The following is a 57435-nucleotide window of genomic DNA, read 5'->3' as shown; positions in this document are numbered from 1 at the left end:
GTTCAAACGTGAGCTTCCCGGAGACCGTAGTCCGTCCGAACGGGTTAAGGACTGGGAGGAATTTCATAAGCATATGGCGGATGAGGAGCTGCGCACTCAGGGCGCACGCTGCATGGATTGCGGCACACCGTATTGCCATACGGGAATCGATATGGCTGGAGGAACGGCGGGCTGCCCGGTGCACAATCTGATTCCGGAATGGAATAACCTAGTTTACCGCAATTTGTGGAAAGAGGCGCTGGACCGTTTGCACAAAACGAACAACTTCCCGGAATTTACGGGCCGGGTATGTCCTGCGCCATGCGAAGGCTCTTGTACGGTCGGCCTAATCGGGCAGCCGGTGACCATCAAGACGATTGAGCAGGCGATTATCGATAAAGGGTTCGAGGAAGGCTGGGTTGTACCGGAACCTCCGGAGAAGCGGACAGGCCGTAAAGTGGCCGTTGTCGGCTCCGGACCGGCGGGTCTTGCCTGTGCGGCCCAACTAAATAAAGCGGGCCATGAGGTGACCGTCTACGAACGTTCAGATCGGATCGGCGGCCTCCTAATGTACGGCATTCCAACAATGAAGCTGGACAAATCGGTTGTACAACGTCGTGTTGACCTGTTAGCGGCGGAAGGCGTTAAATTTGTCACCAATACGGAGATCGGCAAGGATATCCAAGCCCAGCAGCTCGTCGATGAATTCGACGCCGTGGTCCTGTGCGGCGGGGCTACGAAACCTCGGGAATTTAACATTGAGGGCAGCCATTTGAACGGGGTGCATTATGCGATGCCGTTTTTGAACGGTACGATCAAGAGCTACCTGGACACCGGCCTAACTGACGGGCAATATTTGTCCGCCGAAGGGAAGGATGTCATCGTGATCGGCGGCGGCGACACCGGCTCTGACTGTGTGGCGACAGCACTGCGCCATGGTTGCAGTAGCATTACGCAGTTTGGCACCCACGCCAAAGCGCCGCTCGAACGCGATTCGTTTAACAATCCTTGGCCGCAATTCCCGAACGTGTACACGCTCGATTATGCCCAAGAAGAAGCCAAAGCATTGTTCGGTTCCGATCCGCGTGAATTCTCGATCATGACAACGCGATTTGTCGGCGACGAGAACGGCAACCTGAAGGAACTGCACACTGTGCAAATCCAGCGGATCGTCGACGAGACCGGGCGCAAAATCTATCAACCGATCCCGGGTACGGAACGCATCTTTCCGGCGCAAATGGCCTTGATCGCCATCGGTTTCGACGGACCGGAATCGACGTTGGCCGACCAACTGGGTCTGGAAAGAGACCGCCGCACGAACGTGAAGGCGAAATACGGTCAATTCAAAACGAATATCGATAAAGTGTTTGCCGCCGGGGACATGCGCCGGGGACAAAGCTTGGTTGTCTGGGCCATCAACGAAGGCCGGGAGGCAGCCCGGGAAGTAGATAAATACCTGATGGGTTCGACGGTACTGGCGTAACTCACTGCTCGGACTGCAGATTTTTGCAGGACGATCCTAGGTCAATATGTTATAATAGGTACTAGCTTACTAGAGCTGCGCGGAGCGCGGCTCTTTTTTAGATTGATAGACAGAGGAAGAGGGGCGCTTAAGCATGAAAACGCTCGTAATTGCCGAAAAACCGGACATGGGACGAACTATCGCTGCGGTGATTGAGCCGAAAGCGAAGAACAACCGGTCCTATCTGGAGGGAGAGCGCTACATCATTACTTGGGCGATAGGTCATTTGCTAGGCCTGGCCGAGCCGGATGCCTATGATGAAAAATTCAAACGCTGGAATTTCGGCGACCTGCCAATTCTGCCGGATCGATTCAAGATCGTACCGAACCCGCGGACGAAAGATCAGTTAAAAACGATCGGCGAGCTGGCCAAACGATGCGACGCGATTGTGAATGCCTGCGACGCCGCGCGTGAAGGGCAGTATATTTTTGCGCTAATCCAACAGCAGCTAAAGTTAACTCAGCCCGTCAAACGGCTGTGGATTTCCGACTTGACCAGCGAGAGCATTGCCAAAGGGTTTGCTGAGCTGCATGACGCGTCTGAGTTCGAGAACCTGACGATGGCCGCACGGGCGCGCAGTGAAGCGGATTGGCTGATCGGGATGAACGCGACGCGGGCGTTTACGACCAAACACCGGGAGTTGTTATCGGTTGGTCGCGTGCAAACCCCGGTGCTGGCGCTGATCTACGACCGTCAGAAGGAAATTGAGAACTTCGATTCGCTGACTTACTACGAAATCAAAGCTGAATTCGAGCAAGACGCGCGCAAGTACACGGGCAGCTGGCAAGGCGATCGGCTGACGGACGGAGAGAGGGCGGCGGCGATCGCCGAGAAGGTCCGCGGCAAGGAAGGGCGGATTACCGAATACGAAGTTAAAGAGACGAAGGAGTATCCGTACAAGCTCTACGATCTGACCTTACTGCAGCGGGAAGCGAATGCGAAGTTCGGCTACTCTGCCAAGAAGACGCTGGACATCGCGCAGGCGCTCTATGAACGCCATAAGGTGATCTCCTATCCGCGGACGAGTTCCAACTACGTGACCGAGCAAAATATCGACGGGATGCACAAGGTGCTTCACATGCTGAAGTCTTCAAGTTACAAGGAACTGGCTGAAGGTGGCCGGCCCAATCTGGTGCATGTCGGCAACAAAGCGGTGTGCAACCCGACGCGGGTCGAGGATCACCATGCGATCCTGCCGACGCTACGGCGACCAGGCACATTAAGTAAGGAAGAACAGAACGTCTACGATCTTGTCATTCGGAGGTTCCTATCGCATTTCTATCCGGCAGCCGAATATAAGCAGCATACGGTGTTGACTGAAGTGGAAAGCGAAACGTTTAAGACGAACGTAAAGGAGCTGCTGTCCCTGGGGTGGAAGGTGTGCTTGCCGGGGGATGACGGGACGAAATCCGGGAGCAGTCGCGGGAAGAAGAAAGACGAGGAAGAGGAGTCCGAGGATCTGGTCAGCGAACCGTTCCAGATCGACAAGGACCGTCCGGTGCAATGTACAGGCGCCGAAGCGAAGGAGAAGGCTACGCAGCCGCCGAAGCATTTTACGGAAGGTACGCTACTGAAAGCGATGGAGAGCGCCGGGAAGCAACTCGAGAACGAAGAGCTGCGCGATGCGATGAAGGATGCTGGCCTTGGCACTCCGGCTACGCGGGCGGCGACGATTGAGCGGCTGAAGAACGTGGGATATATTACGATGCAAGGCAAGAAGATCACCGTCACGCAAAAAGGCCGGACAGCGGTGGAGCTGATTCGGCACGCCGGCGTCGAGCTGTTGACCTCGCCGGAGATGACCGGCCAATGGGAGCGGCGATTGTATCAGATTTCCAAGGGTGAAGCAGCTCGGGAAAAGTTTATGGATAACGTGCGCCGGTTCACGATTTCGATCATTGAGAAGGTGCGTACCCAGCAAAAGGCGGACGCCTCCATGTTTGGAACGGAGGAGGCGAACAAAGGAGGCCGACGTGGCGGCGGAAGTCGGAGCGGCAACGGTAACAGCAAATCCGGCCGTGCTGCCACCGGTGTTGAGAAGGGCGAGCGCAACACGGGCACGCCTACTACTAAACCACAGGCAGGCAGTATGCAGCCACTTGCTCCGTGTCCGCGCGAGGGCTGCGGAGGCCAGTTGATCGAAGGCCGTAAAGGTTACGGCTGCACGCACTACAAACAAGGCTGCGGTTTTGTGATTTGGAAAGAGTTTGAAGGCAAGAAGATTTCGCCGGCCATGTTGAACGCTCTGCTGACGAAAGGACAAACGCAGCTGCTATCGTTCAAGCAGGCAGGCGGAGAGGTTAAGGCTCGCATTTCACTTGCTGATCGTAATAGCGGGAAGCTTACTTTGGAGCAGACCGATCGTTCAGTGGCTTCATCCACTTCATAAATTATTGATTTATATCTATTTCGTTAACTATATTAATTAATAAGCAGCCGATATCCACATGTCGGCTGCTTTCTTGTTATGAAGTTGATGTTTTCAGTAAAAACGTTTAGTGTAGGCTTGGGAATACGCAACTTGTAATAGAGAGGTAGAACCATGTCCAAAACGATTTTGATTGTCGAGGATAAGCTGCTTTTGCGGGAGATCCTCAAAGATTATATGCTGAACGAAGGATACGACGTGTTGGAGGCCGGCGATGGGAAGCAGGCTATGGCTCTGTTCGAACAACATCCGGTCGATTTGATCCTTCTTGACATCATGTTGCCGGAGCTGGACGGATGGTCGGTGTGCCAACGGGTCCGCAAGGTGTCGGATGTCCCGATCATCATGCTGACGGCCCGTTCGGATGAAGATGACACTTTGCTCGGATTCGAGCTGGGTGCGGACGATTATGTCGTCAAGCCGTGCAGTCCGCCGATATTGATGGCGCGGGCTAAACGCTTATTGGAACCTCGGAGTATACCCGGTCAGGAGAAGGACTTGTTGTCCGGAGCCGGGATCGTGATCTACCTTGCTTCCCGTTCCGTGACGATCGACGGGGAAAACTGCAGCCTTACATACACAGAATTCGAAATCTTGGCCTATCTCATGAAGAACAAAGGATTGATCGTAACCCGGGAACAATTGATGACGAAGGTCTGGGGATACGATTTTCCCGGTGACGAACGAACGATCAATAGCCATATGCGAAATTTGCGGGCAAAGTTGGGCGACAAAGCCAAATGCATCGTGACCGTCATGCGGGCGGGTTACAAATTTGAGGACCGACCATGATTAGGGGGATTGTACTCAAACTGTTTTTGTTGACGACGGCGCTCTGCTTGATGATCGTGGCGCTGATTTTCGCCGGTCAAACCGTGTTCTTTAAACAGTTTTACGTGCAGCAAAAGGTGGACGATGCAAAAACTTCCGTTCAGGCCTTCGAACAAGCGTACATGGAGGCGGATGGGGTATCGAAAGCCTTGGCCGAACTGGAGCAGGAATATGATCGGGAGCAGGGCATTTGGATCGCCGTGTTGGACGAAATGGGGAATTTGCAGTACTTTGACGATTTTGCTATGGAGGTCCGTTTGGAGCAATCGGACGGCGCTCCCGGCCTCTCCGGACAAACGATGACGTTCCCCCTTTACGCCATGGCCGACGTGGACGATTTTAGTGCGGACAATCCGTTGAACGTTTATGGCGGTACTTGGGTTAAGGAAGGCGGGCCGATTGCGATCGAAGGCCTCCTGATGAACGATCGGTTCTTGCCGCAGCGGGCGAACAGCAATATTGCCGGTTTACGCGAAGAAGATCGCTTGGAAAATACCCCCTTGATTCAAAAGGAATATAAGGTTGTCCCGCGCTTCCAAGAGCCGGAGCTGTATCGTGAGGAATACCCCTCTGTGCTGGTCCAGGGGACGATCACAAGCCTTCAACTGCCGGAAGGTGACGACGTTACACGTTATGCAAACCGCTTATTTCTGGATCGGATCAAAACCTTTCAAGCCGACCTTCTTTTCGGAGATGTTACCGGGGGTGCAAACGGCGAAGAAATGGATTTTGCGGAGAATGGTGTAAATTACAAGGTACTTGTGGAACGCATGGAAAACGCGAAAGGGAAACCCGCTTTTATCTTCGCCATGACGTCGCTTCAACCTGTAAGTGAGGCTGCGAAGGTGATGCGTAGCTATTTAGGCTATGTGATCCTCGCCGCCTTGCTGCTATCCGTTGCAGCTTCGCTTTATTTCTCCCGCCGGATTGCCCGGCCATTGCTGCGACTCAACCGGACCACCAAACAGATCGCCCGGCTGGACTTCTCCGAGAAATTACCGGTCCGCAGCCGGGATGAGTTGGGACAGCTATCAGGCAGCATCAACGAGTTGTCTGATCGGCTGCATTCCCATATCATGCAATTGGAGCGGGACATCGAAAAGGAAAAGCAGTTGGAGCATACTCGAAAAGAATTTATCGCCGGCGTTTCGCATGAACTGAAGACGCCGCTGAGCGTCATTCAAAGTGGGTTGGCCGTGCTCAAAGACGGAGTTGCCAGCCACAAGCGGGATTATTATTTTGCGGCGATGGAAGAAGAAGTGAACAGCATGATCTTGTTGATTGAGGATATGCTGGATTTGGCGAAATACGAGTCGGGCACGTATGTCATGAACACGGAACCGTTCGAGATTCTCCCCGTCGTCGAGCGGGTATGCGAGAAACTAGCGCCGGAGTTGGCAGCCAGGCAGCTCAAGCTGTTCACCCGGCTGGCAACGGCAGAAGTTGTGGCGAATCGCCGACGCATCGAGCAGGTATTGATCAATTTTCTCACCAACGCGATTCGCTATACACCGGAAGGGGCGACCATCCTCGTAACCACGACCGATGAAGGGGATACCCTTAGGGTTGGCGTCGAAAATCGCGGAGTTCATCTTCCGGAGGAGCAGTTGGAGAAAGTGTGGGATCGCTTTTACCGCGGGGAGCCTTCGCGAAATGCGGCGACGGGCGGAACCGGTTTGGGGCTGGCGATCGCCAAAAATATTTTGGAATTACACGGCTCGTCCTACGGCGTAACGAACACGGCGGAAGGAGTATTGTTTTACTTCGATTTGCGTAAACAAGCGTAGAACTTCGGTTCTGCGCTTGTCTTGTTTTCGCCTCGGCTAAAATTCAGCTCAAATTGATCGGGTCTGCACCTGATCTGCATTTCTTTTCTCTATCCTATCTGGGAGAGATTGAACCCACAAGAGAGGAAAGGAAAGAGAATGAAAAAAATGCTCGAAATCATGTTGACCGGAATATTCGCTTTATCACTCGCCGCCTGTGGAGAACTGAATACGGATAGGGTAGTGTCGACCGACCAACCGTCGACCGCCGGTTCAACGAAGGAGACAACCTCCGCAGGAACGCCGAAAACCAAGCTAGCTTCTCTGTTTCGTAACAGCGTTTTTCTGGGGGATTCCATTACGGAAGGCTTGTCGTATCACGAGGTGTTGGCTGAAGAAAACGTGTTGGCCGGTGCGGGAAAAACGGCGGAATTTGCTATGGGGGACATGGAGGACCTGATCCAGAGAAATCCCAAGCAGATTTTCATCCAGTTGGGTTCGGACGATATCCTTTGGCCAACAGAGCATCCGCTGGACTATGCGATCAACCATTACATCTCCTTGATCGAAGCGATCAAACAGAAGGTTCCGCAGGCCGAAATCACGGTACTGTCGGTCACGCCCGTCTCGGAGGAAACGCTTGTAGATGAGCCGCGTTATCGAAATATCCCCGACTTTAACGAAAGGCTGAAGGAGATGGCTGCCAAGGAGCAGGTCGCGTTTGTCGATTTGTCCGTAATCATCGCGAACCATCCGGATCTGTACGATACGGACGGCATTCATTTCAAGCCGGAGTTTTATCCGCTGATGCTGGAAGCATTGAAGGATCAGGTAGAGTGAGGGCGTCAATGGTTCTTTCGTATAGCGATGAGCCAAGGAGGGGATGAGCTTTGGTATTTAGCAGCCTGATCTTCCTGTTTCAATTTTTGCCGATAACGCTGCTCGTCTATTATTTATCCCCCCCGAGGCTTCGAAACGCCGTTCTGCTCGCGGCTAGCTTGGTGTTTTATGCTTGGGGAGAGCCGCTCTATGTGTTCATCATGATGTTCTCTACCCTGATTAATTATGCAGGCGGTTTGATGATCGAGAAATATCGAGAACGACGGGGGATCGCTTATGGTGTATTGCTCGTTTCCCTCATCGTCAATCTAGGCTTATTGTTCTTCTTCAAGTACGCCGAATTTGTTGTGGACAATCTGAATGGGCTATTACATCTTCATTTGCAGACAGCGGATCTTCCGCTGCCGCTCGGTATCTCCTTTTATACGTTTCAAACGATGTCCTACATGATCGACGTTTATCGGCGTAAAGTAACCGCGCAGCGCAATCTAATTTCGTTCGGCGCTTACGTGGCGATGTTCCCCCAGCTTGTGGCCGGGCCCATCGTCAAATACGGCGACATCGCTCGGCAGTTGGTTGTCCGGCACATGACGCTGGAACGATTCGGAAGAGGAACGGAGCTGTTTATCCGCGGCCTCGCCAAGAAAGCGCTGCTGGCCAACCAAATCGGCTTGCTGTGGACGAATGTCAAAGCGACGCCGCCAGGAGAGCTTAGCGTGCTTTCCGCCTGGCTCGGAATCTTGGCGTTCACATTTCAAATCTACTTTGATTTCAGCGGATATTCAGACATGGCCCGCGGTCTCGGGAAGATGTTCGGGTTTGAGTTCGCGAAGAACTTCAACTACCCGTATGTATCCCGCAGCGTCACGGAATTTTGGCGTAGATGGCATATTTCCCTGGGCTCCTGGTTTCGGGAGTACGCCTATATCCCGCTTGGCGGCAACCGAAAAGGATTACTGAAGCAGTTACGTAATGTACTGATCGTCTGGTTTTTAACCGGGTTGTGGCACGGGGCTAGTTGGAATTTTATCGTGTGGGGACTTTATTTTGGGTTCCTGGTTACGGTCGAGAAATTGTTTTGGCTAAAAGGGTTGCGCCGCCTTCCGCGCTTTGTCGCACATGGTTACACGCTTACGGCCGTTATCGTTGGGTGGGTGTTTTTCGAATACGATAACCTGGAAACTGCCTGTCAGTTCCTCGGTACGCTGTTCGGGTACGACTCGTACGGGCATAGTTAATCAGCAAGCGTTATACGACATAACGACTTATGCAGGTTGGCTGGTTTTGCTGGCGGTATGCGCGACGCCGCTTCCGCGCCGGCTTCTGTTGCGTGTTCGGAAGAGACGGACGATCGCGGGTTCCGCGTTGACGATAGGTGTATACCTGCTGCTGCTGTTGCTGTCAACCGCGAATCTCGTCCATCAAACCTATAATCCGTTTTTATATTTTCGATTTTGACGCGGGGAAAGGAGGCTGCGAAATTGAGAAAGGTTCAGAGGGCCATGGCAATCATTTTTTTGGGATTTATTTGCGCGTTGCCGGTTGCGGGTTGGTTGACGCCGGACCGCAAGTTTTCCCCAGAGGAAAACAGAATGCTGGAACCTAAGCCGAAGCTTTCACTGTATGGTGTGACTTCAGGGAAATTTACCGTCGGTTATGAGAATTATATTTCCGATCAATTTCCTATCCGCGACTTCTGGATCGGCGTCAACTCCGACACGGGACGGGCACTGGGGAAAAAGGAAAGCAACGGGGTTTACCTCGGCAAAGACGGCTATCTGATTCAGCAGTTTCAACCGCCTGCGAAGTTACGGTTAGAGGAGGACGCGAAGGCGATCCGGGCGTTGGCCGCCGCTATACCAAACCTGCACACATACGTCATGCTGGCGCCTACTTCATTATCGATAAACAAAGAGAAGCTACCGGATTTTGCCCCTGTGGGCGATGAACTTGCTTCTTTGAAGCAAATGCGGGATGCACTCGGCAAGGCAATTAAGTTTGTTGATGTATACCCGGCTCTGTTCGCCAACCGACAGGAGTACCTCTACTATAGAACGGACCATCATTGGACGACCTTAGGCGCTTATTACGCGTACCGCGAATTATGCAAGCAAATGGGAATTAATCCGCAGGCAAAAACCGAATTTGAACTTCGGCAGGTCACGGATCAATTTTACGGATCGCTGTATTCAAGAAGTGGATTCAAACACATACGGCCGGATGAAATCGAGCTATGGCTACCGAAAGATAAAGAACCTATTTCTGTTGAGTATACCGATGAACAGCATTCTTCGGATTCCTTATATGTAATGGAGAACTTGAAGGAGAAGGACAAGTATGCCATCTTCCTAAACGGCAACCATGCTCAGGCGAGGACTACTTCGGATCAAGCGAAGGGAAGGAAGCTGCTCGTCGTGAAAGATTCGTACGCCAACAGCCTAATTCCGTTTCTTACAAAACATTTCAGCGAGATCGTTATCGTGGACCTTCGTTATTACGACGACGATTTGGCCGCGCTGATTCGAGCTCAGAACATCCAAGATTTGCTGCTGCTCTATAATATCAATACGTTTTTTATGGATCGATCCATTCAGAAAGTAGCGGAGATGATGTAATAATGCGATTAAATGTATGGAGAGGAAAGCGGATCCTTGCGATTTTGACGTTGGCCTTTGCCATCGGCTTCTTAACTGGGTGTACAGGGAAAGAAGGAGGAAACGGCAACTTTTCGGCGGTCGAAGTCGGTGAGAGGATCCAGAAATCGGCAGACCTAGGAAACATGAAGCAAGGTGACGCGAAGAGGTTCAAGAAGCTGTATCATCTTTCGAGTGAGGATGTCTCGAGTTTCGTACTGTATACGGCATCTTCCAACGTGAAGGCGGACGAGTTGCTGGTGATCCGGCTTAAGGATGAAAGCGAGAAGGACCACATCATGGAGAAAATCGAAGAAAGAATTGCGGCACAAACCGCAAAATTCATGGATTATCGTCCGGCAGAGTATGATCTGGTTAAGAAGCACGTTCTGAAAACACAAGGTCTTTACATCCTATTCGCAGTCTCGGCTGAGGCGGATGTTATCGAGCGGATTTTTAACGACACGTTTTCATGATTGGCTAATCAAAAACGGACCTCTACAAGGTCCGTTTTTGCCGTTCAACTTGATGAATTTGATTAAAGATCACCCGCGGGACTTCTTCGAGCGAAGTGACCGTGTGCATTTCCGCATCCCCGTCATGCTGGAGCTCCACTATGTTGTACAGCCACTCATTGGGGATTTTGATATAGATCGCGTTGATTCCGGCGGAAAGGGCAGGCATGACATCGGTACGCAGGCTGTTGCCGATCATCCAGGTACGGGAACGGTCAAACTGTCTCGCGTGCAAAATATCTTCCAGTGCCTCGACATTTTTATGCTGGCGAATATAAATCCGGTCCTGAAAATAATCGGCCAACCGCATCTGCTCGATCTTCCGCTGCTGAATCACGGTTTCGCCGCCGGTGTAGAGATGGAGTTCATGGCCTTGGCTGCGCAAGAGGTTTAGCGTTTCGACCATACCGGGATAGGGTTCGATCGGTTGCTCATATACGCTCAGCCCTAGCTTCATGAGCCGGTCTTCCTCTTTGGCGAGCACCTTGCGTCCCGTCAACTGACCGTAATGTCGGTACGTGTCAATCAGTGACTCGGGAAAATGCGAGCTGGCAAACCCAATCTGATGGACGCCGGCGACGTCGATTTCCGTTTGTTTCTCGCGAATTTCTGCTGTGGTTATGCCGTACATTTTGAACCAATCGGTAAGCAGGTCAGCAAATTGATCCAGAATCAAATCGAAATATTTATTGCAATGAACCAGCGTATCATCCAAATCAAAAATGACTTGTTGCAGCAGGGTCTTATTCATTGAATGGGTCACTCCTTTATCCAGGAAACGCTTGTCTCTACGTATAACTCTATCCTAACACAAGCACAAGCGTCCCGCCAAAGGCTCATAGGCTGACTAAGCTATAAACGGATGTAAGATTCCAGGAACATCTGCAGCTCCGCCGCGCCGTCCGGTCGGATGCTGAACTTCTCCGTGTCCTGAGCCAGCAGATGGATGCGCAGTAAGCCGGCAACTCGAAGCCGCATCAAGTCGTGCATCAACTGTTCCTTAGGCTCGCCTAGATCCGTCAGCATCTCCTGCATGGACTTCGGCTCGTCGGCGACGTAGCGGAGGAGGCGCAACCGCTGCGGTTCGGCAAGCGCTCGGGTCAGACGTTTGAGCACCATCGGCGGTTCATCCTCGTCAAGCTCCGGGATATCCAGAGGATACTGGATAAACAGCACATTTTCGTAGAAGACGTATGTATTAATCGGCCGAAAATGAATCGAAGGGGTCAACACAACCTGCGTGATCGGCTTAAGTGGTTCCAGTACCAAACCACCGGAGGCGTATTCGATCAATGCATCGGTATCCATCTTCTGCAGCAACGTGTGCTTCTCGGCAGCATCTTCCTCCAGCAGCGGGAGAAATTGGTTTTCATTCAGGCCAAAATAAAGACGTTGCCAGCAATTCAATAATGGGATGTAGCTGGCGCGAATCCGTTCTATATCATCATTATTCACAGAGGGAATGTAGGATTTAGTGCGATGATAAAGGGTGTCGACGGGGGTTTCTGCCACTTCGTTCAGAAACTTGGATACCTCTCCATCCACGCTCCGTTCCAATGCCCAAACGTATAACACATCGTAGTCGGCGAACGGGAACTTAGAGGCTTCAGCGAATTTCAGTCGCTCTTCCGGCGTGAGACGGGCGTCGATTTCAGCGATCCATTCCGGACCTACATCCAGATTGTTCACCCATTTTTGCGTTGTATATATCATAAAGCTGCTGATCAGTTCGTAGACCAAGGAATGGTCCACTTTCACATCATAGGCCATGACAGAACAAACCTCCCAAAGATCATTGCATACAGATTCATTATGGCTTGTTAGGGAGGGGATTGTCCACTATAATGTTTAAGGATTATCGGGAAAAGATCACTTTGAGAAAAGTCGTCCGTATTTTGACGATTTTTCTTTGTTTTTATATAAAGGAGTGCTTCATTTGAATTTACAGTCATCAAGAACTCATCGGTTATTGCCGCCAACATTCATCCTGATCGCTGTCATCGTGATCGCAGGGCTCAGCCAAGGATTGCTGCTGCCGGTGTTGTCCATATTTATGGAAGAAAGGGGGATTTCCTCCTCTGTAAACGGGCTGCATGCGGCTGCCTTATATGTAGGATCCTTCGCCATGTCCCTGGTTGCCGAAAAGCTGCTGCGCCGCACCGGATTCAAGCCCCTGCTGTTGGGCGGCGTCGTTCTCGTCATGCTCGCCTTGCCCGTATTTCCGTTGGTCTCGGATTTGCGGCTGTGGTTCATCTTGCGTTTGCTGGTGGGGATCGGAGACAGCGCCATTCATTTTACGTCGCAATTATGGATCATTTTAGTGTCGCCACCGGAAAAAAGAGGGCGGAACATCTCGTTATACGGGATGTCCTACGGACTTGGCTTCAGCATCGGCCCGCTGGGCATTCGGCTCCTGGAATTCGGGCATGCCGTACCTTTCGTGATCTTGGCCGTGCTGTTTCTGGCCATCGTGCTCCTTGCGGCGGTTTATTTGCCAAACCGTGCGCCGGAACCGGTTCGCCAGGAGGAGCCTGGTGCTCCACGCAAAATTCCGCATATTTATCGGCTGGCTTGGTTTGCCTTGTTGCCTTCGCTACTTTACGGATATATGGAAGCTTCGATGAACAGCAACTTCCCGATTTACGGCTTACGGTCAGGACTTAGCGCCGCGGATATCGCTGCGCTGCTGCCGTTCTTTGGGATCGGCGGGCTGATTCTCCAGCTCCCGCTCGGCATGCTGAGCGACCGATACGGTCGCAAGAAAGTGCTGATGGCCGCAGGGTTGACCGGCGGGATGCTGTTCTTGGCCGTACCGCTGGCTGGCAACCATTTCATGGCGTTATTGCTCTTGTTTATGGGGGCGGGCGGCTTAGTCGGCTCGTTCTTCTCGCTAGGTCTGGCGTACGCCGCCGATTTGCTTCCGCGTCATTTGCTTCCAGTGGCCAATGTCATCGCATCCTTCCACTTCAACTTTGGGAGCATTATTGGCCCGAATCTTGGCGGAGCCGCGATGCAACTGGGCGCTGCGCCACTCTTGTTCATCCTGTTGGGTTCGGCATATTTGTTGTTTTCCGCGTCCGGGGTAGCGTTTAAGCCGGAGCTTGGTAAAAAAAGCGCAAATATGAACAGGCTGTAATGGATTTTCGCCGGTTTTTCCAATACACTAAAAGGTAAAGGAAATTGCATGACTGACAAAGTGCGTCTTACGTAGAAGGAGAAATCGGATATGATCAGAGTCAACCACTTGCTGAAATCAGTGGATGGGAATAAAAAGAAGGTACTCCGCGACATCACCGTCCAGTTTGGTGCAGGGGAAATGATCGGGGTAGTCGGAGCGAGCGGCAGTGGAAAAAGCACGCTTCTTCGCTGCTTAGCGTTGCGCGAACGGTGGAACCGGGGAGATTATACGTGGAATGGGGATAAGGTGATCGAAGGCGGCGGAAGCGGATCGCAGAAATACCGTTCCCAATGTGCGTATCTCGAACAGAACCCGTCGATGTATCCCGAAAAAACCGCGCTGAAGAACGTCCTGATCGGACAAGCGGGGCAAACCCCGCTGCTGCGCCGATTAACCGGAATGGTTCGGTCTGATGATTACATGGGAGCGATGGACGAGCTGGAGAAATACGGTCTGCTGGACAAAGCCCATGTCAAAGCCGGTAAGCTGAGCGGTGGTGAACGACAACGCGTGGCGATCTGCCGAGCGCTGGTTCACGGAGCGAGCTTTCTTGCTGCGGACGAGCCCGTGATCGGTCTTGATCCCAAGTCGGCGGAACGGGTGTTGGAGACGCTGAAAGACCTCTGCACGCAGCAGAACAAGATCGTGATTGCGGCGCTGCCGTTGGAATTGGCGGAGCGTTACTGTACGCGAATCTGGGGACTCCATCAGGGGGAACTTAAGCTTGACGTATCCGGTCGTCGCTTGACACCGGAAGATAAACGCCTAATTGATCTGGCATGAAACGAGTGATGAGGATGTTCACCAAAAGGAGGTTAACCGCTTGGGTGGGAGCTTGTTTGCTCTTGATCCTGAGCGGCTGCAGTTTTATAAGCGATCCCAAATCGTTAATGCAAACCCCGCAGCTCTCCACGGATCGCGCATCGCTGATCAGCGTCATCAAGGCGGAGTTGAAAGGCGGAGAAATCGTCTCGCCGCGAGATGTCCGCAACATCAGCTCCATCCGGACGCCCGATCTGAACAACGACGGGATTAAAGAAGCAGTGGTGTTCTATGAAACGCCGGATGAAGCGGTGCGGATTCACGGGATGATCTTGGAGCATCAGGGGAACTCCTGGGTGCTGAAGGTACGATTCGACGGCGAGGGCCAGGTGCTCGAAACGTTTGATCTGCTTGACTTGAACGGCGACGGCAAACTGGAGATCATCGCGGGCTTCTCCAGTGGTTCCGAGGAACTTCAAAAAGGGTTAACCGTATATACTTACGATGGTACTGAAGTCGAGAAGGCGATCGCGTTGCCTTATCATTATTTTATGGTAGACGATTTGAATAAGGACGAGATCCCGGACATTACGGTCGTGAATTTGAAGCGGGAGCAATATGCGACGGTAACGACTTACCAATATGACGGTTCTTTTAAAGAATTGAGCCATCTGGAACTCGACGATCCCATCAGCGAGTACTATAATGCGGTCAGCGGGAATATCACTCGAAACCTCAAAGGGATAATTCTTGATGCTACCGTCGGAACCCACTCCGCTTTCTCAACGGTGATCGTCATGAAGGAAGGGCAGCTTATCAATTTGCTTCCTTCGCAAGATATGACGTTAAAGGGATACCCAATCCTCAGCGGGGATGTGAATAACGACGGCCTGCTGGAGATCGGCATGCTGGAGAAGCCGAAGGGCTGGGAATATATTTCATTCGATGAAATTCCATGGCTGTTTTCGTATTATCAATGGGAGGAGAAAGAGGGTCTCAAATTCGTGATGCAGCAGTACATGGATATGGCCGGACGTTTTTACTTCAACTTCCCGAAAGAATGGCAAGGGAATGTGACAATCGATACGAAATCGGACAAAAACGAGCACTTGATTTTTGTCAAAACCGACACGAACGAACCGGTCGCAGAGATCCGCTTCTTCACACTGTCGGAATGGGAACGGAACAAAACGGATTGGGATCTGCTCGCGCGGGACGCCGATAAGGTCATCGGGTTCCTCAGCCATACGGATTTGAAGGTTAATAAAGGCGAGACGGAGATCAAGCGTTAAGCCGTTTTTTTGAAGAGGGGGCAAGCAAATTGAGTAAAGTGCTGATTTTGGAGGACGAAGAGTCTATCCGCAGTTTTATCGTCATTAACTTGAAACGCAACGGCTTTGATGTCCTTGAGGCGGCGGACGGCAATGAAGCGTTAAGCAAGCTGCAGAGTGTCCCAGACATCGACATCGCGCTCCTCGATGTGATGGTACCGGGGATTGACGGGTTTGAGGTGTGCCGCCGCATCCGCGAAACGAACGAACGGATCGGGATTATTTTTCTAACGGCCAAAGTCCAGGAGCAGGATAAGGTGTACGCCTTGTCCGTCGGCGCGGATGATCACGTCAGCAAGCCGTTTAGCCCAACCGAGTTGATCGCACGGATCCAGTCCTTACTGCGCCGAGTGAACGTTTACCGTGAGAGCAGTGCGAAGGTCACGTTTACCTCCGGACCATTTACGCTGGATTTAATCTCTAAACAGTTCAAGAAGAACGGTCAGCTGATCGAGCTGACTCCAACCGAGTTTTCGTTGATCCAATTCTTCCTGGAGAAGGAGAATACGCCGCTCAGCCGCGATTTGCTCCTGGATCATGTGTGGGGCAAGGAGTATATGGGCGATCCGAAGATCGTGGACGTGAACATTCGCCGTTTGCGGCAAAAAATCGAAACCAATCCGTCCGAACCGGCTTTCCTGCAAACCGTGTGGGGGCACGGTTATAAGTGGAAAGGCGAGGGACAATGATCAAGAAAGGGATTGGGCGGCAAATCGTCTTACACTATTTCATCGTCGTATTCGTAACCTTGTTTATGGTGGAGGTCATTTTTACGCTGGCCATTCGCATGTACTATTACGATACGATCTATAACCATATGTCCAATCATTCGATGTGGGCTTCCGATTACTTTCAGAAGTTCGTCCGGCTGAATGCGGAAGGGGATCCGGACTATTTTACGGAGATGCTGCGTACCTTTGAGCTCGATAACACGGAACTGATGATTCTGGACCGCAGCGGCGAGGTCAAGGCGAGCACCAACGCATTCCAAGCGGACAAAGCGATACAAACCAGCGATGTTCCGCAAGCGTTAGCCGGCAGCGTCGGGAAGTGGATTGGGCGTCAGACAGCGACCGGGGAATTGGTTATGGCTGTTTCGAGACCGTTGCAAATTCAAGGGCAAACGCAATATATCGTCCGCTACGTCACTTCGATGGAGTCGGTGAATTCCAAGCTGTTGAATTTAACGTTTATGTCCATTGCCGTTTCGGCAGCCGTACTGGCTTTGGTTACGCTGTTTAGTATCGGCTTGGCCAATTCGATCGTCAGACCCATTAATAATATCCGTGCGGTATCGGCACAGATGGCCAGAGGCAAATTCGATGCGCGAATCAAGGGGAATTATCGATATGAATTGGGCGAGTTGGCTTCGACCCTAAATTATATGGCCGAAGAGATTGTTCGCAGCAATCAGATCAAGGACGATTTCATCTCCTCGATTTCGCATGAGCTGCGCACGCCGCTGACGGGGATTAAAGGTTGGAGCGAAACATTAACCTCCGGCGGCTTCGATCCTGAGGAAACGAAAATTGGGATGGGGATCATCGCCAAGGAAACGGATCGCTTAATCGGTCTCGTCGAAGAGATCCTTGATTTCTCGAAATTGCAATCCAATGAAATGAAGCTGGTGATCGGCGAGGTGAACCTCAAGGAACTGCTTCAGGAAACGATGTTGAATGTCTGGGCCAAGGCGGAGCAGAAGCAAATTCAATTGAAACTCGAGGACAAAACCGAGGGCAGCGCTATCGTCAGCGGGGACGGCAACCGCTTGAAGCAGGTGTTCCTGAATGTGGTGGACAATGCCATTAAATTCTCCCATGAGCAAAGCTGGATCCATCTCGTCATTAGCCGCGTGGAGAACGAACGTGTGCGGATCGAAGTCATCGATACCGGGATAGGCATCAGCGAGGAGTATCTAAACAAGGTGAAAGATCGATTCTTCCAGGTTAATCACCAGGGAGGCGGTACCGGACTGGGACTGGCGATCAGCCAGCAACTGGTTGAACTGCATCATGGGGCAATGGAAATTCAAAGCGAGTTAGGTGTCGGGACAACCGTTTCGGTCACGCTGCCGCTGCTCAGTGACATGAAAACCGAAGCGGCTCCAGGTGGGCCACAGACCTAGCGATAAAGCCAATTGATCGTTATGAATAGGAGGGACTTACCTTGAATAAATTGATCGATACACTGGAAACAGCTCAGGGGACATTTACCGTTACTTTAGCTGGAGAAGATGATTTGGAAGAGGTTCGGAGGATGTTGGTTGAGGCCGCCAACTGGATGCAAGAGAACGGGATTAAGCAATGGAATCCGCAGCAATTCTCGCCGGAGGTAATTCGCTCATTCTACGAGGAGCGGGAGATTTACCTGCTGCATAGCTCGGGCGAAGTGGCGGCGATGTTTACCCTGCAGGACTCCGATCCGGAATATTGGGGGGAACGAAACATCCCCGGATACAGCTATCTGCACCGACTGACGATCCGTTTGCCCTTCCGCGGGCTTGGGCTAGGCGCCGATATTTTGCGTTATGCGGCCAAACGATCCAAAGCGCTGCAGCGCACCGGCCTGCGTCTTGACTGCTGGAATCAGAACCTGAAGTTGAACCGATTGTATCAAAGCTTAGGATTCCAACCCCAAGGAACAGGCAGCTTAAACGAACGCGAATTTAATTTGTATCAGTTGGATTCCCAAGTCTATTTACAAAGCTAATGACAAAGCTAATGACAATGCCAAAAGAGGCCACCCTCGAAAGATCATCCATGGATTCTTTCGAAGAGGCCTCTTTTGTCATGTCAGGAGAGCAAACCCTCGGCCCGTAGCCGAGGAGCGTTGTCGTAGACCTCCTGAAGCAAACGGGACGGTTGAGGCCGATTCATCGGCTTCGCATACACAGTTTCGTATGGCGCGATAACGTTGATTTCTGCGGGTTCTGCTTTGATTATTGCCCCATCCTTGACGACGGCTCCTTCGCCGATGATGGCTCGCTCGATCTGGACGTTACGGCCAATTTTGGCACCAGGCATGATGATGCTGTCTTTAATGCGAGAATACCGACCGATTTCCGTGCCTCCGAAGATCACCGAACGTTCTGCGAATCCTTCGAGGGAACAATGATCGTGGACGAGAGAGTGGGGCGCTAGGGTGTTGCGTTTTTTGCCAAACCCCTGAAGGCCCGGCCGCTCTCGCGTAAACATTGGCCAATCCTCCCGATGAAGCTTCCATTCGGATGATTCGGCAAGCAAATCCATATGCGCTTCCCACAGACTTTGAACGGTTCCCACATCTCGCCAATATCCCTGAAACTCATAAGCGTGCAGCGGTTCACTTCCCGCCAGCATTTTCGGGATCAAATCCTTGCCGAAGTCATGGCTGGAGTGGGGATTGGCCGCATCTTCCTCCAACTGTCGCTTCAGGAAATCCCACTCGAATAAATAGATCCCCATGGAAGCAAGATTGCTGGTTGGTTGCGGAGGTTTCTCCGCGAATTCGGTGATGCGGTTCCGTTCATCCCTGGACATAACCCCAAAGCGATGGGCTTCTTCCCAGGGTACTGGCATCACAGAAATCGTTGCTTTGGCTTGGTGATTCAGGTGAAACTCCAGCATGCGACGGTAGTCCATATGATAAATATGGTCTCCCGAAAGGATAAGGACGTATTTGGGCGAATGGCCATCAACGAATGCCATATTCTTGTAAATGGCGTCCGCCGTTCCCGCATATTCCTCCACACCTTCCCGGAACGCGGGCAGTAAAGTGATCCCGCCGTCCTCCGAGTGCGTTAGCTTCCAGGGTTCGCCTTCGCCGATATGCTCGTGAAGCGAAGCTGCTTCGTATTGTGTGAGCACGCCAATCGTGTCGATCCCTGAATTCACGCAGTTGCTGAGAGGAAAATCGATGATCCGGTATTGTCCGCCAAAGTGCACGGCCGGTTTCGCCTGCTTGGTGGTCAGCGGAGACAAGCGCCGTCCTTCCCCGCCTGCAAGAAGCATGGCAATACAGTCCTTTTTCCTCATTTCATTTCCCTCCCGTATGTTTTTGACTGTGTAGCACATACATTAAAGGATATAATGTAGTTGGAATAAATTATGGAAAACGAACGAAAATATTACATCATTTTATTGTAAATACTGAAATTTTTTTTGAATTTCTAATGTTTCTTGAATTCTTTTCATATCATGTAAAGGCGGTGACATATTTGTTCGATTCCGGGTCCGAATCTTCATGGGCTTCTGCTGTATCCCCGATGGATATTTATTTGTTCTGCGAAGGGACGCTTTATCAAAGCTACCGCACGTTTGGCGCTCATCCCGCAGTCGAAGGGGAGAGACGCGGTGTCCGCTTTACCGTTTGGGCCCCGAATGCATGCCAAGTCGCCGTTGTCGCCGACTGGAACGGTTGGAAGGGGACGCGTGATGTACTATATAAGATACCCGATTCGGGAATTTGGACTCGTTTTTTTCCGAATGTTCAGGTTGGAAGTTTTTACAAGTTCGCAATTACCGGACCGAATGGGGAGACCTGTTACAAAGCGGACCCCTATGCCTTCTACGCCGAAGTGAGGCCGAATACGGCCTCAATAGTCACCTCGCTCGATCATTACGAATGGGGTGACGGTAATTGGATTCAAAACCGGAGCGAACCTTACGGACAACCCCTAAACATTTATGAGTTGCATTTTGGCACTTGGAAACAACGGTCCGACGGAACGTATTACTCCTATCGAGAAATGGCCGATTTGTTAATTCCTTATGTGAAAAATATGGGATACACTCATATCGAAATCATGCCGCTTTGCGAGCACCCGTATGATCTATCCTGGGGATATCAGGCTACCGGGTATTTTGCACCGACCAGTCGATACGGCGAGCCGCAGGATTTGATGCATTTCGTGGATCGTTGTCATCAGTCCGGGATCGGCGTGCTGCTCGATTGGGTGCCGGGTCATTTTACGAAGGACGATCATGGCTTGCGTCTTTTTGATGGAACGCCGCTGTATGAATATACGGACCCGGCAAAGGCGGAGAAACCTGGATGGGGAACGCTCAGTTTTGACTTTAGTAAACCGGAAGTTCGTTCTTTTTTAATCTCGAGTGCGATATATTGGCTTGAAATGTTTCATTTTGACGGGCTCAGAGTGGATGCCGTCACCAGTATGATCCGGCTCGATTTCGAGAAACCTTCCTGGGCGGCAGCGCGTAATGAACACGGCGGCAGCGAGAATCTGGAGGCGATCGATTTCCTGCGGCAATTAAATACCGCGGTATTTCGCTATTTCCCGCATGCCTTGATGATGGCCGAAGAGTCCAGCGCTTGGCCGATGGTTACGGCACCCGCGCACCACGGCGGTCTCGGATTTAATTACAAATGGAATATGGGCTGGATGAACGACACGCTGGATTATTTCGAAACCCCATTTGAAGAGAGGCCTAATCGCCATCATCTGCTTACGTTTCCAATCTGGTATACCTATTCGGAGAACTTCACGCTGCCGTTATCCCATGACGAGGTCGTGCATGGCAAAAAATCGCTGCTGGATAAAATGCCAGGCACTTATGAACAAAAATTTGCCGGACTTCGCCTGTTGCTTGGGTATCAGCTGACCACTCCGGGGAAAAAACTGATATTTATGGGCGGTGAATTTGGTCAATTTATCGAATGGCGGGATCAGGGTGAACTGGATTGGTTTCTGCTTGAATATGAGGCTCACCGGAACGTTCAAAGCTATTGCCAGGCGTTAAACCGTTTCTATCGGCAGGAACTGGCGCTTTGGGAGCTGGATCATGAGCCCGAGGGGTATCAGTGGATCATCCCGGACGACGACAAGCAAAGCGTAATAGCTTATGTGCGAAAAGGAATAGAACCGCAAGATTGGCTGCTTGTGATGCTGAATTATCAGCCCGTGGAAAGAACCGGTTACCGTGTTGGCGTTCCGCTGCCAGGACGATACGAACTTGCTTTCAATAGCGATGATGCTATTTTCGGCGGATCAGGCGACCTGCAGCCAGAGCCAGCGCTCAGTGAAGGAACGCCTTGGAACGGGCAATCCCAAAGCATAATCGTTACGCTTCCTCCGCTGAGCCTGACGGTATGGAAGCGCCAAGTGCCAAGAAGGAGGGCGAAAGGATGAAGATCTTATTTGCCGCGGCAGAAGTCGCACCATTCATCAAAACCGGAGGTTTGGCCGACGTGATCGGCGCTTTGCCGAAGGCGTTGATTGAGGCTGGTCATGACGTGAGGATTGTTATGCCAAGATACCGCGAGCTGCCGCAAGTATATCGTGAACGTTTGGAGCATCTAGGTACCGGTGAAGTTCCGGTCGGTTGGCGGAACAAGTATGGCGGCGTTTCTCGACTGATCTGGGAAGGGATCCCCGTGTACATGATCGATAATGAGGATTATTATGGCAGGGAAGGGGTTTATGGGCATTGGGATGATGGCGAACGGTTTGCGTTCTTGGATCGGGCCGTGCTCGAGCTGCTTCCGCTGATCGGGTTCGTTCCAGATGTGATCCATTGCCATGACTGGCATACGGCGATGATTCCGCTGCTTCTGAGGGAGCATTACCACAATCGGCCGGAATACCGGAACATTCGAACTGTCTATACGGTACATAATTTGCTGTACCAGGGGATTTTTCCGGAAGGGGTGCTGGGGGATTTGCTAGGGCTCCCTTGGGATTATTTCACGCCAGACGGGGTGGAGTACTACGGCAACGTCAGCTTCATGAAAGCCGGTCTCGTCTATGCCGACCATGTGACAACGGTGAGTCCGACATATGCGGAGGAGATCAAGACCGAGCATTACGGCTACGGGTTGGACGGCTTGCTTCGCTCGCTGGGCGGACGGTTATCGGGAATCGTGAACGGGATCGATGCTCGGGCCTACGACCCGGAGACGGATCTGGAGCTATTTGCTCGCTACGGCCGCAGTCTGGAGCAGAAGAGAGCCAATAAACCGATACTCCAGCGGGAACTCGGGTTGCCGGAAGCACCGGAAACGCCGCTTGTTTCGATGGTCACGCGTCTGGTCGAACCCAAAGGACTGGATTTAGTCACTCGGGTGCTGGATGAATGGCTAAGCGAAAATGAGGTTCAATTCGTGCTGCTGGGCACAGGGGATCGCGCTTATGAAGACTGGTTCCGGGAAGCGGCAACCCGTCACCCGGGAAAGCTGGCGGTCCAAATTAAATTTAGCGACGCGTTGTCCCGACGCATCTACGCCGGCAGCGATTTGTTCCTTATGCCTTCGCGGTTCGAGCCTTGCGGGATCAGTCAATTGCTGGCGCTCCGATACGGAACGATCCCCGTCGTGCGGGAAACCGGGGGTTTGAACGATACGGTGCAGTCCTATAACGAGTTTAGTGGAGAAGGCAACGGCTTCTCATTCCGCAATTACAACGCACATGACATGCTGCATACGCTGCGCAGGGCGTTGTCCTTTTATCATAAGCCCGAGCATTGGAGCCAGATTATAGCGAATGCCTTTGCCGGCGATTACGGATGGGATGCCTCGGCTCAGCAATATATCCAAATTTACGAAAGCCTAAAGAAATAGCGGACGTTTGCGTCCGCTTTTCCTTTTGTTAATTTTGAATGTGTCGGTACAGGATTCGAAAACCGTAGGCTTCGAGTGAGATGTTCATGATCCCATTCACCGGCGCCACCGCTTCTTCGGTCAGGGCATCCCGCCAATCGCTCGTCTGCATGGGATGCGTTAAGGTAACCGCCTTCGGTGTATTGTTCATCCAAACCGTAAAATGCATGTGCTCGTCCATACGTTCGTAAATGATACTGGGATCCCCCGGATCGGCATGCAAAAACCGAAAACGGCCGTGACGGAGAGCGGTATGCCGCTTGCGCAGCTCGATCATCAGCTTGTAGAAATCATAGAGCTCACGATCCTGCTTGCTGCGGTCCCATTCCATACATTTACGGCAGTCCGGATCTCCATCGCCGGTGAGTCCAATTTCATCGCCGTAAAACACACAAGGCGTCCCAATATAGGTAAAGAGAAACACGACGCATAGCTTGAGCTTTCGCTTGTCGCCACCGACACGGGTTAGCAGGCGCGGAGTGTCGTGGCTCCCCAGCATATTAAAGACGACTTCATTCGTTTGATGCGGATATCGCATGATCAGCGAACCCATCTCATCGGAGAAGGCGGCTCCGTCGACCCCTCCAGTAAAAAATTCTAGCACTTTATCGGCAAACGGGTAATTCATCACGGAATCGAATTGATCTCCCAGCAGCCAATTCAACGAATCGCTCCACACTTCTCCGATCAGATAAGCCTCCGGATTCGCTTGTTTCACGATTTGCCGAAATTCGCGCCAAAACGGATGATCGATTTCATTCGCTACATCCAGCCGCCAACCATCTAATTTGATTTCCTTAATCCAATATTCGGCGACGCCTAGCAAATAATTTTTCAAATCAGGGTTGGCCGTATTAAATTTTGGCATATTGGGAAAAAAACCAAACGTATCATAAGTAGGTACCCCGTTTTCTACTTTTACCGGGAAGCGGTTTACGTGAAACCAGCCGGAATAGGGCGAAGCTTCGCCGTTTTTGAGCACATCTTGAAACGGAGGGAAATGCTCGCCGCAATGATTAAATACCGCGTCCAGCACAACCCGAATTCCTCTTTCGTGACAACGCTCCACCAGGGTTTTCAGCAAAGCATTGTCGCCGAAGTGAGGATCAATCTGCTTGTAATCCACAATATCGTATTTATGATTGGAGGGCGCCGTAAACAGAGGGGTCAGGTAAAGCGCCGTGACGCCTAAATCCGTTAAATCGTCCAAATGGTCGATGATCCCTTGCAAGTCTCCGCCAAAGTAATTATCACGGGTTGGCTTGCCTCCCCAAGCCTCAACCGGTTTCGGATCATTGGACGGATCTCCATTGGCGAACCGCTCCGGCATGATCTGATAAAAAACGGCCTGCTTCGCCCATTCCGGTACCCTGACCACTTCAATTTCGTGGATATACGGGAACTCGAAGCATTCGCCGGGCGGATGGGGGGCCTCCGATTGAATTCCTGCGTCCAGCAGGTATACCGTTTCCGTCCCGGCGGTGAGCTTAAAGGCATAGGAAAGGCGTTTATATTTGGGACGCACAGCAACCTCCCAATAGTCGAACATGCGGTCATGAGCCGCTTTTTCCATCGGCAGTTCCTGGTAAGTTCCCGCCCAGTCGTATTTGTCCCCGGTCATCGCGTAAACCTGTTCAACATCATCCCGTTTGGTCCGGATGCGGAGGTGGATCGTCATGGGGTCGTAAGCATAAGCCCATTTATCTCGGGGAACGTGGTAGAGCGCTTCAAGCAGCACGGTTTGGCGCCTCCTCTCGTGAATACTCGTGATCGATCGTTATAGAGTTCATTATTCCCAAACGGGATGCGGAGCATGAACCCGAAGCGAAACATAAATATTCAAGAAATTGACCAAAGTATGATAAATGGGAATCTCTAGGGACGACTTAAGTCGGAACTGTGAAAATATGATGAATGCTATGAAAATTGTTTTGCATATATATGCATTCTGATTTATAATTAGCCCAGTAATCATCTTAGAACGAAAATATCGAAGCAGAACAGGAGAGAGATCCATGAAAAAATGGGGCATGTTATTCATAGCAGTCATGATGGTAACTTTGGTGCTGGCCGCTTGCGGTCAGGAAAAAAATAACAGCGGGAACACGGCGAACAACGCCGGTCAAGCCGCGAACCAAAACGAAACCCAAGCGGGCGGAGAACAAACCGAACCGGCTAAGAAGCTGGTCGTCGGCATGAGCGCTGACTTCCCGCCGTACGAGTTCCACATTAAGAATGACAAAGGCGAAGACGAAATCGTTGGTTTTGACGTCGAGATCGCCAAAGAAATCGCTAAGGATATGGGCGCTGAGCTTGAGATCAAAGACTTGAAATTCGACACCCTGCTGAATGAGCTGTCGAGTGGACGCGTTGATCTCGTCATCTCGGGGTTGAGCCCGACTCCAGAACGTGCCGAACAAATCGATATGTCGAAAATTTACTACAAAGCCGAGCAGGCTGTTGTGACCCGTGAAGCGGACAAAGATAAATTCAACACGATGGAATCGCTGGAAGGCGCTAAAATCGGCGTTCAGCAAGGTTCCATTCAAGAAGATATGGCTAAAGAAATCCCGAACGCTCAATTGACTTCGCTGGGTAAAATCAACGATATCATTATGCAGCTAAACACAAACCGTGTTGATGCAGCCATTCTGGAAGGACCGGTTGCTGAATCGTTCGTGAAGAACGTGAAAGGCCTGGTGATCACGGATGCCAAACCGGTGACTGAAGATGATGGTTACGTGATCGGCATCAAGAAAGGCAACCAGGAGCTGTTGGATCAAGTGAATACAACGCTCGATCGCTTGATTAGCGCTGGCAGCATCGATCAATTCGTTGCCGAAGCGAGCGCGCTGGCCGAGAAATAATCACGGTATCCATCTGCAGAAAATAGCGAAGCCATTTCGCTATTTTCTGTTTTTTTGCGTAAGGGTTTGAGGTAAAGGAGGAGGAAGAAAGGCGTTATGGACTTAATATCGATGTTTATGGAATACCGCAGTTACTTCTTGGCAGGTGTCCAGTATACGCTGCTCTTGGCAGCAATAAGCGTATTTTGCGGCTTTATTCTTGGTTTACTCATCGCGTTGATACGGATGTCGCCTTGGGGAATCGTGCGGTTTCTCGGTCATGCCTGGGTCGAATTTCTGCGCGGCACGCCGATGATGGTTCAGCTCTTGATTATTCACTACGGATTTGCGTTTGTGTTTGACGTGAACTTCACGCCGATACAATCCGGGGCGATTACGTTGTCGATTAACAGTTCCGCCTATCTGGCGGAGATTTTCCGAGCCGGCATCCAAGGCGTCGACCGCGGACAAGGGGAAGCGGCACGTTCCCTGGGGATGACGAAAGGGATGGCCATGCGCCATATCATTATTCCGCAAGCGATCAAATCGGTGCTTCCCGCGATCGGCAATGAATTTATCACCATCATTAAAGAATCGTCGATCGTTTCGATTATCGGTACGGCCGAGCTCATTTATCAAGCGCAATCGGTCGTCACGATCACGTACGACGGGATGACGCCTTATCTGATCATCGCCATCATGTACTTTATTCTGACATTCACGCTGTCCCGTATTTTGAGCGTGTTCGAAAGGAAGTTGAAGACCAGTGATCACCGTTAAAGGCTTGCATAAAAAATTCGGTCAACTGCATATTTTGCGCGGAATCGACCTAGAAATCTCCAAAGGGGAAGTCGTCGTCGTGATCGGTCCCAGCGGATCGGGAAAAAGTACCTTCCTCCGTTGTCTGAATCTGCTCGAGGTTCCGACCGAAGGCGAGATTACGTTTGAAGGCGCGTCGATCACCGGCAAGAGACACGACATTAATAAAACCCGCGAGAAAATGGGGATGGTGTTCCAGCATTTTAACCTGTTTCCGCACAAAACCGTGATCAACAACATTACGCTAGCTCCGATTCGCGTGAGAAAACTCGACAAGAGCAAGGCGGAAGCGATCGCGATGGATCTGCTTCACACCGTGGGCTTGGAAGATAAGCGGGACGTATATCCGGCCCAGTTGTCCGGGGGCCAGAAGCAACGGATTGCGATTGCTCGCGCGCTGGCCATGGAACCGCATGTCATGCTATTTGACGAGCCGACATCGGCGTTGGACCCGGAAATGGTCGGGGAGGTGCTCGATGTCATGAAGAACCTGGCGGAACGGGGCATGACGATGGTTATCGTTACACACGAGATGGGGTTTGCCCGTGAGGTTGGCGACCGTATCCTGTTTATGGATCAAGGCGTGATCCTCGAGCAGGGAACGCCGCAAGAGGTGTTTGGATCGCCGCAGAATCAGCGGACCAAAGATTTCCTGAGCAAGGTTCTCTAAGAGGTTGTTCAAAATAAGACGCAATAGACCGTCCGAAAAGATAGATTCGGGCGGTCCTTTTTTTGCCTTTTTGCTGCCGAACATATGATCTTTTTTAACATTACGTTTACGATTGGACACAAAAATGTAACCCGTCCTATCAAGGTTTTGAGCCATTTGGTGAGAATTACCTGAGCTTCTGGTTACAAAATTGTGATATATTCAATAAGCCGAAACCTTACTTCAAGGTGCGGGGGACGAAAGCTGATAACGAACCAGGGTGAACCGAATTCGTTTCTTGGGGTGAAGCGCGTCAATGGATGCGCCGGGAACGTTCCTTTTTTCCGAATCCGACAACTAACTCCGCAGGCGCAGTAAAAAGGAGGGCAATTCATTGAAAAGTCGCATTTGGTCTAAAATAGCAGCATCGGCGTTGATCGCCGCAAGTTTGACGATTACCCTGCAGACGGCTTCCGTCCATGCAGACGCGGTACATAAAGCCGTGGAGGGAGACACCTTTTATCTTCTTGCCAAACAATACGGCGTGGAATTGAACAAGCTGATCGCCGCAAATCCAACCATTAATCCGCAGAATATATACGGTGGCTTGAACATCACCATTCCGGGGGGAGAAACCCGCGCATTGGCTTTGGCTTCCGCCGCACCGGCTAAACAGGAGGTTGTGCCGGCCGCAACTTCGACGACAGCTGTCGCATCCAAGCTGAAGGTGATGTCTAACGACAACGTCGTTGAGGCTTGGGGAAAAACGTTTACTTACTCGCAAACTATTAATGTGAAAGCCTCGGCATATACCGCGTCGGCAAGCGAAAATGGAAAATGGGGCGCGGTAGACTACTTTGGCAACCCGCTGAAGCTCGGCACTATCGCCGTTGACCCGAAGGTCATCCCGATGGGCACGAAAGTCCTGGTAACCGGACACAGCCATGATGGCTTGCCGGATCAAGCGTTTGTGGCTACAGCCAGCGATCAGGGCGGTGCGATTAAAGGGAACCGCATTGATATCTTTATTCCGGGGAGCACAACTGCCGCGAAAGCATTCGGCTATCAAGACGTTACCCTGTACGTACTGAAATAGGACACGATCACAAGCAAGAGAGCTCCCTCAGACGAGGGAGCTCTTTTGCGTTAGCGATATTTGGTTGTTTGCAGAAGCTCGGCCAGATCGACGAAATGATAACCTTGCGCCTGCAACGTGTCGATAATCTCCGGCAGAGCTTGAATCGTACCGTTCAGATTGGATCCGACACCGCCGCCCGAATGCTGAAGGATAATTGAGCCAGGACCCGCGGTATCAATCACGTTTGATTTAACCTTGTTTTTGTCGATGCCTTTCCAATCTTGCGAATCTACATTCCAATTGACGAGGGTATAGCCGTTTTTCTTTGCCCACTGCACCTGTTCCTCCCTAATCTCCCCATAAGGCGGGCGGATGAGCTTGGGGCGGTAGCCTACGGAATTTTGGATAATTTTCTCCGTACGCAGGATTTCCGTTTGAAATTGTTTGACGGAGCGCTTGCGGAAATTCGGATGACTGAAGGAGTGATTGCCGATGAGATGCCCCTCTTGATGGATCCGTTGCATCAACTTGGGAAATTTCTTAGCCCGTACTCCGACCACGAAGAAGGTTGCCTTGATCCCTTTACGATGAAGCACATCGAGAATTTGTGGCGTAAATCGTGGATCAGGACCGTCATCGAAGGTCAGGGCGATCTGTTTCACTTCCGGACCTCGGAATTTGAAGGTCTCCGAATATTTGCGTCGCAGCTCGCTTAGATCTACTGGTTTGGCGTCCACAGGTGCCGCCTTGTTCTCTTTCAGATCTCCTTTATCCGACTGACTCCTTGTTTCATGAACAACTGAGGAGGCATGAACAGTCTGAAGCCCGGAGCCGCTGTAAATAAATAGAGAAGCGGCCATGCACAAGAATAGTGCTCTCTTAAGCTGGATAAGCAAGGTTAGTCCTCCTTCATTCCCATACTGTACCTAAGATGTAGTATTCCCTAACTGTTGCAGAAAATGAATGAAAACGATAAAAAAACAGCAGTTATGGAAACCAATATGCGGTTGTGAGATAAATCACAGACGTTCTTGGCGAAAAATTGCATCCTTTGATGAAGCATAAATGAGAGGGATGTGATAGATTCGTGGCAACTGTAGTGGCCAACCAAGAAGTCGCGCATGGGGTGTTCAAGCTCACAGTGCAAGGGAAGTTCACGGGGAAAATGGGGCAATTTTATATGCTGCGCGCCGGGGATCAATATCCTTTGCTCTCCCGTCCGATTAGCATCTTTGATCTCAAAGAGGACCAAATCGAGTTCCTGGTTCTGGTTGCGGGGGAAGGAACCGCACGTTTATCCGGACTGAAGCCTGGGGATTCATTAACACTGGACGGTCCGTTTGGCAACGGATTTCCGCCCTTGGAGGGAAAGACGGCTTTCGTAGGCGGCGGAATCGGCATCGCCCCATTTTATTACGCACTGCGTGAAGCGCCGGAGGCCGACGTATACCTCGGCTACAGCCGCGAGTCCTATATGGTCGAAGAGTTTCAAGCTGCATCCCGTGGCAGAGTCACGGTTGACGTGGGCGGCTCGATATTAGATCGGGTAGATTTTCGGAACTATAATACGGTGATCGCCTGCGGGCCTCATCCGATGCTGCATGCGGTCCAGCGCAAACAAGCACAAAGCGGCGGCCAAACCAAGGTCTACGTTTCCTTGGAGAATCGTATGGCCTGTGGCATCGGCGCTTGCCTTGTATGCAGCGTGCAATGCAAAGACGGACGGAAGAAGGCCTGTGCAGACGGGCCGGTATTTTTAGCGGAGGAGGTCGTGTTCGCATGACTCGATTAACGTGCAGCCTCGCGGGGGTTTCTTTTAAGAATCCGGTCGTCATGGCCTCCGGGACGTTTGGTTTTGGCAAAGAGTATGGGGCAATTTACGATATTAACAAGCTGGGCGGATTGTCTGGCAAAGGGCTAACGTTACATCCGAAGGCCGGGAATGACGGGATTCGCGTTGCGGAAACGGCGTCCGGGATGCTGAATAGCGTTGGCCTGGAGAATCCGGGAGTCGCCGCCTTCCTGCGCGAAGAATGCCCGCGGTGGGAGCAGCTTGATTTGGCACGAATCGTAAATTTGGGCGGGAATTCGATTGAAGAGTATGTGGAAGGCGCCAAGCTGATAAATGAGGATGCGGCTAGGCGGAAGCAGGAAGGCAGAACCGCCGTTGACATGATTGAGCTGAACATTTCCTGCCCGAACGTTAAAGCCGGAGGGATGGCCTACGGGATCAAAACAGACATTGCCCGTCAGGTGGTCCGCGAGGTCCGGGCGGCAACGGCGCTGCCGCTGGTCGTCAAGTTGTCCCCGAACGCTGAGGATATCGTCGGTATGGCCGTGATGTGCCAGGAAGAACATGCGGACGGCGTATCGCTGATCAATACGTTCTCGGCGATGAAAATCGACATCTTCAAGCGGCGGAGCATCTTTGACAATTTATATGCCGGTCTGTCCGGTCCGGCTATCAAGCCGATCGCTTTGCGAATGGTACATCAAGTCAGTCATGCCGTGACAATCCCGGTGATGGGAATGGGCGGGATCAGCAGTGCAGAGGATATTGTCGAGTTTATCATGGCCGGCGCGACCGTCATTCAGGTGGGGACCCATAATTTCGTAAACCTGCGAGCGGGGGAGCGGTTGGTCAGCGATCTTGAGGCATGGATGAACCGGGAAGGCATCCAGGCCTTGGACGAAATCCGCGGAATCCTATAAAATAAAGGCATACTGTTTTGGAAGGGAGCTGCGGCAATTGTCATTCGAGGATATCAAGCTGGAAGCGATCCCGGTCGGACGTGATTTGCTGCTGCTAATCACGGGAGGCGTCTCGCACATTGGCGCGGCGTCAACCGCTTATCCGTCGGGTGAAGGCACTGAAGCGTTGACTTCCGCTGTGCCAGGGCACAAGGAGCATACCTTAAGCGAAGAGTATGCCCGCCGCGCCTCTGCGTCGCTAGGCCGAACCGTCACCGTCGTTATGGGCATTCATTACGACAATTTGAGCAAAGAAGAAATTAAAGAGATTTCAAAACGAACGACAGAGATGCTGGATCATTATTTGCTGGAACAGCAGGGGAATGGAGCGAATCCGCGATGAGAGAAGCCGATCAGGATAAATTTCGCCGCAAAGCGCTTCCGGTAGCCGAAGCACAGGCGAAAATCATGCCTTATGCGAAGGCAACGGAAGCCGAGATGATTTCGCTACCTGAGGCTTACGGTCGAATTCTTGCGAAGCAGGTCGTCGCACCGCACCCGTATCCGCATTTTCGCCGCTCGGGCATGGACGGGTTCGCGATTTTGAGCAGTGATACGTCAAATTGCCATGCAGGACATCCTGTCCTTCTGGAAGTGGTGGATGAGATACCTGCTGGATCGGTTCCCAAGGCGAAGTTAAAGCCGGGACAAGCGGCCCGTATTATGACCGGGGCCAAGGTTCCCGATGAAGCCGACGCCGTTGTCATGTTCGAAATGACCGAATCTGTGCTCCAGGAAGGTCAGACCTTTATCCGATTGATTCGCGAAATCGAATCGGGTAAGAATATTACGCCGATCGGGCTTGAGTTGTCCGAGGGAGATGTGATTCTGGAGGCTGGCCGCAAGCTGTCGGCTGGCGAGATTTCCGTGTTGGCCACATTCGGCATCCACCGCGTCCCGGTAATGAGACGCCCGAGAATCGCGGTTTTTTCCACGGGGTCGGAACTGTTGCGCATCGATGAACCTTTGCAAGACGGGCGAATCCGTAACAGTAATACGTATTTGCTGTACAGCCAAATTACCGAAGCAGGCGGCGAACCGTTCTTGTTCGAGGCGATCGAGGATGATTTAACCAAGGCGAAGGCGCAGGTTGAGGCGGCGTTCGCCAACTACGATGTTGTCGTCACTACCGGCGGCGTATCTGTCGGAGACTATGATATCATGGCTGATCTGGTGTCGGGCGGCAGCGTGGATATGCTGTTCAACAAAGTGACGATGCGACCGGGGAGCGTAACGACAGCCGCAGTGAAGGACGGAAAGCTGCTGTTTGCATTATCCGGTAACCCGGGGGCTTGCTTCGTTGGTTTCGAGCTGTTCGTCCGTCCGGCGATCGGAAAGATGATGGGAATCGTTCAGCCGTTTCTGCCTGAGTTGACGGCAGAGCTAGCCCGACCTTATCCCAAAATCAATAACTTTACCCGCTTCGTGCGCGGCCGGCTGGAGCTCCGCGAAGGCAAGCTTTACGCCATTCCGGCAGAGCTGGACGAATCAGGCGTAATGATCACGATCAAGGACAGCGATGCGTTGATCGTGATCCCTCCTTCCAGTACGGGGATGGAAGCGGGCGAGCGAGTAACTGTACTGAAGCTGCCGGGAGGTAATCTCTGAATTTGATTCAATTATGGGTTTCGTAGGATGGAGGAGGGGCTGGCGTGGTATCGGTTTTACAAATCGTCGGTTATAAAAATAGCGGGAAAACGACGTTAATCACTCGATTGGCAAAGTTATTTAATGGCATGAATCTTCGCGTAGCCGTGATCAAGCATGACTTGCACGGGTTTGATGCCGATCGGGAAGGCACGGATTCATTTCGCCATCGGGAGGCCGGTGCTGCAGCAGCAGCGATTACTTCGCCTTGGCGAACAGCGATTTTCGAAGAGCGAGAAACGCCGCTATCCGAGCTCATCAATCATTTCGCCGGCTATGATCTGATCTTGGTGGAAGGCTTCAAGCAGGAACCGTATCCGAAAATGGTGCTGCTGCGCTCCACGGAAGACGAGCCGTTAATCCATGAATTGAAACAGGTTTGCGCCATTGTTCAGAAAGAAGCGGACTTTCCCGTCAACGAGGCGGATCCACGCCGGTTCCAACGCGACGAGATCGCGCAAATCGCCGAATATATCCGGCAAAACTGGTTGTAGATGTTTGGACGCAAAGAGGACTTTCCCGCATAAACTGCAGGGAAGTCCTCTTTTCATAAAAGCGAAGTGTGTCCATGGACAATTAACTGCTGGCGCGACGCTCAATCGCCTCGGACATCGTTTTGTCAGTGAGGTGAGCATATACCTCTGTCGTCTCCGTTGAAGCGTGGCCGAGCTGCTCTTTGGTCTTGTAAATATCGTTCTGTAAATAATAGTCGGTGGCGAAGGAATGCCGCAGCTTATGGACCGTCAAATACGGCTTGCCGAACCGTTTAGCGTACTTGATGATCATCGCTTGAATGGCGCGCTTGGTCATTCGTTTCCCTTCTTTGTTACCGTTCGGAATGGCCACGAATAACGCCTTTTCCCGTTTAGGGGTTTGATACCGTGTCTGGCGAAGCATCATATAGCCGGCCAAATCATCCTTGGATTGTTCCCGAAAATAAACGGGCGTTTTGAATGACTCGTCGTTATTGCCTTTTCGATAGACGTAAATGAGCTTATTCGTAAGATCCAAGTCATCCACGTTCAGGTTTACGACCTCGGAGACGCGTAATCCGGAGTTGAGAATCAGGCTCGCGATACAGGCGTCCCGTTCTTTATTCAGCCCATAGGCATACAACGCCTGCTTGTTATCCGCAACATCGTGGCCGTATCCCTCGGCAATGTAGGCGATGAATTCGGTCAGTTCGTCTTCTTCCAGAATTTTGCCCTTGAGCTTGGCTGCCGTATCCTTCGGTTTATGAATGCGTTTAATTTCCACCTTGGCCATGATATTTCGTTTCAACAGCGGATAAAAGTTTTCATCCTCGGCGATTTGGCCTAGATAATGAAAAAGCGAGCGCAAGGACGACATTTTTCGCGACACGGTAATTTTGGAGTTCGTGCTCTCCGTTCGCGTAGTCAAGTGCAACCGGTAACCGACGATGCTCTCCATGTGCAGCGTCTCTAGATCCAGGAGCGTGATTTGGCCGTTCGTCGCCGCCGCCGATAATCCTTCTGCACGCAGCCATCCGAAAAACTGCTCATAGTCGCGCACATATTCGAGCAAGGTGGAGGGGGAGAGGTCCGGCAGCTTATAGTCGATAAACTGCTGCACGAACCAGGGCATCTGAACGACCTTCTCGTCCAACCTTCGGCGATCGATGATTTTCTGAATATTCATGTTGGTCCCTCCTGAGATTTCTGGCTTCCGTTATCGTACGTAAAAAATGTAATCCGGCTCGCCGTGGGTTTGCGGGACTTCGCGGATCTCCACGTTCCCGAATACTTCCCTCAACCGCAGGACGAAATCAGGCGAGGGGGTCGCACTCCAAAACGACAAGCACCCGTCAGGCCGCAGCCGGTTTCGTAGGGCCGCAAGACCGGCCGCATCGTACAGGGAGGCGTTGCCGTCAAACACTTTCCAATCCGGTCCGTTGTCGATGTCAAGGCAGATCAAATCGAACGATTCCGCCGTTTCGCGAATCCAGGCAACCAAATCCGCATGGATCAACCGTGTTCTCGTTTGCTCGAGAGCATGACCATTGACATGAGCCAAGACAGAGCGGTTCCAATCGATCACCTTGGCTTCGATCTCCACAACGGTCGCTTCCTTCACGCGGGGGTCGAGAAGCGCTTCCTGCAGCGAAAAACCGACGCCTAAGCCGCCGATCAGCACCTTATCGGGCGAAGGGACCAACTCCAGCGCACGGCGGACTAGCAGGCGCTCCGACTCGCCGTTATACGTAGCCATCAGAAAGGTGCCGTTGCTGATGATTTCGAACGCCTCGCCGCGCCGTTGCAACTGGATTTCGCCTCTAGGCGTTACGGCATTTTCAATGATTTCAAGCGGCATATCGATATCATTCATCAGGATTACCTCCATTTGATTACCATAATATATATTATGTAAACTAATTGGACCATATCAGGATTTTGAAATCAGCAGAGCATGATTGAATTTTTGCAGCAAAGCGGCAAAGATTTCCGTTTCTTCCTCCGCCCAATCCGAGAGAAGCTCGCGAATACGCGTTAACCGACCTTCTTTATAAACGGCATACTCTTCAGCGCCCAGCTCTGTAATCTCCAAGAAAAAAGCGCGTCGATCCGCCGGATCCGGAATTCGCCGCACATAACCTTTTTGCTCGAGCGCAGCCGTTTGACGGCTGACGGTTGAAATGTCCAGCTGATACTCGTCGGCCAATGATTTGACACCCACCGCGCCGTGAGCGCCAATGCGATGCAGCAGCAGGTAGGCGGAACGGTCTAAATTACCGTATTTTCCGGAAGCCGTTGCTGTAGTTATCCGTCGGTATAATACAGCCATCTCTAATTCGATGGTTTCAAGCGATTTTTCATCGATCATTTCAAATACCTCACAGGCAAATAGGATAAGTTTATCGTATCATAGAATGGACATGAAATTAAATGAATGCAGGCCTCGAGTAGAGGGAAGCGCTTTTACGAAGGTCGAGCAATTGACAACAATTTGTGTAGTTGTATAATACAATTATATGAGGGGGATATTCCATGCAAGCGCATGAGATCATGATTAAGCAAGTTTACAAAGTCAAGGAGACCGATACGGTTCGCTCCGTCATCGAAAGATTCATGGAATATCGCATCAGCGGGCTTCCGGTGGTCAACGAACGGAATGAGATCGTCTCCTACATCAGTGACGGCGATATTATGCGGTACATCGGCAAACACCGCGACGTCGTGGTGGATTCGATTTATTATGTCGCTGTATTTAAAGGCGACCAGGAGGATTTTGAACAGCGCGCACAGCGGTTGCTTGACCTCAACGTCAAAGAAATCGGCAAGAAGAAAGTATATACCGTTTCATGGGATGAAGAAATTGAGAACATTGCGGCGATTCTAGGGAAGAAGCAGATTAAGAAGCTCCCAGTCGAACGCAACGGGGTGCTTGTCGGAATTATCAGCCGGGGAGATGTGATCAGGCATTCCTTTAAATCTTTCTTATAACCCGGGGAAGGAGTCTTTATGTCATCATCGTCAAAAACAGCAGTGTTATCTGAAACTACCGAACGTTTAGAACTCGAAAATAAGAGTCTATTAAAACAACCCAAAGCCGTTTGGGCTGTTTTTTTTGCCTCGATTATCGCCTTTATGGGCTTGGGGTTGGTAGACCCGATCCTGCCGGCCATCGCGGCCAGTCTGAACGCTTCGCAAAGCGAAGTGACCTTGCTGTTCACCAGCTATAATGCGGTGATGGCGGTCGCCATGTTGATTACCGGGGCGATCTCCTCCCGGATCGGCATCAAGTGGACGTTGCTTGCCGGCATCGTTGTGATCGCGGTGTTCTCCGCGCTGGGCGGAATGGCCGACGACGTGTGGACGATTATCGGTCTGCGCGGAGGTTGGGGCCTCGGCAACGCTTTGTTCGTCGCTACGGCCTTGTCGGCCATCGTTACGTTATCCGGCAGCGGGACCGCCAAAGCGGTTATTCTCTACGAAGCCGCGGTTGGCCTCGGCATCTCGGTCGGCCCGCTCGTCGGCGGCTGGCTGGGAGCTATCTCCTGGCGCGGGCCGTTTCTTGGTGTAGCCTCGCTTATGGTTATCGCATTCGTTGGTCTCAGCATCCTCATGCCTAAATCATCCGAGAAGGGCGGCTCAAAAGCTACGCGCACTTCCGTAATGGCCCCATTCCGGGCCATGAGCTACCGTTCCCTGGTTGTGTTGGGATTAACCGCCTGCTTCTATAACATCGGTTTCTTCACACTTATGGCTTATGCTCCGTTTGTGATGGGGCTGGATGAACATGGTCTGGGTTACGTGTTCCTAGCGTGGGGCATTCTGTTGGCAATTACCTCTGTAGTGACAGCGCCTAAGCTGCAAGAAAAATTCGGTACGGTGAAATCGATGGGGGCCATGCTGTTTCTGTTTGCTCTCATGCTGCTGGCTATGGGAATTTGGACAGATACCCAATGGGTGATTATCGTCGCCGTCATTGCCGCAGGGGCACTGCTTGGAAACAACAATACACTGATTACTACGGCGGTGATGAACGCCGCGCCAGTCGAGCGCTCCACGGCTTCGGCCGCCTACAGCTTCCTGCGGTTTTTGGGCGGGGCGGTGGCTCCGTTTTTGGCCGGTAAACTAGCCGAGTGGTTTAACCCACATGTCCCGTTTCTCGTAGGCGCCGGTTTCGTACTGCTTGCCGTGCTGTTCATTGCCATCAATCATAAGCATGTCAAACATGTTGATGAGGTTCGCTCGGGGCATTAATTGAGGACGATAGCGGGTGTAATTAATAGCATAAATTAACGTTAGTTCATCACGTGAATTGATTGGGCAAAAAAACGTCCGGTGCCGCCATACCCGCAGCAGACCGGACGCTTTTTTATTTTACGCTTTCGATGAAAATAAGGGATGTTGTTATTACAAATCCAGGTTAGCGATCTCCGATTTGAGTTTATTCGCAGAGGCGTGGAATTGGGTCAACTCTTCATTGCTCAGCTTCAAGTCCAGCACTTCGCGAACGCCGGAGCGGTCCACAATACTCGGCACTCCGAGGTAAACGTCGGATACCCCGTTGTAATCGGTCAGCAGCGTCGAAACGTTCAGCACGGACGCTTCGTTCTGCAGGATGGAGACGATGATCCGGTCCAGCGCAAGCGCAATCGCGTACGACGTGGCGCCTTTGGCGTTAATGATCTCGTATGCGGCATTTTTCGTGCTGTTGAAAATCTCCTTACGATCTTCTTCGGAGAATTCCAAACCAATCCCCGCAACGTTGGCCAAGCTCCAAAGCGGAAGCTCCGAGTCCCCGTGTTCGCCGATAATATGCGCATGGATGCTGCGCGGGTTAATCTTCTTATTTTGACCGATCAAATAACGGAAACGTGCGCTGTCAAGCAGGGTCCCGGAACCGATCACGCGATTGGACGGGAATCCGCTCTTCTTCAAGGTGACATAAGATAAAATGTCAACCGGGTTCGTGGCCACAAGAATTATCCCGTGGTCATTATATTTAACGATATTCTGAATAATGTTATCGAAAATGCCGGCATTCCGCTTCAGCAAATCGATTCGGGTCTCCCCAGGACGTTGGGAAGCACCTGCAGCGATCACGATAACGTCGGCATCGGCGCAATCGCTGTAATCACCGGCCCAAAGCTTTACCCCGCCGGTAAAGGGAAGACCGTGATTCATGTCGAGTGCTTCGCCAAGTGCCTTTTCTTTATTGGCATCGATCAGCACCAACTCGGAAATCCGTTCTCTTAAGAGCAGCGTATAAGCGGTTGTTGCGCCAACCGCCCCCGTGCCGATGATAACAACCCGGCTGGAACGCAATTTGTTTTTCATTTTTTTCATCTCCTCGTCGTATTCTCCAAACCTTAGCTTGCGCCAAGGCTTGCATTCTTAACCTGTTGTTTTGCATGTGTTCAGGTCGCTTCGTCGCTTTCAAGGAGAAAGCGCGATATGTAGTTCGCCCAAATTCCATTGTACCTGAAATAAGCTCAAAATTTAAAGTAAAATGTGGAATATTCAGTTTCAATAGAAAAACAACATAATAAATATTATGTTAACTAAATATCATTATCCAAAACATGTTATCACTTTGTAACCAACGATTAACGATTCTGTAAGGACGAAACTCTCGCTTTATATTATTCTAGTAATTAGAAAAAGAGAGAGGAAACCGGTGAACGATATGTCGCCTTACGGAAGACGAAGTGAAAAACATGGAGAGCGCACCGCACGTTCTGGTTCAACACGACCGGTGAAGCTCGTGATGACAGCAGCGATCGTCCTGGCAGCGTCATCTTTGGCACTGACTGCGATGGCGGTCGCCCCGCTGTTACATGAATCGCTCCCGTTTCAGAAGCCTACCCGCGTGGTTATACCGGCGAAATTGGCGGCTGCAGAAGAGGGGGAGCAAGAGCAGAGCATAGCGCCGTCTGGATCGGAGCCTTCTCAGCCTGCTGTAGAACCCGTTGTAACACCGGTAGAAGACAAGCCAACGCCTCCCGTTCAGCCAACGGTCGAGACGAAACCTCCGGCGGTACCCGACAAAAAACCTAAAACCACAGAGAAGCAGAAAGTCATCTATCTGACCTTTGATGACGGACCTAGCAAATACACGGAGCCGCTGCTTGATATTTTGGAGCGTTATCAGATCCACGGTACGTTCTTCATGATCGGAAATCAACTCAGCAGCCATAAAGAGGCCGTTAATCAGACGCTGGAGGCTGGTCATTATATTGGTCTACATAGCATGACGCACAACAAGAAGAAATTGTACGACGGGAATGGATCTGCTCATTTCGTGGAGGAATTTACGAAAGAACAGCAGTTGTTTGAGAAGCTAACCGGAACTACGCCGAATCTGATTCGCGCTCCCTATGGCAGCAAGCCGGAAATCGGTGAGAAATTCCGCGGCGACATCGCCAAAGCCGGGTTTAAAATGTGGGATTGGACGGTTGATTCTAAGGATTGGAAATATCCGGATAGCCCCAGTTCGATCCTCAAAGAAGTGAAGCGTCAAACGCACCGCAACACAGAAGTGATTCTCCTGCATGAGAAAGCGCAAACCGTAAAGGTTTTACCGCAAATTATCGAATACTTGCAAAGCAAGGGCTATGCCTTTGCCGTTTACAAACCTGATCAGCATGTCACGGTCAACTTCGGGAACGATCCGCGTCTATAACGGCGGAAAGCGCCTATGGTATAATGAGAGACGAACTAGATTATGCAGAAAGCGAGGTGGTTCGGGTTGAGCTTGTGGCACAAGTTGACCGGAACCGCCCTGGTGTTGGTCCTGCTTCTGACGGCTTGCACGTCTGAGATGCCTCCGGCTGCCGCTCCTGTTCAAGACGATCCTTCCGAGGAAGGGCAGACAATTACGGTGATCAATCCGGAATCTTCCGAAAACCAGGGAAATCCCGCCGCCACTTCGGCGGAGAACAAAAACAACCGCTACCAAATTCAGACCCGTTTAACCGACTTTCAGTTGCTCAGCGCTACGACGGGGTTAGCCTGGGGGAACACGCGAAACGAGCTTCGGCTCTACATTACGGAAGACAACGGCAAAACGTGGACCAATATTTCTCCCGCCGCATCCGTGCCGTTTTCAACCACGCCCGAGTATGGTAAAGATATCTTTTTTCTTGATCCGGATCATGGTTTTATCGTTCGTAATCCTGCGGGTTCCGGAGATACGATTGTCCTGCGTACGACGGACGGCGGAGTGACCTGGAAGGTCACTTCGTTCCCCGGAACCGGGGAGGTGAAGGCGATGGTATTCGCTGACTCGGCCAATGGATGGATCTTATCCGAAGGGTCCCCTAGGGAGGGAGGCCAAAAGTCACTCTATGCCACTGATGATGGAGCCCAATCCTTTGAAGCTTTGCTCGGGGGAACCGACCCCGTGAGCCTTCTGTCCTCAGATCACCCTGCAGGAACCTTAGGCACGGATCCATCCATGGCTTTTACGAGTCCACTCCGGGGGTTTGTTAGCGAGAAGATGGATGGGCTTCCGACGCTGTACATGACACAAAACGGCGGATTGACTTGGACGCAAAACAAACAGTTCTTCAGCTTGGACAAGTATAAAACCTGCGAGAGCTTTACGATCGGAAATGTATCCTTCTTCTCGGGCAGTACCAAAGAGGGGTGGATTCCCGTTGGCTGCAGCCGTGGAAATTCTACGAAATTCAATGGTTATTTCACCGAAGATGCCGGTGACACATGGAAGTTAGCGCAGTTCAAATTGTCTTGGCAGACTGGATTAAACGAGAAGCTGACCCCAACCTTCTTGACCCGAAACGAAGGCTGGACGATACTCGATTCAACGGTCTATTATACGTCGGATCAAGGGACGAGCTGGGAGCCGCTGCCGGATAATGAGAAACTGATCGAGACGCTAAAAGGTTACCCCGTAATCGTGAAGCTTCAGTTCTTTACCTCCCGCGTGGGATGGCTGCTGGTTGCCAAAGAGGATCAACAACGCTCACTGCTTATGCAAACGAAAGACGGGGGACGGAGCTGGCAGGTGTTGTAGGTTTAACGATAATATCAAGCACGGCACGAGGTGTCGTGCTTTTTTACGCGCAGAAACAAAGAAATATAGTGACGTTCATCATATTGTGAAATTTATCACGTGCGCTCCTTAGACTTTGTGATATATTTAACTTGTAAGAAAGATCAACAACAAAAGGGAAACAAAACGGAGCCAAAGCTCCCCAATACGATAGGAGTGGAACCCTAATGAAAACGATAGCTCAAGAGGAAACAGTAACTCGCAACTACCTTCAGTTTTGCTACAACTGCGACGACGCTCACCTGTGCACGACCGAAGAACAGTGTAAAGCTTGCTGGGCAGAGAAAGGGCTTGACGAGGCGTTCGAAATGGAAGCTGATGGCGCCGAAGAAACCCGTCAACTGTTGTTCGAGTACTATGCATAATTCTGATCCATCCGATTTGGTACCCAATTAACCTCCGGTTCGCAAGTGCGAATCGGGGGTTTTTGGTTTTTCTAGGGATATCTTGGACAAGAGTGGCATATTTTCTGGACACGTTGAATAACAAGTTTTATTTCGCATCGGCATATACTTAGGGGGAAAGGGGAGAACAGCGGGTACGGAGCAACCTCTTGAAGGAGGGAAAACGTGATGCAGTCTTGGACGGAAATGTTTGGCGTAGTGGAAACGGCGTTGCCGATCCTGTTTGTGGTGATCATCGGGATTCTGGCAGCTATGGCAGCTAGAGGGCTTCTTCGCACCATTGGAAACAACCGGCAACCGGTGCTTAGCGTCCAGTCCGTCATCGTCAGCAAGCGGACCGAGGTTAGCCATCGCCATGACACCGACACCTCGGTGAATCGGTCCGACACGAAGTATTATGTGACCTTCGAGGTCGAAAGCGGCGACCGCTTGGAGTTTGCCGTATCCGGGACGGAATACGGGCAATGTGCGGAAGGAGACGAAGGAAAGCTGACGTTTCAGGGCCGCCGTTACCACGGCTTCGAGCGGGTTGGTCGAACCTACCGGACCGAGATGCAAGAATACCGGAAGTCGCATAGCTCCGGGTAAGTCAAGGATCGAAGATCCGTCAAAATGACAAGAAAGGCAGGCAGGGTAAGGTTGAAACCGATCGAACAACAAAAAACAGAAGCGTAACGGATAGTCAGACCTCTTCGTCGACTCTTGCGAATACGCTTCTGTTTTTGTTTGTATAACCTCTTTAATAGGATAAGGCCTTGGTTTGCGCTTGCTCCAGAATCGACTGAGCGACAGCGCGGCCACTGGAGAAGGCACGCTCGGCTAACTCGCCTTTGCCTTCGCAGCCGTCTCCACAGAAGAAGAAAGGTACGCCAGCTAAACGATTCGGCAGCAGCTTGTTGGTGTGAATATTCTTGACGCTGGCGACCATCGCTTTCTTGGACACCCGCTTCACTTCCACAAACTCTCGCCAGTTTGGATAGTACGTATCAAACAACGCTTCCATTTGCTGGGTCTTCTGCTCCAGGTATTGCTTCTTCTGCTCCTCGTCCGTGAAGTCATCGTTCAAGTAAGCAATCCCCTGCAGTAACTGTCCATGCACGGGGGCCACGGTATAGTCGGTGGCAGAGACATCGCTGATGAATATTTTATGATCCATATCGCTGATATAGTGGAATGGACGGGCTACAACTTTGGTAAATCCAACATCGTAAACGAGCACTTCGGTCGAAGTGTTATTCTTGTAGGGATCCAGAGTACTTGCCCAAGGTGTGTCTTCCAGCAGTTTGGTCACTTGTTGGACCGGCATTGCGAAGATCACTTGATCGTATACGAGTTGTTGCCGGGTCTTCGTATTTAACACGAATTTACCGTCTTCCATCGTAATCGATTCGACCGGTTCCTTGACGGCGATGTCCCAAGCGTCGTTGGCGCCAATTTTATCGATCAGTTGATCGGTAATCGTCGCCCAACTGCCAAGAATGTAGCTAACCGGTCGGCCGGAGAGGAATAGGTTGTGATAGTATTCGGCGATAACCTCGCCGGACACTTTGCGCGCTTCCTCCGGGGTAATGAAGAAGTTGGAACATACGAGATGTTCCCACAATTCTTTGACGTCCGCCGAAGCGTGCGAGTGGTCCAAGTAATCGCCGAGAGTCCGATGCTGTTTCAAATGATGGATGTTACCGATCACAGCGGCGATTTCGGCGACGAAGCGGACTTTCTCCCTTGGCGTTAGTACATCCGTTTTCATAATGTTGACGAAATCGAGCGGGGCAGGGGTTAAATGCCCGTGTTTGGCGTACACCACTTTACGCTTATCCACCTGTTTGCTCTGGAATTTCAAATGCAGCTCTTCTTCCATGGAATGGAGCGTATGTCTGTCGATGCCGTATACTGCGTGTGCTCCGTAGTTCAGAGTAAATCCCGATTTTTCATAAGTGAAGGCCCGTCCGCCGAGCTGCGGGCTCCGTTCAAACACTGTTCCGGACGTGTCACTGTCCGACAGGTATGCAGCAGCCGTAAGCCCGGCCAGACCGCCGCCAATAATCGCGATTCTCATGAGGTAACCTCCTAAAAGGTAAAATGAAGCAACCGTTTTATAACGAAACCAGCAAAAACGTATAAATAAACGTTATTCATCTACAGTATATGCTATTCGTGTAAGCGCGTCCATAGAAATAGTCACGAAATGTTCAATATTGTAACCGTATTCACATGCAGGTGGTTAGTCGGGTACTTGACACCGAATTTTTTCTAGTGCTAAGCACCAAGATAGGCGGATGCACATAGGATATATCGTTCAGCAGAGAGGGAGGGGGAGCCAAATTGGCCGTCATTAAAGCAAACTCCGAAGATGTTAGACTGCTGGCGCGCCTGATGCGCGCGGAAGCGGAAGGGGAAGGCGAGCAGGGCATGCTGATGGTCGGCAATGTCGGCGTGAACCGGATCTTGGGCAACTGCCTTGATTTTCAGGATATCCGTGACATGAACCGAATGGTGTTTCAAAATCCTGGCGGCTTCGAAGCTACGGTGAAGGGCTATTTCTACCAAAGGGCTCGCGACCGCGATATTCGATTGGCACAGCGCGTCATCAATGGTGAACGGATTTGGCCAGCATCCAACGCCTTGTGGTTTTTTCGGCCTGCGGGAGATTGCCCGGCTACCTGGTATAATCAGCAGAACACCGGCCGGTTTAAAGCGCACTGTTTCTTTTCTCCATCCGTGGAAGACTGCCCTTCCGTTTATTAACTTCAACCTTTCGTTTGACCAATCATGAGGAGGAATGAATTGCATGTTTACTCAGCAATTTCGGCCGGCAGCTTATCCCGCAGGCCATGGTACTTATCCGACAATGCCTGGATTAGGCGGATATCCGCAGCAAACGGGAGGGGCAATGCCGCCGCAAGTGCCTAGCGGAAGCCCGATGACGCCCGGGGGCACTGTTATGCCCATGCCGATTCAGAACTATGAGCAATCGTACATCGAGAACATTTTCCGTCTGAATTTAGGCAAAATCGGCACATTCTACATGACATACGAGAACAACAGCGAGTGGAACGCGAAGGTTTTCAAAGGCGTGCTGGAAGCCGCCGGTCGCGATCATATCATCATCAGTGATCCGGTTACCGGCGTGCGGACGGTCATGCTGATGGTTAATTTTGACTATGCGACGTTCGACGAGCCGCTCGTCTATCAATATCCCGGCGTAATCGGTTCGCCGCCGCCGACCAGACGATAAAATTCTTAAGCCCCTTCCAAGAGGGGCCTTTTTTTATTTTTCAAGCCTGCCACGCCTGTTCGTCAGGAATACCGCAGCGTTTGACTGTGTAGTGTATAATAATATAATTAAGAAGAATTCATCATACAGGATGCAATTGCATGGCAAAAGGAGATGGATCCCTTGGGAAATTAACGCTGCAGTTCTCATATGAAAAGCAATGGAAGTTCGATGATTTTAATCCACGAAGGAGGTGCACCTATTCGTCGCCAAACCGGCGGGAATAGGAAACGTATTGGGTGACCCTTTACCGAGTCTTTATTCTGTAGGATTCATGGTGTTATTGGTGTTGCTAAACGGTTTTTTCGTATCGGCCGAATTTGCCATCGTGAAAGTGAAGAGCTCCCGGATCGAGGCTTTAGCCGATGAGGGGCGAAGGAATGCAAGGATCGCTAAAGAACAGTTAGGCCGATTAGAGGGGTACTTATCGGCTTGCCAGGTAGGGATTACCCTCAGTTCGCTTGGGCTCGGCTGGCTAGGAGAACCGGTGGTATCCCGCATGCTTGGGCCGCTGTTTGAAATGATGGGTTTGGGTGATAGGCCAGGGTTTATCGTTTCGTTAGCGGTTTCGTTTATTCTTATCGCTATTCTTCATATCGTGTTGGGGGAGCTAGCCCCGAAAACGATCGCCGTCCGCAAGGCTGAGGCCATTACGTTATGGTTCGCCTGGCCGATGCGAATATTTTACCGTCTGATGTACCCGTTCATCTGGCTGTTAAACGGATTGTCCGCCGGTCTCTTGCGATTGTTCGGCATCGCGCCGGTGTCGGAGCAGGACTCGTTGCATACAGAGGAAGAAATTCGAGTGATGATGAAAGAGAGCAGCGAAAGCGGATTGATCGACAGCACGGAAATGTCGTTAGTGGATAACATTTTTGAGTTTGCGGATACCACCGCCCGGGAAATCATGATTCCCCGGACCGAAATGATTTGTTTGTATACTCAGCATTCACTGGAAGAAAACCTGGAAATCGCCCTGGAAGGCACAAGAACCCGTTATCCCGTATGCAATCAGGACAAAGACCATATCATCGGATTTATTCATATTAAGGATTTGATACGCTCTCAAACCCGCAATCTTCGCGATTTGATTCGTCCGATCATGGCTGTGCCGGAATCCATCCCGATCAGCGATTTGATGAAACGGATGCAGCGGGGAAGAACGCAAATCGCCATCTTAATCGACGAATACGGCGGAACCTCCGGTATGGTCACGTTGGAGGACATCGTCGAGGAAATCGTCGGCGAAATTCAGGATGAGTTCGACGAGGAACGTCCTGGCATCGAACAGTCGGATACCCATGAGTATTCGATCGATGGGTTGATGTTGATTGAGTCGATTAATGACCGATTCGGTCTGGAGCTGGATTCCGACGATTATGATACCATAGGCGGCTGGCTGTATTCACGGATCGATATCCTGCCACCGCAGGTGGGGCAAACGGTGGAATACGGCGAATATACGTACGTGGTGGAGGAAACCGACAACAAGCGAATCTCTCGCGTGAAGCTCATACGCCAACAGCTGTTGCCGTTGGAAGAAGCCGGCGCATAAAAGCAAATAGAACCGGATGTCTCTATTAGATCGAGGCATCCGGTTTTTGTTCTTCCCATTCCGTATTCAGCATTTTTCTAATCCCTTCCCGGGTACGAAATAACCGTTGACGGACGAGATTCTCGCATAACCCCATTCGATCGGCAATTTCTTTATAACTAAGGCCTTGCTTCCAGCGATATTCGAGCAGCATGCGGTATTCTGGTTTAATATGATGTAAATACGAACTGATGGCTTCTTCCAGCAGCTTGGTTTCCACGCACCCCTCGACAGAGTCCTCCGGCCATGCCGTGGCAGCGATCTCCTGTAGTGCACAATCTGTGTCAACGGAATTGTCGTGTTTCCGATTTTTACGCAAGTAGGTGATGGCCATATTCCGTGAGACCGTCCTTAACCATGCGCGTAAGCTGATTTCATTATCGAAAGTCGGTTTCTTGAGGACAACCATCAGGAACGCTTCCTGGATAATATCCTCGGTTGCTTGATGATCCTTGACCCTATAATAAACAGTACCGTATACCAAATCGAAATAGGCGTAGTAGACTTCTTCCTGGACATGTTCGGGGAGCTCCAAATAATTAGCGGTAAGTAAGCACTGTAACTGACTGGACATAAAGTTACCTCTCTATCTCGTATCCTTAATCCCATTCTAGCAATCCACTATCCCAATTTTACTCTACATTCACAATAAAAGGAATGTTTTACCATGAATATTACAAAATGCCGATCTATTTCGCCAGGTTTCTACAGATGACGTAACTGTAGTGATCTATTACAATAAAGGAAGTGTGTGTTCTGCAGCTGTGTAAGGCGAGAGGAGAGAATTCGTGAAGCGTTTGTTTTGGATGGGATGTTGGTCTTATCTACTGATCGGATTGGCGCATGTTGTGGTCGGTTCGTTGATGCCTAGTTTGCTGGAGCATTACGGTAGAACCTACGGTGACGGGGGGATGTTGATCTTCGCCCAGTTTTCCGGCTTCCTTGTGGGAGTATTGGTATCCCCCTTGTTGATAGCAAGACTCGGGAAGTTGAATGGTTTGCTTATCGCTACCGGAATGTTGTGTGCGGGGGAGTTCGTTTATACGCTGCTTCCGCCTTGGGAATGGATGTATGCTGTTGGAGCCGTAGCCGGCTTTGGATTTGGGATGATAGAAGCGGTGATCGGAACCATCATTATTGCTTCCTTCACGGAGAGAACTGCCGTGGCGATGAGCAGGTTAGAAGTCTTCTTCGGACTCGGGGCACTCCTGATGCCGCTGGCTGCAGGTGCCTTTATTCGATTGGAGTCTTGGCGGTATACCTTCCTGTTAGTCTCGGTTCTGGCATTCGTCCTCTTGTTCGCCTGGGGAAAAGGCCGCTTCGGTGATTTTAAAGAGACCCTTCAAGCTAGAGGTGTGAAGACGGCAGAGAAGGGGGATTGGCTGAAACCGTACCAGGGAACCCGAGGGCTGCTGCTCGTTGTCTTTATTGTTTTTTTCTTTGTGTACGTCGGCACGGAAATGAGCTTCGTTAATTTCTTGCCGTCTCTATTGATCGAGAAGCTCGGAATCACTAAGCCAACCGCTGCGTTCAGTGTGACTCTTTTCTGGGTGGCCATGACGATCGGTCGTTTATTTGCCGGTGTCATCGCGGAGCGGATTTCCTATAGCCGTTACGTGACCTTGGGCTGCCTGATCAGTTTCATCGTCATTGCTCTGTTTGCTTGGAGCGGAGGGATGGCTTTGCTGTTCACCTTCATCGTTCTGTTTGGTTTATTTATGTCGGGACTTTTCTCCATCGCGCTCGTCTTTGCCAACAAGCTGTTGCCAGGCTCTGAGGAAACGACCCCCAGCTTATTGATCGCTTCAGGCGGCGTGGGGGGCGCATTGTTGCCCCTGTTGGTGGGAGAGACGATGGACATTGGCGGCGCGGACACGACGGCATGGGTATTGGCCGGGTTCCTAGCGTTGCTGGTTCTCTTAAGTGTGGCCGCTGTGATGATCCAGCGCAGCCGGGCCCATGCGTCATCCATGATATCAGCGAATGTCGAATCCTAAATTAGGATTACATCCTAAAAAGCGCCCCTTGGCAGAACGGATCTGCCAGGGGCGCTTTTTGAATTTCTCAGGTTAGAATGCCCAGTTTCCTTTCGCGAAGATCTGTTCCTCTGTACCGTCCGCGGTAACGCCATAAATATCCATCTCGGCGGATCCGACCATAAAGTCTTCGTGCGCCAGGCTGGAATTTAATCCACGCTGCGACAGTTCGTCCTGGGACATCGATTTCCCGCCGTCTAGGTTAAAGGCGTAGGCATTGCCGATCGCCAGGTGGTTGGATGCATTCTCGTCAAATAACGTATTGTAGAACAGAATGCCTGATTGCGAGATCGGGGAGTTGTGCGGTACAAGCGCCACTTCGCCCAGGTAATGCGAGCCTTCGTCCAACTCGACAAGCTGCTTCAGAACGTCGGCGCCAACTTCAGCTTGATAGTCGACGATACGCCCGTTTTCGAAAGTCAACGAGAAGCGGTCAATAATGGTGCCCCGGTAGCTAAGTGGCTTCGTAGCAGCTACTGTACCGTTAACCCCCGTTTTGTGCGGAGCGGTAAAGACTTCCTCTGTCGGCAGATTTGCCAGGAACGTATTTCCCTGCGCGTTGAGGCTTTCGGCTGCAACCCACAGGTGGCCTTCCGGCAACTCGATCGTGAGGTCAGTTCCTGGAGCTTTATAATGCAGCTTCTTATAGCGCTTTGCGTTCAAGTAGTCGGATTTCTGCGTTAAATTGTCGATGTGCTGCTGCCAAGCGGCGATCGGATCCGGCTGGTCCAGGCGAACCGTGCGGAAAATGGCTTCCCACAAGGCCTGAACACGTTGTTCTTCCGGAAGGTTAGGGAACACTTTATCCGCCCATACCTTGGATGGAACCGCAACGATCGACCAGCTGAATTTATCGGACATTTGCATCTCACGGTATTTGCTCATTGCTTTACCGTAAGTTTTCTGATGGTTGGTGAGACGTTCGGTGGAAACGCCTTTCAACAAGTCGGGATCGGATGAAATCACGTGCAGCACAGCCGCACCGTTCTCCACGAATTCCAGCATTTCGCCGGCATACCATTTGGGTTCATCCAGGAAGGAATCCTCCGCAGCCATATCATAGCGAAGACGAGTAACCACATCGTCGCTCCAGTTGACTTTGACGAATCTAGCACCGGCTTCATAAGCTTGCTTGACGATGAGACGGACGAGTTCCGCGCAATCAATGGTCGCGTTGATGATCAGGTTTTGGCCGGGCTGTACGTTCACGCCTATTTTGACGGCCAGTTCTGCATATTTTTCCAGTTTCGTTTGAAAATCGGACATTTACGGTCTCCTCCATACTTTGGAAATAGGTTATTGTCTTATCATACACCATCTCAAAACGAATTTGTAATGCGGGTCGAAGGGGTCAGCCAATAATAATTTTGCCTTCCGGGTACTTCAGCAATTCCTTCTTGGACCTCGAGGTAAATGCATAAGCCAACGTCAACGGTCCGATCCGTCCGAGGAACATGACCGCGCAGAGCAGCACCTTACTGATCTCAGTCAGCTTTGGCGTCACATCGAGGCTCAAACCGGCGGTGGCAAACGCGGAGGTCGTCTCAAAGAGCAGGTTCAGAAACGTAACGTCCTCGAGCGCGGATAATGCCATGGCGACGGAAATGACCAAGAACATCGCCAGCCATGTTTGCGTAATTGCCTTTATGATCGAAGCCTTGGGTAGACGTTGGCGGAAGAAGACAATATCCTGCTTACCGCGCATCATCGCATAGATCGCCCCGAGCAAAATGGCGAACACCGTGACTTTGATCCCGCCGCCGGTCGATCCGGGGGCCGCACCGATGAACATGAGCAGAATCAATAAAAACTGGCTCGATTGCTCCATATCCGCTACCGATACGGTGCTGACTCCGCCGGACCGGGAGCTGACGGAATGAAACAAACTGGCGAAGATGCGGTCCATCCAATTCATTGGACCCAGGGTATGCGGATTATTCGCTTCGATCAACAATAAGATCACTGCGCCGACGACCGTCAGAATGCCGGACATCGTCAGGACAACCTTGGTATGTAGGGACAATCGCCGGTTTTGCTTATAACCAAGCAGGTCGGCAATAACGATGAAGCCGATCCCGCCAAGGAAAATCAAAAGCATGACGACAAGGTTGACGAACGGGTCGCCAGCGTACTCGGCCAACCCGCTAAAAGGCCCGTGAATTCGGCCGAATAAATCGAAGCCGCCGTTATTGAAAATCGAAATGCTGTGAAAGATGCCAAAATACAACGCTTGTCCCAGCGGCATGTCGCGGGCGAACCTGGCGAACAACAGCAGTGCGCCGGCCGCTTCGATCGTTAAGGAATACGCCATGACACGCAGGATCAACGGCATCAAGCCGCCGATCTGATGATGGTTCAGCGATTCCTGCAGTACCAGCCGTTCACGCAGCGAAATCCGGCGGTTGAACGCCAGCGAGATCAAGGTGCCTACCGTCGTAAAACCGAGCCCCCCGATCTGTACTAGCAGCAGGACGACGATCTGTCCGAACACGGTGAAATGCGTGCCGGTATCCACGACAGCCAGTCCGGTTACGCAAGCGGCCGAAGTAGCGGTAAAAAACGCATCAATGAGATCAAGCCGATGGCCCTCCGCCGTTGCGGGAGCAAGCGATAGCAAAAATGCACCCAGCGTGATTACCATCGCAAAGCCGAAGGTTAATATTTTTGCGGGCGAAAGCGCCGTTTTTTTTCGTTTCGGCAAGGGAAGTCACCTCCGTACATGTTCTGCATATTGCTATTGACTTAAAACATGGTACGATATTGCAAGAAGACTGTCCAATATGAATATAAGTAATTGCCGGATAAAGGAGTTGCGATGCATGACCGAGTTGAGTATTGTTCACGCAGAAATGAAGCGAGAGGAGGACGGGTCTTACATAGGCAAAACCGTCTTTGATGTCAGTTCGCACAAAGCAAGCTACGAAATTACGTTTTTTAGCCAAAAGGGGAAGGATTGGGATTACAGCCTTCACTATGCGAACGAGCCCGGAGTGGAAGAACAATTCCTTGCGGTTGATGCGCGGCTCGAGGAGGACGACGATTGGTTTGATATCTTATTGGACGCCGCGCTGGATACACTTCCAGAGGTTTAATCCGTAACTCTTCCGGCGTACCGGGAGAGAGGGAGAGGAGGAACAAACCGTGTGGCAACACCCGTTTTACCGAACATCGCTGGGGATCATTTTGGTACTGACGATCATCTATTTGTTGTCCAAGGTCAGCTTTATCTTTAACCCGCTGGTAACGCTCGTGTCTATTTTGATTGTCCCGCTGACGATTTCCGGATTTCTCTATTACCTGCTTCGACCGATCGTTCAGTTTCTAGAGCGCAAGAAGCTGAACCGGATGCTTTCGATTCTGCTGATTTATCTGATGTTCGCGGGAGTGATCACGATTTTCCTGATCGTTGTTTGGCCGCCGCTGCAGAAGCAGATCATCGAATTCATGAACAACGTACCAAAGTTGATCGACGGTGTGCAATCGCAGATGAACGACTTCCGCGATAACCGTTATCTCTCAATGGTGACGGACGAAACGAGTCCGGAGCTGATGAACAAAGTGACGGATTATCTGAACTCAGCCATGGAAGCCATCTCCGGTTATTTATCGCACGTGGTGACTTTTCTAAATGATTTCGTCATTGTGGTTGGTACGGTGCCCATCCTGCTTTATTACATGTTGAAAGAAGACGAGCGGGTCACGCCGTCACTGGTACGGATGCTTCCGGTTCGATATCGCCGGGACGGGGCAGGCGTCATTCATGAGATTGACAATATGCTGAAGGGGTTTATCGCCGGACGGATGATTAGCGCCGTGCTGCTCGCCTTTATGAGCTTCATTGGGTTTTGGCTGATCGGCTTACCGTACCCGTTACTTCTGGCAGTCGTTGGTGCGCTATTTAACTTCATCCCGTATTTTGGGGCATTGCTCGGAGCGATTCCTTGTGTCATTGTGGCGTTCACCGTCTCCCCATCCATGGTGGTATGGGTCATCCTCATCGTGGTGGTGGCGCAGCAGATCGAAGGCAATTTAATCTCCCCGTACATCTACGGCAAAACGATCAATATCCACCCTTTAACAACGATCGTCTTGTTGCTCGTGGCCAGTGACTTTGGCGGCATCCTGGGCATGATCTTGGCCATTCCTATCTATATGATGCTGAAGATCATCGTACTCAAGGCGCATAAGCTGTATTTTGCCGAGAAAATCGAAGAACTGACCGAATAGGTTTTGCCAATCTTATTTCAACAAGACATCCAAGGTGATCAAAATCATATCTCACGCCCCCGTGATTGGGCGATGATTATTCTAATAGGTAGACATTCATAAGTCAGATTGATGACTTATTGAATTACCTCTAGATAGATAATCATTACGCTCGGGGGATGATAGACATGGCAGTGAATGCCAAAGGCGGGAAGTACTTTTACGCGTGGAGCAAAATTCTTCCCGACGGATCATTTTACCTTCCGGATCAAGCCCTGCATGAGTACCAGATTCGCCCGGATTCCAACATTATACTGATGACAGGTCGGAATACGGCCAAAGGCTTTAGCGTCGTTTGCAAAGAACTGATTGCAAACTCACCGCTTGCCACGATTTTCGCCAGCATTCCTCAGATTCAGCAATTCGCCATCCCGGAAGGGCAGGCCATTACCTTCAAAGAACGCTCGTTCTGCTGGGTTTATTTAAACAGCAAAGGGTATTTTACGCTGCCGCTAACGACGTGGCGAGAATTTGGACTCAAGCCCGGTGATCAACTGCTGAGTTTACGGGCTACCCATCTGGCATTTAACAACTTGTCGGAGGGGCCGTATATCGAGCAAGCCAAACAACTCCGCGATATTCATGTCTACGAATGAAACGAAGCGAACAGAGAACCAGCCAGTCGCCGATCCACAAATCGGCAGCTGGCTGGTTTATTTTTGTTAAGGCCTTAGTAACGATCTCCGCTTACGGAAGTAGGTGGCATCACCTCATCGATCTGGCGTAAATCTTCGGAAGAGAGTTCCACATCCAGCGAACCTATATTTTCCTCCAAATAAGATATCCGTTTCGTTCCAGGAATCGGCAAAGTTAACTTTAACGAATCGGAGGGGAGTATCCAGATGATGAACATTAAAGAAGTGACGCTCATGACAGGAATTACCGTTTCCACACTACGGTACTATGAAACTGAGGGATTGCTTCCCTTTGTTAAACGAGACGATAACGGAAAGCGTCTGTATGATCAGGAAGATTTAGAGTGGGTTCATTTTGTCACCGCGCTTCGATTAACCGGTATGCCCATTGTTCAAATCCAGAAGTATGTACGATTGTTTCACGAAGGTGATGAGACCATTGCGGAGCGTAAGAAAATGATGCTTGAACATAAAGGGGAGATCGAGAAGAAAATAAGCGAACTTTATCGAAACCTTGACAAGATCAATTATAAGTTAGCCCTATACGATGTTCTTGAAGCTCAAATCAACAACACCGATATAAAAATATAAATAAAACCTCCAAGTTTGCTCCCATTCCACTGAATAGGGCAGCATTTCCTGGAGGTTGTTCCCCGTTATCCTTTACTTTAAGCCGTTTGGGACGGTAATAGATACTTCGCGATCAAACTCGTATAGGCTTCCTTCGGGCGCAGACCAATCAGCTTCTCTACAGGCTGGCCCTGATGGAAGAAAATCACGGTCGGCATGGACATCACGCTAAATTGTGCGGCCAAAGCCGGCAGCTCATCGCAATTGACCTTCAGTAGGTTAATGGCGCCGTCATAGCTTTCGTGCAGCTCATCCAATATAGGGGATAACACCTTACATGGTGGGCACCAGGGTGCGTCAAAGTCGACGAGGGTCAGACCCGGCGCTTGTAACGCCTGTACAAACTCATTTTCATGTTCAATCCGTTTCGTTGCCATTCTCATTCATCTCCATTTCGGGATTTTCGCTTAAAATATGGCGGATCCGCTCCTCCAGATTCACCTTGATTGCCTGCAGCAGCTCAATCTGTTCACTGACTTCCTTCAGCTTACTGCGGTAAACGGGCATAATCTGGCGGCAGAACGCCTCTTTGCTGGTCATGACGCAATGCAGGAAGCCAGCGATTTGCTCCGTCGTAAGCCCCAGGCTTAAATAGAACTGAATTGTCTTCACCTGTTCGGCGGAAAAGCTATGGTAATCACGGTATCCGTTAGCTAGCCGTTGCGAGGAGATCAAACCTTGCTCTTCGTAATAACGAAGCGAGCGGATGCTGACGCCGGTTGCCTTGGACAATTCACCGATTCTCATCGCCTACGAATCACCTGCCTTCTTGGATTCATTATAAACCCTAACATTAATGTGAGGGTCAACTGCTTTTGTAGAATGCAACTAAAAAACTTCAGCATTGAGTACGACGGCGGGTTCGCGGATCGTGTATAATGTAAGAAATTAGGCGCCTATAAGCGGGCGATAAAGGAGGATCACGCATGAAACCGGCTTTATTGATCATCGATATGCAGCAAGCCTTTTTGAACCATCCGCGAATCCAAAGCGAAGTTGCGGGAGCATGCGAGTACATTAATGCGGTCGCCGACATGTTCAGGGCGGCGGGGCGGCCGGTCGTTGTCGTCCAGGATAAGGATGGGGGCGAAGGGACTCCAGGGTACGAGGTGATTCCTGAGGTGAAGCTGGCTGAATCCGACCTGCGGATTTCTAAAGCATGGAACAACTCGTTTTGGAAAACCGATCTCGAGCAACTCCTCCGCGAACAGGGCACCGATTTCGTGGTGGTATGCGGTTTTGCCGCCGAACACTGCGTCACCTTTACGTTTAATGGGGCGGTGGAACGCGGATTTGGCGCAGCCATTTTGCAAAAAGGCATCCTCGGTGAGCATCCCGATTCGGTTGCGGCGGTCTATCGGGATCGCAGCTTGATCAGCTACTCCGTGATTCGAGCTATTTTGAAGCACTCCTAATTCATGACATTACATAATTAAAATTCATTCATTTGGAGGCGTTTATTTCATGAATGCACATGAAATCGATTATCGGATTATCGGCAATGAAATGCAGTGCGTGGAGGTTCACTTGGATCAAGGAGAAAGCGTGATCGCTGAAGCCGGGAGCTTTATGATGATGGATCCGGATATCCGAATGGAGACGATCTTTGGCGATGGCAGCAATCAAGGCGGCGGCGGACTCATGGGCAAACTGATGGGGGCGGGCAAACGGATGCTCACGGGTGAGGGTTTGTTTATGACCGTATTCACCAATGCCGGCTACAATCGTCAGGCCGTCACCTTCGCTTCCCCGTATCCCGGCAAAATCGTGCCGCTCGACCTGCAAATGCTTGGCGGCAAAATCATCTGCCAAAAAGACGCTTTCCTGTGTGCCGCTAAAGGGGTGTCGGTCGGGATCGAGTTCCAACGCAAACTCGGTACCGGCTTCTTCGGCGGAGAAGGCTTCATCATGCAGAAAATCGAAGGGGACGGTCTGGCTTTCGTGCATTCCGGTGGCTTGGTGATTGAAAGAGACTTGGCTCCCGGCGAAGTGCTGCGTCTGGACACCGGCTGTTTAGTGGCTATGACGTCTTCGGTCAACTATGACATCGAATTCGTGAAAGGCGTAAAGACGGCTCTGTTCGGCGGGGAAGGGCTCTTCTTCGCGACGCTGCGCGGCCCTGGCAAAGTATGGGTCCAATCGCTGCCGTTTAGCCGTTTGGCGGACCGCGTGTTGTCCGCATCCCGTTATTCGGGCCGCAAAGATGAAGGCAGCCTGTTAGGCGGTTTAGGCAACTTGCTGGACGGAAGATAGAAGGCGAGGTAGGATTCCCTCTTCCGCGGTGAGAAAGGCGGTTGACATTCCACTCCTCAAGTAACTAATATGGTTACAAGAAGATGGGAATGGGGGATAGGCTTATCATGACAATCAGTTCCAGATTTTCCGTGGCCATTCATATATTATCCCTACTTGAAATTAACAAGGACGGGATTAGCACTTCGGAGTATATCTCCGGCAGCGTAAATACGAACCCCGTTGTGATCCGCCGAATTATGGGCATGCTAAATAAAGCGGGCTTGGTTGAAGTGCGCACGGGGGTTGCCGGGTCGAAGCTGTCGCGGCCGCTAGATCAGATCACACTGCTTGACGTTTACCGCGCGGTGCATGTCGTGGAGGAAGATGGATTGTTTGCCGTACATGATCATCCCAACCCGGATTGTCCGGTCGGCAAGAATATTCAATCGACCATCGAGCCGATTTTCTCCCTGGCCCAAAAAGCGATGGAGAACACCTTGGCGGCCGTGACGTTGCAGGATGTGGTAAACGATATCTCAGCGAAAGCCCCTTCGGTTTAATCGCGGAGGCTGCAAACAAGCAGAAAGTGTAGAGCCCCCTAGAGCAGGGGGCTTTTTTGATGCAAAATTGACAAGATCACATCCTGTAA

57 protein-coding genes, 1 pseudogene and 1 riboswitch (1 of these 59 cut by a window edge) are annotated in these 57435 nt (G+C 51.1%); of the genes and pseudogenes, 42 read left to right on the top strand and 16 right to left on the bottom strand.

Annotated features, from left to right (window positions below; translation table 11 throughout):
• From MKZ15_RS12360 to MKZ15_RS12325, 8 genes and pseudogenes are all read left to right on the top strand, one after another.
• A protein-coding gene (locus MKZ15_RS12360) for a glutamate synthase subunit beta (protein WP_339816377.1) crosses the window boundary here: on the top strand, positions 1–1462 show its 3' portion. It extends 26 nt beyond the left edge of the window; only the last 1462 of its 1488 coding nucleotides appear in the window; its start codon lies off the left edge, out of view; the stop codon is at positions 1460–1462.
• Between the two features lie 133 nt (positions 1463–1595).
• Entirely contained in the window at positions 1596–3890 is a 2295-nt protein-coding gene (locus MKZ15_RS12355; protein ID WP_339816376.1) for a DNA topoisomerase 3, read from the top strand.
• A gap of 153 nt (positions 3891–4043) precedes the next feature.
• Positions 4044–4721, top strand: coding sequence for a response regulator transcription factor (locus MKZ15_RS12350; RefSeq protein WP_213622997.1), 678 nt, complete (start codon positions 4044–4046; stop codon positions 4719–4721).
• Positions 4718–6547, top strand: coding sequence for a HAMP domain-containing sensor histidine kinase (locus tag MKZ15_RS12345; protein ID WP_339816375.1), 1830 nt, complete (start codon positions 4718–4720; stop codon positions 6545–6547). Before MKZ15_RS12350 ends, MKZ15_RS12345 begins: the two co-directional genes overlap by 4 nt.
• A gap of 138 nt (positions 6548–6685) precedes the next feature.
• Complete coding sequence (locus tag MKZ15_RS12340) at positions 6686–7366, top strand: GDSL-type esterase/lipase family protein (protein WP_339816374.1); 681 nt, start codon at positions 6686–6688, stop codon at positions 7364–7366.
• Positions 7367–7416: 50 nt separating this feature from the next.
• Positions 7417–8824, top strand: a pseudogene (locus MKZ15_RS12335) (MBOAT family O-acyltransferase).
• A gap of 23 nt (positions 8825–8847) precedes the next feature.
• On the top strand, positions 8848–9981 hold the full coding sequence (locus tag MKZ15_RS12330) for a DHHW family protein (RefSeq protein WP_339816373.1): 1134 nt from the start codon (positions 8848–8850) through the stop codon (positions 9979–9981).
• Positions 9982–9983: 2 nt separating this feature from the next.
• Entirely contained in the window at positions 9984–10475 is a 492-nt protein-coding gene (locus MKZ15_RS12325) for a DUF4358 domain-containing protein (RefSeq protein ID WP_339816372.1), read from the top strand.
• 22 nt (positions 10476–10497) lie between these two features.
• On the opposite strand, the gene MKZ15_RS12320 is transcribed toward MKZ15_RS12325, so the two are convergent.
• On the bottom strand, positions 10498–11265 hold the full coding sequence (locus MKZ15_RS12320; protein WP_339816371.1) for an HAD family hydrolase: 768 nt from the start codon (positions 11263–11265) through the stop codon (positions 10498–10500).
• A 101-nt stretch (positions 11266–11366) separates the two neighbouring features.
• On the bottom strand, positions 11367–12284 hold the full coding sequence (locus tag MKZ15_RS12315; RefSeq protein WP_193416196.1) for a helix-turn-helix domain-containing protein: 918 nt from the start codon (positions 12282–12284) through the stop codon (positions 11367–11369).
• 166 nt (positions 12285–12450) lie between these two features.
• On the opposite strand from MKZ15_RS12315, the gene MKZ15_RS12310 reads away from it, so the two are divergent.
• From MKZ15_RS12310 to MKZ15_RS12285, 6 genes are all read left to right on the top strand, one after another.
• Positions 12451–13650 (top strand): MFS transporter, encoded by a 1200-nt coding sequence (locus MKZ15_RS12310; protein WP_339816370.1) that lies wholly within the window; start codon positions 12451–12453, stop codon positions 13648–13650.
• Positions 13651–13740: 90 nt separating this feature from the next.
• A complete protein-coding gene (locus MKZ15_RS12305) occupies positions 13741–14475 on the top strand; it encodes an ATP-binding cassette domain-containing protein (RefSeq protein ID WP_155605908.1) in 735 nt (244 codons plus the stop codon).
• A gap of 44 nt (positions 14476–14519) precedes the next feature.
• Positions 14520–15746, top strand: coding sequence for a hypothetical protein (locus MKZ15_RS12300; RefSeq protein ID WP_339816369.1), 1227 nt, complete (start codon positions 14520–14522; stop codon positions 15744–15746).
• Positions 15747–15775: 29 nt separating this feature from the next.
• The gene (locus MKZ15_RS12295; RefSeq protein ID WP_059042890.1) at positions 15776–16474 is read left to right on the top strand and encodes a response regulator transcription factor; all 699 of its coding nucleotides are present in this window, start codon (positions 15776–15778) and stop codon (positions 16472–16474) included.
• The gene (locus MKZ15_RS12290; RefSeq protein WP_339816368.1) at positions 16471–17910 is read left to right on the top strand and encodes a HAMP domain-containing sensor histidine kinase; all 1440 of its coding nucleotides are present in this window, start codon (positions 16471–16473) and stop codon (positions 17908–17910) included. Before MKZ15_RS12295 ends, MKZ15_RS12290 begins: the two co-directional genes overlap by 4 nt.
• Positions 17911–17951: 41 nt before the next feature.
• On the top strand, positions 17952–18494 hold the full coding sequence (locus tag MKZ15_RS12285) for a GNAT family N-acetyltransferase (RefSeq protein ID WP_339816367.1): 543 nt from the start codon (positions 17952–17954) through the stop codon (positions 18492–18494).
• 83 nt (positions 18495–18577) lie between these two features.
• On the opposite strand, the gene MKZ15_RS12280 is transcribed toward MKZ15_RS12285, so the two are convergent.
• Complete coding sequence (locus tag MKZ15_RS12280) at positions 18578–19798, bottom strand: glucose-1-phosphate adenylyltransferase (protein ID WP_155605912.1); 1221 nt, start codon at positions 19796–19798, stop codon at positions 18578–18580.
• Positions 19799–20028: 230 nt separating this feature from the next.
• Here MKZ15_RS12280 and glgB point away from each other — a divergent pair, with 230 nt between their 5' ends.
• Both glgB and glgA read left to right on the top strand, forming a co-directional pair.
• Complete coding sequence (gene glgB / locus MKZ15_RS12275) at positions 20029–21912, top strand: 1,4-alpha-glucan branching protein GlgB (protein WP_339822406.1); 1884 nt, start codon at positions 20029–20031, stop codon at positions 21910–21912.
• The gene (glgA, locus tag MKZ15_RS12270; protein WP_339816366.1) at positions 21909–23339 is read left to right on the top strand and encodes a glycogen synthase GlgA; all 1431 of its coding nucleotides are present in this window, start codon (positions 21909–21911) and stop codon (positions 23337–23339) included. Before glgB ends, glgA begins: the two co-directional genes overlap by 4 nt.
• Before the next feature lie 28 nt (positions 23340–23367).
• Here glgA and MKZ15_RS12265 read toward each other — a convergent pair whose 3' ends face one another.
• Positions 23368–25116, bottom strand: a complete 1749-nt coding sequence (locus MKZ15_RS12265) for an alpha-glycosidase (RefSeq protein ID WP_339816365.1) — start codon at positions 25114–25116, stop codon at positions 23368–23370.
• Between the two features lie 277 nt (positions 25117–25393).
• On the opposite strand from MKZ15_RS12265, the gene MKZ15_RS12260 reads away from it, so the two are divergent.
• The 4 genes from MKZ15_RS12260 (at position 25394) to MKZ15_RS12245 (ending at position 28788) form a co-directional block, all read left to right on the top strand.
• On the top strand, positions 25394–26245 hold the full coding sequence (locus tag MKZ15_RS12260; protein ID WP_155605915.1) for a transporter substrate-binding domain-containing protein: 852 nt from the start codon (positions 25394–25396) through the stop codon (positions 26243–26245).
• A gap of 96 nt (positions 26246–26341) precedes the next feature.
• Complete coding sequence (locus MKZ15_RS12255) at positions 26342–27004, top strand: amino acid ABC transporter permease (protein ID WP_155605916.1); 663 nt, start codon at positions 26342–26344, stop codon at positions 27002–27004.
• On the top strand, positions 26991–27713 hold the full coding sequence (locus MKZ15_RS12250; protein WP_213623009.1) for an amino acid ABC transporter ATP-binding protein: 723 nt from the start codon (positions 26991–26993) through the stop codon (positions 27711–27713). The genes MKZ15_RS12255 and MKZ15_RS12250 overlap by 14 nt, the downstream gene beginning before the upstream one ends.
• Before the next feature lie 197 nt (positions 27714–27910).
• Positions 27911–28079, top strand: a riboswitch (cyclic di-AMP (ydaO/yuaA leader).
• A 7-nt stretch (positions 28080–28086) separates the two neighbouring features.
• Positions 28087–28788: a 3D domain-containing protein gene (locus tag MKZ15_RS12245; RefSeq protein ID WP_339816364.1), complete on the top strand. Its 702-nt coding sequence runs from the start codon at positions 28087–28089 to the stop codon at positions 28786–28788.
• A 50-nt stretch (positions 28789–28838) separates the two neighbouring features.
• Here the strand turns inward: MKZ15_RS12245 and MKZ15_RS12240 are convergent, their stop codons facing one another.
• Complete coding sequence (locus MKZ15_RS12240; protein WP_339816363.1) at positions 28839–29666, bottom strand: polysaccharide deacetylase family protein; 828 nt, start codon at positions 29664–29666, stop codon at positions 28839–28841.
• Between the two features lie 191 nt (positions 29667–29857).
• Between MKZ15_RS12240 and MKZ15_RS12235 the strand changes: the two genes are divergently transcribed.
• Genes MKZ15_RS12235 through mobB form a run of 5 tightly spaced genes read left to right on the top strand, consistent with a single transcriptional unit; the run spans position 29858 to position 33662 of the window.
• A complete protein-coding gene (locus MKZ15_RS12235) occupies positions 29858–30553 on the top strand; it encodes a dihydroorotate dehydrogenase electron transfer subunit (RefSeq protein ID WP_193416206.1) in 696 nt (231 codons plus the stop codon).
• On the top strand, positions 30550–31482 hold the full coding sequence (locus MKZ15_RS12230) for a dihydroorotate dehydrogenase (protein ID WP_339816362.1): 933 nt from the start codon (positions 30550–30552) through the stop codon (positions 31480–31482). The genes MKZ15_RS12235 and MKZ15_RS12230 overlap by 4 nt, the downstream gene beginning before the upstream one ends.
• A 37-nt stretch (positions 31483–31519) precedes the next feature.
• A complete protein-coding gene (locus MKZ15_RS12225; protein ID WP_339816361.1) occupies positions 31520–31864 on the top strand; it encodes a hypothetical protein in 345 nt (114 codons plus the stop codon).
• Entirely contained in the window at positions 31861–33129 is a 1269-nt protein-coding gene (gene glp / locus MKZ15_RS12220) for a gephyrin-like molybdotransferase Glp (RefSeq protein ID WP_339816360.1), read from the top strand. Before MKZ15_RS12225 ends, glp begins: the two co-directional genes overlap by 4 nt.
• Positions 33130–33173: 44 nt before the next feature.
• Positions 33174–33662 (top strand): molybdopterin-guanine dinucleotide biosynthesis protein B, encoded by a 489-nt coding sequence (mobB, locus tag MKZ15_RS12215; RefSeq protein WP_339816358.1) that lies wholly within the window; start codon positions 33174–33176, stop codon positions 33660–33662.
• An 82-nt stretch (positions 33663–33744) separates the two neighbouring features.
• On the opposite strand, the gene xerS is transcribed toward mobB, so the two are convergent.
• The 3 genes from xerS to MKZ15_RS12200 are packed head-to-tail and all read right to left on the bottom strand — an operon-like array spanning position 33745 to position 36009.
• Positions 33745–34827 (bottom strand): tyrosine recombinase XerS, encoded by a 1083-nt coding sequence (gene xerS / locus MKZ15_RS12210; protein ID WP_339816357.1) that lies wholly within the window; start codon positions 34825–34827, stop codon positions 33745–33747.
• Between the two features lie 30 nt (positions 34828–34857).
• Complete coding sequence (locus tag MKZ15_RS12205) at positions 34858–35514, bottom strand: spermine/spermidine synthase (RefSeq protein WP_193416211.1); 657 nt, start codon at positions 35512–35514, stop codon at positions 34858–34860.
• A gap of 57 nt (positions 35515–35571) precedes the next feature.
• Complete coding sequence (locus tag MKZ15_RS12200) at positions 35572–36009, bottom strand: MarR family transcriptional regulator (protein WP_339816356.1); 438 nt, start codon at positions 36007–36009, stop codon at positions 35572–35574.
• A gap of 164 nt (positions 36010–36173) precedes the next feature.
• Here MKZ15_RS12200 and MKZ15_RS12195 point away from each other — a divergent pair, with 164 nt between their 5' ends.
• Positions 36174–36629, top strand: coding sequence for a CBS domain-containing protein (locus MKZ15_RS12195; protein WP_155605924.1), 456 nt, complete (start codon positions 36174–36176; stop codon positions 36627–36629).
• 18 nt (positions 36630–36647) lie between these two features.
• Positions 36648–37892 carry an MFS transporter gene (locus MKZ15_RS12190; protein WP_339816355.1) on the top strand — a complete coding sequence of 415 codons (1245 nt, stop codon included), beginning with the start codon at positions 36648–36650 and terminating at the stop codon, positions 37890–37892.
• Between the two features lie 153 nt (positions 37893–38045).
• On the opposite strand, the gene MKZ15_RS12185 is transcribed toward MKZ15_RS12190, so the two are convergent.
• A complete protein-coding gene (locus MKZ15_RS12185) occupies positions 38046–38972 on the bottom strand; it encodes an L-lactate dehydrogenase (protein ID WP_155605926.1) in 927 nt (308 codons plus the stop codon).
• Positions 38973–39402: 430 nt separating this feature from the next.
• Here MKZ15_RS12185 and MKZ15_RS12180 point away from each other — a divergent pair, with 430 nt between their 5' ends.
• The 4 genes from MKZ15_RS12180 (at position 39403) to MKZ15_RS12165 (ending at position 42701) form a co-directional block, all read left to right on the top strand.
• A complete protein-coding gene (locus MKZ15_RS12180; RefSeq protein ID WP_339816354.1) occupies positions 39403–40317 on the top strand; it encodes a polysaccharide deacetylase family protein in 915 nt (304 codons plus the stop codon).
• Between the two features lie 42 nt (positions 40318–40359).
• Positions 40360–41670 carry a hypothetical protein gene (locus tag MKZ15_RS12175; RefSeq protein ID WP_339816353.1) on the top strand — a complete coding sequence of 437 codons (1311 nt, stop codon included), beginning with the start codon at positions 40360–40362 and terminating at the stop codon, positions 41668–41670.
• 206 nt (positions 41671–41876) lie between these two features.
• A complete protein-coding gene (locus MKZ15_RS12170; RefSeq protein ID WP_155605928.1) occupies positions 41877–42074 on the top strand; it encodes a hypothetical protein in 198 nt (65 codons plus the stop codon).
• 207 nt (positions 42075–42281) lie between these two features.
• Entirely contained in the window at positions 42282–42701 is a 420-nt protein-coding gene (locus tag MKZ15_RS12165) for a DUF2500 domain-containing protein (protein ID WP_193416214.1), read from the top strand.
• A gap of 151 nt (positions 42702–42852) precedes the next feature.
• On the opposite strand, the gene MKZ15_RS12160 is transcribed toward MKZ15_RS12165, so the two are convergent.
• A complete protein-coding gene (locus MKZ15_RS12160) occupies positions 42853–44172 on the bottom strand; it encodes an FAD-dependent oxidoreductase (RefSeq protein ID WP_155605930.1) in 1320 nt (439 codons plus the stop codon).
• A 266-nt stretch (positions 44173–44438) separates the two neighbouring features.
• On the opposite strand from MKZ15_RS12160, the gene MKZ15_RS12155 reads away from it, so the two are divergent.
• The 3 genes from MKZ15_RS12155 (at position 44439) to MKZ15_RS12145 (ending at position 46945) form a co-directional block, all read left to right on the top strand.
• A complete protein-coding gene (locus MKZ15_RS12155; protein ID WP_155605931.1) occupies positions 44439–44861 on the top strand; it encodes a cell wall hydrolase in 423 nt (140 codons plus the stop codon).
• A 43-nt stretch (positions 44862–44904) separates the two neighbouring features.
• Positions 44905–45351, top strand: coding sequence for a spore coat protein GerQ (gerQ, locus tag MKZ15_RS12150; RefSeq protein ID WP_155605932.1), 447 nt, complete (start codon positions 44905–44907; stop codon positions 45349–45351).
• Positions 45352–45664: 313 nt separating this feature from the next.
• Positions 45665–46945 (top strand): hemolysin family protein, encoded by a 1281-nt coding sequence (locus MKZ15_RS12145; protein WP_193416216.1) that lies wholly within the window; start codon positions 45665–45667, stop codon positions 46943–46945.
• 25 nt (positions 46946–46970) lie between these two features.
• Here MKZ15_RS12145 and MKZ15_RS12140 read toward each other — a convergent pair whose 3' ends face one another.
• Entirely contained in the window at positions 46971–47558 is a 588-nt protein-coding gene (locus tag MKZ15_RS12140; RefSeq protein ID WP_193416217.1) for a sigma-70 family RNA polymerase sigma factor, read from the bottom strand.
• A gap of 214 nt (positions 47559–47772) precedes the next feature.
• Here MKZ15_RS12140 and MKZ15_RS12135 point away from each other — a divergent pair, with 214 nt between their 5' ends.
• Positions 47773–48981: an MFS transporter gene (locus MKZ15_RS12135; RefSeq protein ID WP_193416218.1), complete on the top strand. Its 1209-nt coding sequence runs from the start codon at positions 47773–47775 to the stop codon at positions 48979–48981.
• Between the two features lie 72 nt (positions 48982–49053).
• On the opposite strand, the gene MKZ15_RS12130 is transcribed toward MKZ15_RS12135, so the two are convergent.
• Positions 49054–50286 carry an aminopeptidase gene (locus MKZ15_RS12130; RefSeq protein WP_155605935.1) on the bottom strand — a complete coding sequence of 411 codons (1233 nt, stop codon included), beginning with the start codon at positions 50284–50286 and terminating at the stop codon, positions 49054–49056.
• Positions 50287–50371: 85 nt separating this feature from the next.
• Entirely contained in the window at positions 50372–51721 is a 1350-nt protein-coding gene (locus MKZ15_RS12125; RefSeq protein ID WP_339816352.1) for a TrkH family potassium uptake protein, read from the bottom strand.
• 118 nt (positions 51722–51839) lie between these two features.
• On the opposite strand from MKZ15_RS12125, the gene MKZ15_RS12120 reads away from it, so the two are divergent.
• The 3 genes from MKZ15_RS12120 to MKZ15_RS12110 all read left to right on the top strand — a co-directional run bounded on the left by MKZ15_RS12120 (position 51840) and on the right by MKZ15_RS12110 (position 53882).
• Complete coding sequence (locus tag MKZ15_RS12120; protein WP_193416220.1) at positions 51840–52112, top strand: hypothetical protein; 273 nt, start codon at positions 51840–51842, stop codon at positions 52110–52112.
• A 49-nt stretch (positions 52113–52161) separates the two neighbouring features.
• Positions 52162–53247: an AI-2E family transporter gene (locus tag MKZ15_RS12115; protein ID WP_339816351.1), complete on the top strand. Its 1086-nt coding sequence runs from the start codon at positions 52162–52164 to the stop codon at positions 53245–53247.
• Positions 53248–53414: 167 nt separating this feature from the next.
• A complete protein-coding gene (locus MKZ15_RS12110) occupies positions 53415–53882 on the top strand; it encodes a hypothetical protein (protein WP_339816350.1) in 468 nt (155 codons plus the stop codon).
• A gap of 74 nt (positions 53883–53956) precedes the next feature.
• Here MKZ15_RS12110 and MKZ15_RS12105 read toward each other — a convergent pair whose 3' ends face one another.
• Positions 53957–54139, bottom strand: coding sequence for an aldo/keto reductase (locus tag MKZ15_RS12105; protein WP_339816349.1), 183 nt, complete (start codon positions 54137–54139; stop codon positions 53957–53959).
• Between MKZ15_RS12105 and MKZ15_RS12100 the strand changes: the two genes are divergently transcribed.
• The gene (locus MKZ15_RS12100) at positions 54129–54512 is read left to right on the top strand and encodes a MerR family transcriptional regulator (protein WP_339816348.1); all 384 of its coding nucleotides are present in this window, start codon (positions 54129–54131) and stop codon (positions 54510–54512) included. The two genes, MKZ15_RS12105 and MKZ15_RS12100, sit on opposite strands and share 11 nt — an antisense overlap.
• Before the next feature lie 77 nt (positions 54513–54589).
• Here the strand turns inward: MKZ15_RS12100 and MKZ15_RS12095 are convergent, their stop codons facing one another.
• The gene (locus tag MKZ15_RS12095) at positions 54590–54928 is read right to left on the bottom strand and encodes a thioredoxin domain-containing protein (RefSeq protein WP_155605940.1); all 339 of its coding nucleotides are present in this window, start codon (positions 54926–54928) and stop codon (positions 54590–54592) included.
• The gene (locus MKZ15_RS12090; RefSeq protein WP_155605941.1) at positions 54909–55298 is read right to left on the bottom strand and encodes a MerR family transcriptional regulator; all 390 of its coding nucleotides are present in this window, start codon (positions 55296–55298) and stop codon (positions 54909–54911) included. The genes MKZ15_RS12095 and MKZ15_RS12090 overlap by 20 nt, the downstream gene beginning before the upstream one ends.
• Before the next feature lie 179 nt (positions 55299–55477).
• On the opposite strand from MKZ15_RS12090, the gene MKZ15_RS12085 reads away from it, so the two are divergent.
• The 3 genes from MKZ15_RS12085 (at position 55478) to MKZ15_RS12075 (ending at position 57346) form a co-directional block, all read left to right on the top strand.
• Entirely contained in the window at positions 55478–55966 is a 489-nt protein-coding gene (locus MKZ15_RS12085; RefSeq protein ID WP_339816347.1) for an isochorismatase family protein, read from the top strand.
• Between the two features lie 49 nt (positions 55967–56015).
• Complete coding sequence (locus MKZ15_RS12080; protein WP_155605943.1) at positions 56016–56804, top strand: TIGR00266 family protein; 789 nt, start codon at positions 56016–56018, stop codon at positions 56802–56804.
• A 107-nt stretch (positions 56805–56911) separates the two neighbouring features.
• Positions 56912–57346, top strand: a complete 435-nt coding sequence (locus MKZ15_RS12075; RefSeq protein WP_193416226.1) for an Rrf2 family transcriptional regulator — start codon at positions 56912–56914, stop codon at positions 57344–57346.
• Positions 57347–57435 lie beyond the last annotated feature (89 nt).

The organism is Paenibacillus sp. FSL R7-0216, assembly GCF_037969915.1.
GTDB classification, from domain to species: domain Bacteria; phylum Bacillota; class Bacilli; order Paenibacillales; family Paenibacillaceae; genus Fontibacillus; species Fontibacillus rhizolycopersici.
The sequence above is the reverse complement of the archived record's forward strand: the minus strand, read 5'-3'. Positions and strand labels throughout refer to the sequence as shown.

Coding starts and splice junctions, on each gene's coding strand:
- MKZ15_RS12200 (WP_339816356.1), bottom strand. CDS start 36,009: ATGATCGATGAAAAATCGCTTGAAACCATCGAATTAGAGATGGCTGTA.
- MKZ15_RS12190 (WP_339816355.1), top strand. CDS start 36,648: ATGTCATCATCGTCAAAAACAGCAGTGTTATCTGAAACTACCGAACGT.
- MKZ15_RS12105 (WP_339816349.1), bottom strand. CDS start 54,139: ATGTTCATCATCTGGATACTCCCCTCCGATTCGTTAAAGTTAACTTTG.
- MKZ15_RS12195 (WP_155605924.1), top strand. CDS start 36,174: ATGCAAGCGCATGAGATCATGATTAAGCAAGTTTACAAAGTCAAGGAG.
- MKZ15_RS12110 (WP_339816350.1), top strand. CDS start 53,415: ATGGCAGTGAATGCCAAAGGCGGGAAGTACTTTTACGCGTGGAGCAAA.
- glgA (WP_339816366.1), top strand. CDS start 21,909: ATGAAGATCTTATTTGCCGCGGCAGAAGTCGCACCATTCATCAAAACC.
- MKZ15_RS12090 (WP_155605941.1), bottom strand. CDS start 55,298: ATGAGAATCGGTGAATTGTCCAAGGCAACCGGCGTCAGCATCCGCTCG.
- MKZ15_RS12095 (WP_155605940.1), bottom strand. CDS start 54,928: ATGGCAACGAAACGGATTGAACATGAAAATGAGTTTGTACAGGCGTTA.
- MKZ15_RS12345 (WP_339816375.1), top strand. CDS start 4,718: ATGATTAGGGGGATTGTACTCAAACTGTTTTTGTTGACGACGGCGCTC.
- MKZ15_RS12325 (WP_339816372.1), top strand. CDS start 9,984: ATGCGATTAAATGTATGGAGAGGAAAGCGGATCCTTGCGATTTTGACG.
- MKZ15_RS12145 (WP_193416216.1), top strand. CDS start 45,665: ATGGTGTTATTGGTGTTGCTAAACGGTTTTTTCGTATCGGCCGAATTT.
- MKZ15_RS12085 (WP_339816347.1), top strand. CDS start 55,478: ATGAAACCGGCTTTATTGATCATCGATATGCAGCAAGCCTTTTTGAAC.
- MKZ15_RS12320 (WP_339816371.1), bottom strand. CDS start 11,265: ATGAATAAGACCCTGCTGCAACAAGTCATTTTTGATTTGGATGATACG.
- MKZ15_RS12160 (WP_155605930.1), bottom strand. CDS start 44,172: ATGAGAATCGCGATTATTGGCGGCGGTCTGGCCGGGCTTACGGCTGCT.
- MKZ15_RS12280 (WP_155605912.1), bottom strand. CDS start 19,798: ATGAGGAAAAAGGACTGTATTGCCATGCTTCTTGCAGGCGGGGAAGGA.
- MKZ15_RS12255 (WP_155605916.1), top strand. CDS start 26,342: ATGGACTTAATATCGATGTTTATGGAATACCGCAGTTACTTCTTGGCA.
- glgB (WP_339822406.1), top strand. CDS start 20,029: ATGGATATTTATTTGTTCTGCGAAGGGACGCTTTATCAAAGCTACCGC.
- MKZ15_RS12175 (WP_339816353.1), top strand. CDS start 40,360: ATGCAGAAAGCGAGGTGGTTCGGGTTGAGCTTGTGGCACAAGTTGACC.
- MKZ15_RS12355 (WP_339816376.1), top strand. CDS start 1,596: ATGAAAACGCTCGTAATTGCCGAAAAACCGGACATGGGACGAACTATC.
- MKZ15_RS12205 (WP_193416211.1), bottom strand. CDS start 35,514: ATGAATGATATCGATATGCCGCTTGAAATCATTGAAAATGCCGTAACG.
- MKZ15_RS12315 (WP_193416196.1), bottom strand. CDS start 12,284: ATGGCCTATGATGTGAAAGTGGACCATTCCTTGGTCTACGAACTGATC.
- MKZ15_RS12140 (WP_193416217.1), bottom strand. CDS start 47,558: ATGTCCAGTCAGTTACAGTGCTTACTTACCGCTAATTATTTGGAGCTC.
- MKZ15_RS12305 (WP_155605908.1), top strand. CDS start 13,741: ATGATCAGAGTCAACCACTTGCTGAAATCAGTGGATGGGAATAAAAAG.
- MKZ15_RS12170 (WP_155605928.1), top strand. CDS start 41,877: ATGAAAACGATAGCTCAAGAGGAAACAGTAACTCGCAACTACCTTCAG.
- MKZ15_RS12230 (WP_339816362.1), top strand. CDS start 30,550: ATGACTCGATTAACGTGCAGCCTCGCGGGGGTTTCTTTTAAGAATCCG.
- gerQ (WP_155605932.1), top strand. CDS start 44,905: ATGTTTACTCAGCAATTTCGGCCGGCAGCTTATCCCGCAGGCCATGGT.
- MKZ15_RS12260 (WP_155605915.1), top strand. CDS start 25,394: ATGAAAAAATGGGGCATGTTATTCATAGCAGTCATGATGGTAACTTTG.
- MKZ15_RS12120 (WP_193416220.1), top strand. CDS start 51,840: ATGACCGAGTTGAGTATTGTTCACGCAGAAATGAAGCGAGAGGAGGAC.
- MKZ15_RS12290 (WP_339816368.1), top strand. CDS start 16,471: ATGATCAAGAAAGGGATTGGGCGGCAAATCGTCTTACACTATTTCATC.
- MKZ15_RS12340 (WP_339816374.1), top strand. CDS start 6,686: ATGAAAAAAATGCTCGAAATCATGTTGACCGGAATATTCGCTTTATCA.
- MKZ15_RS12075 (WP_193416226.1), top strand. CDS start 56,912: ATGACAATCAGTTCCAGATTTTCCGTGGCCATTCATATATTATCCCTA.
- MKZ15_RS12180 (WP_339816354.1), top strand. CDS start 39,403: ATGACAGCAGCGATCGTCCTGGCAGCGTCATCTTTGGCACTGACTGCG.
- MKZ15_RS12080 (WP_155605943.1), top strand. CDS start 56,016: ATGAATGCACATGAAATCGATTATCGGATTATCGGCAATGAAATGCAG.
- MKZ15_RS12130 (WP_155605935.1), bottom strand. CDS start 50,286: ATGTCCGATTTTCAAACGAAACTGGAAAAATATGCAGAACTGGCCGTC.
- glp (WP_339816360.1), top strand. CDS start 31,861: ATGAGAGAAGCCGATCAGGATAAATTTCGCCGCAAAGCGCTTCCGGTA.
- MKZ15_RS12100 (WP_339816348.1), top strand. CDS start 54,129: ATGATGAACATTAAAGAAGTGACGCTCATGACAGGAATTACCGTTTCC.
- xerS (WP_339816357.1), bottom strand. CDS start 34,827: ATGAATATTCAGAAAATCATCGATCGCCGAAGGTTGGACGAGAAGGTC.
- MKZ15_RS12350 (WP_213622997.1), top strand. CDS start 4,044: ATGTCCAAAACGATTTTGATTGTCGAGGATAAGCTGCTTTTGCGGGAG.
- MKZ15_RS12185 (WP_155605926.1), bottom strand. CDS start 38,972: ATGAAAAACAAATTGCGTTCCAGCCGGGTTGTTATCATCGGCACGGGG.
- MKZ15_RS12165 (WP_193416214.1), top strand. CDS start 42,282: ATGCAGTCTTGGACGGAAATGTTTGGCGTAGTGGAAACGGCGTTGCCG.